Below are 53,183 nucleotides of genomic sequence, written 5' to 3'. Positions count from 1 at the left end.
GCGACGGACCTCGGGACGCTCTTACACCACGTCTGCGCGCGCCACCGGGTACCTGACTAAACGGCTAAATTCCCGCAAGCTCGCAGTAGCGGTCGACGTTGCTGGCAAACACCATCTCCACAGCACCCTTCTGCACGGGCTCCGCCGGAGTTTTACCCCACAGCAGATACTCGCCCAAGGTCTTGGCGCCACGGTAGGCCAGGCTCACCGGGTCCTTATAGACAATATTGGTAAAGATGCCACGGCGCAAGGCCAAGGCGCTCTCGGGGAACAGGTCGTTGCCGATTACCATGACCTTGCCGGCCTTGCCGCTTGAAACAAGCGCGTCGGCGACCACCTCGGAACCAACGGCAAAAACGCTACAGATGAGCTCGGGAGCATCCGGCGCACTCAAGCGCTGCTCAAGCTCGCGCTCGAGCTGTTTGACTTGCGCATGGGCGCCGGCAAGGTCCTCAACCTGCCATGGAATATCGTGTTCGCGCAGGTAATTATGAAAGGCGCGGGCGGTCAGGTAGTGTGAATCGGTATAGGGGTCGCCCGCCAACAGGAGCACGCGGGCGTCAGCCCCAGAAGCGTGGACCAGGTTAGCCGCCTGCTCTGCCATAAGGCTGCCCGCCGCGGAATAGTCCGCCAGACTGGCACCCAGGCGATCGAGGTGCGGTCGGTCGCCGTCGACGAGCTCAATCGCCACGCCCGCCTCGGCAATCTGCCTCAAAAGCTCGGTCGCGCGGTCATCGCCCGGAACATAGGCAAGCAGGCCGTCAATCTTCTCGCCCACCTGCAGACGCTCATCAATCTGCTCGAGCGCATCGGCGTAGCCGCCCACGCCAAATTCTACGCGCTCAACCGTAATGCCCTGATCGATGACCTCCTGCTCAAAGCGGTTGCAGCCTTCCCAAAGGTAACGGAAAAAGTACGCCCCCTCGCGCGATGCGCGGGGCAGGCAAAACACCAAGTTGATATCCTTGCGGCGCAGGCTCGAGGCACTCGTATTGCGATGGTAACCCATGGCCTCGGCCTTAGCATTCACCTTGGAGCGCACGGATTCGCTCACGCCGGCTTTACCCGTCAGGGCCTTGTGCACGGTATTGATGGAAACGCCAAGCTCGGCGGCTATGTCCTTCATGGTTACGCGAGCGCTCATGGGGTTACTCCGTTATAGATAAGTTGCCAATTAACAGTACAGGTAACGATACCCCAAAATCACTCTTCAACTCGCCGCGCTCGCCGCCAAATGTGCAAAGCGCCCCGCGAACGGATGCTCGCAGGGCGTCTGGATGACGGACCTTACTTGATACCGCGGCCCAAGTCTTCGGCAATTTTGTCCACGCCCTTAAGTGCGGCGCAGGTTTTTTTGTTGGAACAATGTCCCGTGCAAACGCCGCCCTGAGCGCAGTCGGCGCAGGTGCCCTTGCGATAAATGCGCACGCACACGGCGACAAACGCAATGCCGATAACAGCCAGTACAACAATATCGATAGGTGCCATAGCAAGCCTCCTCTAGTTAACCACCACTTACTTTACCCCATTCTCCACCTGCCAAAAGGGACAGGTATATTTTGGTTGGTTTTATCTGCGGAAACGCCACATCTCCCTCACCAAAAAGCCCGGGTGTCGCTGGGACACCCGGGCTCGTGGAAAGGGGCTGATCCTTATTCGGACTTAAGCGGAAACTGCAGCGGAAGCGGTGTTGGTCTCGTCCTCGTCGGTCCAGGCGTGCTTAGGCATGGGACGGAAGATCTGGAAGAGCATCGCAACCAGCAGAACGATGGCTACAACCGTCCAAATACCAAACTGGCCAAGGACAAGCAGGTTGTAGAACTGGTTGATGAACAGGCCGATGACCCATGCAAAGGCGCACTCGTAACCGATGGCAATCGCGGTCCACTTGCCGGAGTCCATCTGGTTGCGGATGGTGCCCATGGCGGCAAAGCACGGAGCGCACAGCAGGTTGAAGGCGCCAAAGGCAACGCAAGCGCCCATAGTCGGGAACATGCCGGCGAACGCGGTCCACAGGCTCGGGTCGGTCTCGGCGGCGTCGGCAACGGACAGCAGCGAGCCGGCGGTGGCGACGACGTTTTCCTTGGCGACAAGGCCAGAGACAGTCAGCGCGGTGGCCTGCCAGGTGCTAAAGCCGAGCGGGGCGAAGATCCAAGCGACCAGGTTGCCCAGCATGGCGAGCACGGAGTAGTCCATAAACTCCTCGGGGATGCCGTCCATCGCAGGCAGGAAGCCAAAGGAACCGTTGTAGCTACCAAAGTTGGAGAGGAACCAAACCACGACGGTGGACGCGAAGATGACCGTGCCGGCCTTCTTGATAAAGGCCCAGCAGCGCTCCCATACATGCAGCGCCCAAGAGCGGATTGCCGGGAAGTGATAGGCGGGAAGCTCCATAACGAACGGCGTCGGGCGACCGGCGAAGAGCTTGGTCTTCTTGAGCATGAGGCCCGAGGCGATGACGGCAAAGACGCCCAAGAAGTAGAACAGCGGGCTGATCCATGCGGCGGTGGTGGAAGAATCGCCGATGATGGAGCCCATGAGCAGGGCGATGATCGGCAGCTTAGCGCCACAGGGAATGAACGTGGTGGTCATGACCGTCATGCGACGGTCCTTCTCGTTCTCGATGGTCTTGGTGGCCATGACGCCGGGGACGCCGCAGCCCGAGGACACGAGCATGGGGATAAAGGACTTACCGGACAGGCCAAAGCGGCGGAACACGCGGTCCATGATGAAGGCGACGCGAGCCATGTAGCCGCAGTCCTCCAAGAAAGACAGCATCACAAAGAGCAGGAACATCTGCGGGACGAAGCCGAAGATGGCACCCAGGCCGCCGACGATACCGTCACAGACCAGCGAATCGACCAGGCCGCCGTCCTCGGTGCCGCCCGCCACAAGGGCGTCGTGCACCATGGTGGTGATACCCGGGACATAGGGGCCGTACTGTGCCGGGTCGACCGAGTCGGCATTGTCGCCCGCAGCCTCAACAGCTGCGTCATAGGCGTCGCGACCCTGACCGAGCACGTACCAGCCGTCGGTGCCGAAGAGTTGGTCGTTGGTGAAGTCAGTCACCGTGCCGCCCAAGGTAGAGACGGCAATGTAGTACACACAGAACATGATGACCACAAAGATCGGCAGGCCCAGGATACGGTTGGTAACCACGCGGTCGATCTTCTCGGAAGTGCTCATCTTGGCCGGAGCCTTGGTAAGGCACTCGTCGATGATGTGGGCGATCACGCCATAACGCTCGCCGGTGATGATGGACTCAGCGTCGTCGTCGCAATCCTGCTCGCACTGAGCGACCAGCTGCTCCACGCGAGCGGCCTTCTCCTTGGTGAGGTTGATGAGCTTGCAGGCGTCCGCGTCGCGCTCGAACAGCTTGACGGCGTAGTAGCGACGCTTGTTGGCGGGAACGCTCGCCGGCAGATTGTTCTCGATGTGGTCCAGAACGTCCTCGATGGAGGAATCGAACTTGTGCTCCGGCACCTGGCCCTTGGAAGCAGCGGACTTCTTGACCTGCTCGAACAGCTCGTTGATGCCCTTGTTCTTAAGGGCCGAGATCATCATGACCGGGCAGCCGAGCTTCTTGGAGAGCTTGTCCGTGTCGATCTTGTCGCCGTTCTTCTCGACCAGGTCGGCCATGTTGAGGGCAACGACCACGGGCAGGCCGGTCTCGATAACCTGAAGCGCCAGGTACAGGTTGCGCTCGAGGTTGGTGGCGTCGACCACCTGGACGACGACATCGGGCTCGCCGCTCATGAGGTAATCGCGCGAGCACTGCTCCTCGGGGCTGTAGGGGGAAAGCGAGTAGATGCCGGGGAGGTCCGTAATCGTGACGCTCTTGTCGCTCAGGAGCTTGGCTTCCTTTTTCTCAACCGTGACGCCGGGCCAGTTGCCAACGTAGCCGTTGGCGCCGGTGATCAGGTTGAAAAGCGTGGTCTTGCCGCAGTTGGGGTTACCCGCCAGCGCGACATGGATCTGAGAATCCGCCATTCAATCCTTCTTCCTTATGTGCCTGCGCTGCTTTCTCCGCGTAGGCTGGATAATGTGCTTCAAAGATGCTGCATTAAGTTAGAAAAACCTAACTTTATCTGCAGAAATATGCGCCGCGAGTCCTTACTGGACCTCGACGACGGCGGCCTCCTCCTTGCGGATGGAAAGCTCGTAGCCGCGCACGTTGATCTCGACCGGATCACCGAGCGGTGCAACCTTTACGACCTTGAACGAAGTGCCCTTGATGAGCCCCAGGTCCATGAGGTGGCGGCGCAGCGCGCCCTCACCGTGAAGCTTGACGATGGTAGAGCTCTCGCCCACCTTAACGTCACCCAACGTCTTCATTTACTTGTCCCCCTTTCAGTTTTTACAGAATGCTGCGGACTAACCGACGGTCATGATGTGCATGGCAACCTTGGAATCGATGCCAAAGCGAGCGCCCAGCACCGTGACGATGATGTTGGCGCCACTCGAGCTCACCACGTGGATCTCGCTGCCCTCGACAAAGCCGAGGTCCTTGAGGTGGTGCTTCATGTCCTCATTGCCCTTTACACGAGACACGCGCACGGTTTCGCCCGCCTTTACCATCGAAAGCGGCATAGCCGGCATCTGCGGTCCGCAAGACATGAGTGAGCTCCTAACGTCAGTTCGTCCTCAACATCGACGCTGCAAAAGTTAACCACGTCTATGTTCGCTTTAGTAAACTAACACGTGGTTAACTTTTTGGAAAGGGTCCTCATTCAGTTTTCGAAAAAGTTTCCTATACGAAACAAAAGAGGCACCGCAAAGACCATCTCTTTGCGGTGCCTTGTCATACCAATTGATGCAACAAAGGGGCCTGTCCCCTTGTCACATTGTTGAGGTTAGAGCGAGAGGTTTCTGATCGATGTGACGCAGGAGGCCTCATCCACGCCCGAAACGCGGAACACGATGTCTTCGCCACATTCGCCGTAGAGAGCCATGAGCCCCATCACATCGCGGCCGTCGGTATGGCGATCGCCGATGCTGACCGATACGTTGCTACGATGCTTGGCAATGATGTCGTAGAGCAGCGCAACCGGGCGGGCATGCAGTCCCAACGGATCTTTAATCGTCTTTGTAAACTCGACCATGTCCCCTCCCACGACATCGCACATTCGGCCAGCAAACCCAGCCACGTGGTAGTTATTGTACGTTACCGGCGCACCCCCGTCCCACAAAAAACGAGGGAAGGCGCGCGTCCTTCCCTCGTTGCGGGCAATATGTAGCCGCTCGCCTACATCAGGCGCAGGCTGACGTCCTTGAGCTGGGCGCCGGAAACGGCACTCGGAGCACCCGACATGAGGTCGGAGCCGCTGGCCGTCTTGGGGAACGCCATGACGTCGCGGATGGAGTCGGAACCGGTGAGCAGCATGCACACGCGGTCCAGACCCAGAGCGAAACCGCCCATCGGGGGCGCACCAAACTTGAGGGCCTCCATGAGGAAGCCGAACTGCGACTCGGCGCGCTCCTCGGTAAAGCCCAGGAGCTTGAGCATGGACATCTGCATCTCGGCGTTGTGGATACGCATACCGCCGCCGCCGGCCTCAAAGCCGTCCATGACAAAGTCGTAGGTGCAGGAACCGGCTGCCAGCGGGTCGGCCTCGATCTTGGCGATGTCGGTCTCGGTCGGCAGGGTAAAGGGCTGGTGCTCGGCTGCATAGGCCTTGCGGTCCTCGTCCCAGTGGAACAGCGGGAAGTTGACGACCCACAGGAAGTCGTGGCCCTCGCGCTTGATCTCGAGCGCGTTGGCCATGTGGGAACGCATGCCGCCCAGGATCTCGTCAGAGAGCAGGCGCGGGCCGGCGGCGAACATCACAAGGTCGCCGGGCTCGACGCCCATGCGCTCGCGCAGAGCTGCCATCTCCTCGTCCGAGAAGAACTTGACGATGGGGCTGTTGATGGAGCCGTCCTCGCGGAAGGCGATCCATGCCAGGCCCTTGGCGCCAAACGTGGAGGCCACGCCGGCGAGCTTATCGATCTTGGCACGTGCCCAGGCACCGGCGCCCTTGGCGTTGATGGCCTTGACGACGGAGCCCTCCTCGTTTGCGGCAGTCGCAAAGACCTTGAACTTGGAGTTGGCGAAGATGTCGGTCAGGTCGACCAAGTGCATGCCATAGCGGGTATCGGGCTTGTCGGAGCCATAGGTGTCCATGGCCTCCCAGTAGTCCATGCGACGCAGCGGGGTGGGCATCTCGACACCCATGCGGCCGAAGGCGTCGGCCAGGACCTCTTCGAGCGCGCTCATAACGTCGTTCTGGTCCACGAAGGACATCTCGATATCGACCTGGGTGAACTCGGGCTGACGGTCGGCACGCAGGTCCTCATCGCGGAAGCACTTGGCAACCTGGTAGTAGCGCTCGACGCCACCGACCATGAGCAGCTGCTTCAGGAGCTGCGGGGACTGCGGCAGGGCGTAGAAGTTGCCCGGCTGGATGCGGCTGGGGACGATGAAGTCGCGGGCACCCTCGGGCGTGGACTTGAACAGGGAGGGCGTCTCGACCTCCATGAACTCACGGTTGTGCAGCGCCTCGCGAATGGCAAAGGTAAAGTCGGAGCGCAGCTTGAGGTTGGCCATCATCTCGGGACGACGGAGGTCCAGATAGCGATAGCGCAGACGGGTGTCCTCGCTGGTCTCGATGCCGTCCTCGATTTGGAACGGCGGGGTGATGGACGTGTTGAGCACCTCGGCGTGGTCGGTCAGGACCTCGATCTCGCCGGTCGCGAGCTTGGTGTTGGTGGTCTCCTCGCCACGGGCGCGCACGACGCCGTGGATCTTGATGGGCCACTCGGGACGCATGGTCTCGGCGATCTTAAAGGCGTCGCCGTCGGAGTGCTCGGGGTCGAAGGTGAGCTGCGTGATACCCTCGCGGTCGCGAAGGTCGCAGAAGATAAGGCCGCCGTGGTCGCGGCGACGGCTCACCCAACCGGTGAGGGTGACCTCTTCGCCCACGTTCTCGCTGCGAAGCTCGCCGCAGGTACGGGTGTGCATGGAATGCTCGTCGATGGGACGGGTCTGGCTCATACCAGTGATCCTCCTTTATGGATCTGTGCCGCCCCGTGTCGTTCCGGGCGGCGTCGTACAGATTTGCCCGGCCTGCGTAAACCGCGCAGCCAGACATGGCGTTCTATCTTATCGCACCTGTGTCGATGTGCCGCGGAAAAGTAGCTCCTGCCCAAAGACTTGACGGAGACGAAACAATTGACGCGCCGCGGCACCCGTCCGCGCTCGTCACGTGCGACAATGTGCCCCAATACAACTGCACTCGGAAAGGCCCGTCATGACCGCACGCCTCATCGTTATGGATATCGACTCCACGCTCATCAACCAGGAGGTCATCGACCTGTTGGGCGAGGAGGCCGGCGTAGGCGAGCAGGTGGCACAGATCACTGAGCGCGCCATGCGCGGCGAGCTTGACTTTAAGCAGGCGCTCGAGGAGCGCGTGGGGCTGCTTGCCGGCTTGGACGAGAGCGCGTTCGAGCGCACCTTTGAGCGTGTGACGTTTACCCCCGGCGCGCTGGAGCTTGTGCGCTCGGCGCACAGCAAGGGCTGGAAGGTCGGCGTGGTAAGCGGCGGCTTTCACGAGGTCGCCGATAAGATCGTGACCGCCGCGGGCATCGATTTTTGCCTGGCTAACCGCCTGGAGGTCGTGGACGGCAAGCTCACGGGTAAGCTGGCGGCAGACATCGTGACCAAGGAGTCCAAGCTCATCCAGCTGCTGGACTGGGCAGTTGAGTGCGGCGTCGACATGGCCCATACGGTCGCTATTGGCGACGGGGCAAATGACATCCCCATGATCCAGGCCGCAGGCACGGGCATCGCATTTTGCGCCAAGCCCAAGACGCGCGAGGCGGCCCCGTTTGCCATCGACGAGCGCAACCTGATGCTCGCCATGGACATCATCCTGCGCGACTAGTCAATCCATCTAACAATTGAATCAGTCTGTCCTATAGTTTCCGAACAATTTTGTCTTAGTGTTCGGAAACATACCCTTTGAGTGCTAGACTTTGCGCCGTCGAAGGGAACATATATGGATAAGCGAGATCTTGAGCAATTGCTGAGCGATGTTGCCGGCGGAGCAGTCACCCCTGCCGACGCCCTCACGCGCATCCAGACGGCTCCGACCGCCGATTTGGGCTTTGCGCAGCTCGATCTTTCGCGCGGGGTGCGCCAGGGAGCCGGCGAGGTTGTCTACGGGGCCGGTAAAATCGCCGATCAGATTGCCGCCATTATCGAAGCACTGCGCGATGCCGGCCAGGAGCGCATCCTGGTCACGCGCCTGGATGCCGAAAAAGCCGCGCGCACCGCTGAGCTTCTCGGCAACGGCATCGACCTGGGATATGTCCCGGACGCACAGCTCGCCCTCGTGGGCGGCAAGCCCTCCCCTACCGGCAACGGACGCATCGTCGTCGCCTGCGCCGGCACGAGCGACCTGCCCGTCGCCGAGGAAGCCGCGTTGACGGCCGAGTTCTATGGCAACGAGGTCGACCGCCTCTACGACGTAGGTGTCGCCGGCCTGCACCGCCTACTCGCGCATGCCGAGGAGCTTGCTCGGGCGCAGGTGGTCATCGCCATCGCCGGCATGGAGGGCGCACTGGCGAGCGTTGTCGGCGGCCTGGTAAGCTGTCCGGTCATAGCCGTTCCCACCAGCGTGGGTTACGGCGCGAGCTTTGGTGGCGTAGCCGCGCTGCTCGCCATGCTCAACTCCTGCGCCAGCGGCGTTTCGGTCGTCAATATCGACAACGGCTTTGGTGCCGCCTACCAGGCAAGTCTTATCAATCATCTGAGCGCCGGCACGCCCTGCGCCCGTTAAGGAGCATTCCATGTCCAATCATCAGCACACGCTTATCATCGACGGCACCTCGGGCATCAGCGGCGATATGACCGTCGCGGCCCTGCTCGACCTAGGCGCCAGCGAGGAGCACCTGCGCCTGCAGCTCGCCACGCTGCCGGTCGACGGCTTTACGATCGCCGTCACACGCGTAAGCAAGCATGGCATCGACGCCTGCGACTTTGACGTCCAGCTTGCAGAGGAGCTCGAGAACCACGATCACGATATGGCCTGGCTCTACGGCAACGAAGCAGCTGCCGAGCACACGCACGAGCATGAGCACCACCATCATGATCATGGCGAGCACGAACACGAGCACTGCCACGAGCATGACCACGACCACGAGCATGACCACGACCACGAGCATGACCACGACCACGGCCACGACCACGACCACGAGGGCCACCATCACGCCCACCACCATCACCACCGTTCTTTGGCGGACGTCACCGCCATCATCGATGGCTCGCAGCTAAGCGATGGCGCCAAGCGTCGCGCGCTCGCCATTTTTACCGCGCTCGCCGCCGCCGAGGCCAAGGCCCACGGCAAAACGCCCAAGACCGTCATGTTCCACGAGGTGGGCGCCGTCGACTCCATCATCGACGTCTGCTCTGTTGCCATCTGCCTCGATGACCTGGGTATTGAGGACATCGTGGTCGAGTCGCTCTCCGAGGGTCACGGTACCATCCGCTGTGCCCACGGTCTCATGCCCATTCCCGTCCCCGCTGTCGTCAACCTGTGCCAGGCGGGCAATATCGTCCTCACGCCCGCACCAGTCGCCGGCGAGCTTGTGACGCCCACGGGCGCCGCCATCGTCGCCGCACTGCGCACGTCCGAGCACCTGCCGGCCCGCTACCGCATCGAGGCCGTCGGCTACGGCGCCGGTAAGCGCCCCTACGAGGGCTGCTCCGGCACGCTCCGCTGTCTGCTCGTTCACGCGGACGCATAGCCATGGATGCCCGCAAGGCAAAAAGCCGCGCCGCCATCGTCGCGGCGTTCTCCGAACTGCTGCGCGAAGAGGACTACGGCAAGATCACCGTCGGCGACATCATCGCTCACGCCCATGTGGGTCGAGCCACGTTCTACGGTCTCTTCAAGAGCAAGGATGACCTACTGTCCGAACTCGTGAGCGACATCTGCACCCACGCCCTCGACGACGATGGCACACCGCTCGACGACCCACTCGTGCAGGTCGAGCATATCCTCAACAACCTCTGGGAGCGCCGCCAGGGCGTCCGAGCCCTCGTAGCCGGCGCCGGCTCACGCGTCTTCGCCGACTGCTTACGCAAGACCATCATGTCACGGGCAGCCGAAACCGTCCCTACCGACCCAAACGGCCCCGCCGCCACCATGGACCGAAGCTTCCTACTACACCACATAGCCTCAAGCTTCGTAGGAATGGTCCAATGGTGGGCCTGGCACAACTTCCAAGCCCCAAAAGAGGACGTAGCCAAAGACTACCTATCAGCCATTAAGCCCCTCTTCAACTAAATAAGAAGCTCATCCCAAAGCATCGCCCCAACCCAGGGCGCCACGCATCCCAAAGTGTCAACAACAGCTCAACGCCCCTATCAGCAACAAGCCCCTCCCATCCAAATACAGATATATGTTGGGTTGCTTGCTCGAGCGCAGCAAAGATCCCGCAGCTGGCCGCATGGGGTAACTTCCCAGCGCATTCCGCAGGACGCAAAAAGGCTCGCCGCACGAAGTGCACAGCGAGCCTTTTTGCATGTCCGAGGACGCGCTGGGAAGTTACCCCATGCGGCCAGCGGACAACTATGTAGCCTTCGACTAGAACATGCCCAAGAAGCCATGCACAAACAGCGCGGCCACAATAGCACCGACAAACGGAGCGATGCCAGGAACGAGCAGGCCGTACTTCCAGTTGTTGTCAGCCTTGTTCTTAATCGGCAGCACCTGATAAGCCATGCGAGGACCAAGGTCACGAGCCTGGTTCATGGCGAAGCCAGTGATGCCGCCCATGCCCATGCCAACAGCCCAAACGATCAGGCCGACGCAGATTGCGAGCATCAAAACGTTCTCGCCGGCGCGGCTAGCGGCAGCAAGGATGGCGCTGATGAACACAAAGGTGCAGATAGCCTCGCAGAAGAAGTTACGAGCATAGTTCGTGCCCTCGGTGGTGGGGTTGGTCGAGAAGATGTTGCGCTGGGCAATGGGGTCGACGACGCCCTCGGAAGCCTTGAACTCATCGGCATACATAAACCAAGCGATCACGGCACCCACAAAGCCGCCGAGCATATCGGCAATCATGAAGGGGATGCAGTTGCCCCACGGCACCAGACCGACGATGCACTGGGCAAGCACCATAGCGGGGTTCATGCACACGGCGCCGCCAAAGACAAACAGGCAGACCGAGATGCCAAAAGACCAGGTGGTGATGGCAAACATATGGCCAGAGCCCTGATACTTGGTGCCTTTGAGCACGGTATCGCAGTGAACGCCCACGCCAAAGACGATCATGAGGGCCGTCGCGCCGAATTCGCAGAGGAGTTTGGTAAGCATAAAACCTTATCTTTCTTGTCGGTTATAAACGATTCGTTTAAGCCGCACACTAGTGCTGCGCGACGACAACGCCCAGGCCATCGGGAATGACGGCCACCTTGGCATCGACACCCTTCATCTCAAAGGCGAGCTTGAGCGCCTCCTCGAGGGTGTTGACCGGCGTCATGTGCATATCCTTGAGCATCTGGTGATCGCACAGGTCGGTGACCATGATCACAGGGTGATGCGCCAGGATACGGGCGAAAATCTGGCTCGTCCACTGGTCAGGCAGGGTCTCGTCCTTAGGACGGTCGATGCAGGCGCGCTCAAACTCCGCCGGATCGTTGTCGGCGATGTTGTGATAGAAGCCCTCGCCACCGTGACCGTCGGCACAACCGGCGACATCGATGATCACGCCGCCCTCGGGAAGCGTGGCCTCGGCAGCGCACATGCCCTTCACAGCCTGATAGATGTTCTGATCGAGGGGGTAGCCGCCGTTAGTGGTAATGGCGATCTCGCACTCGACGGGCTCAACGCCGGCAAGGCTCTTCACGAACTCGCAGCCAGCCTCGTGCGCCTTGTGGATGTCGCCGGCAAAGGAGCCAATGACCTCGTGCTTGCCGTTGAGCACCACGTTGAGCACAAAGGCAAGGTGAGCCATCTCGGCGGCGGCAAACATGTCCTCGCTCACGTGGTTGTGGCACAGGTTGCCGGCACGCGAGTGGGAATCGTTCACAAACTGACCGTTGTGGTTGTACATGATGGTCTTGTAGCTGGCGATGCCAGGCAGGACGGACTTGCGGCTACCAGAGAAACCGGCAAAGAAGTGCGGCTCAATAAAGCCCTCGGCAAGCAGCAGATCGCAATCGGCAGCGATCTTGTTGATGATGCACTCGCCACCAGAAGGCAGGGTGCCGATCTTTTTCATCATGCTGTCGTCAGTCGCGACATGCATAACGATTTCCTCTTTGGCGACGATGTCCTCGCCATACTTGTTGACGAGCTCCTCGTGCGTCGACGGACGGTGCATACCCGTAGCAACCAGAATACGCACACGAGCCTCGGGCGCAGCGGCATGAATGTGATGCAGCAGAATAGGCATCGTCACACGCGAGGGAACGGGGCGCGTATGATCGGAGCTAATAATGACGATATCCTTTTTGCCAGCACAAAGCTCCTCGAGCGAAGGTGAGCCATAAGGGTTGGCAAGCGACTCCTCTACCAGCTCTTCCTGCGATTTCGTAGTCTTAAACTCGTTTTGATGACCTTCCATCACACCCGCGAAGTTCTTGTCCTCGAGCTCCAGATGTAACGTCTTGTGGTCAAACGGTAGTTCACATTCAAACATTGACGAGCGCCCTCTTCCTTTCAACTGACACACTAGTCAAACCGTTGGAAGGATACGCCGCTCACCGAAAAACACCACCGTCCACCGACTCATTAACACAACGTTCATATTTGACCCACAACAAAACGGCCGCGATCCCAAACAGGACCGCGGCCGCTACAGTCGTAAATCGAGAAGCGCGCCTTTCTTCCCTTCAGCCCGTAATCCGCCGAAGACCGAGGACGAAGGGACCCGATGGGTTTCCCTCTGAATGCATTCCGCAGCACGAAGCCCCATCAAAGTGCGCGAAGCGCGCTATCTTTCCCCAGCAGTAATCCGCCGAAGACCGGACATCGTAGGGCCCGCCATTAGTTTACTTTTAGGCACACTCCGCAGGACGCAAGAAGCCCTCGCCGCACAAAGTGCGCAGCGAGGGCTTCTTGCATGTCCGAGGACGTGCCTAAAAGTAAGCTGATGGCGGGCCCGGACGACTACAGGGCTATCGATTACCCCGTGTTCTGCAATCCTGCCGAGACGCCGGTCACAGTCGAAAGAATCAGGCTCATGTACTCGGCCTTCTTCTCCTCGGCCATCTCGTCCTGGTTCATACGCACCTCGCGAAGGGCGCGGACCTGGGCGATGGACAGGGCGTCGACGTAGGGGTTGCGCACGCGGACAGCGCAGCCAAGCACGCGGCGGCGCTGTAGCGGCCACTCGTCACCGACGATGGCAAGGACCCACTTACGGGTGAGCTGCATCTCGGTGAAGACCTTCTCGGACAGATCCTGGCGATCGCCCAGGTGCAGATACATCTTGGCGATGCGCTGGTCGGTCTTAGCGATCGACATCTCGATGTTGTCGATAAAGGTGCGGAAGAACGGCCACTCCTGGTAGGCAGCCTTGAGCTGATCAAGGTCGCCAAGCTGCTCGCAGGCAGTACCCAGGCCGTACCAAGCGGCCAGATTGATGCGCGCCTGGCTCCAGCTGAAGATCCACGGAATGGTACGCAGGTCGTCGAGCGACTTGGCGCCCAGGCCGCGCTTGGCGGGACGCGAGCCGATCGGCAGCAGACCGACCTCGGTCAGCGGCGTCACGGTCGAGAACCACGGTGTAAAGTCCTCGGTGTTCAGCAGGTCCAGATAGCGCTCATGGCTTACTGCGTTGAGCTTCTCCGCCATATCCCAGAACTTCTGCGTGGTCTCGGTGTTGGTCTTCTCGACACTCGGGGCCGACTGCAAAAGCGTTGCGGCGGCAACGGACTCAACATGGCGCTGTGCCAGCGTGCGGTTGCCGTAACGGGCAAAGATGACCTCGCCCTGCTCGGTGAGCTTAAAGAAACAGTTGACCGAGCCCTTGGGCTGCGCCAGCACGGCCTTGTTGGCCGGGCCGCCGCCACGGCCCACGGCACCGCCGCGACCGTGCATGAGCACCAGGTCGATATCGTTCTTCTCGGCCCACTTGGCGATGCGCTCCTGCGCGGAGTGCAGCGCGAGCATGGCCGTGGTAGGACCGGCGTCCTTGGAGGAGTCGGAATAGCCCAGCATGACCTCCATGCGGCGGTTGGTCTGGGCAAGGCGCTTTTGCACCACGGGCAGCGTAAGCATCTGGTCGAGCACGTCGACGCAGCCCTCGAGGTCCTCGAGCTGCTCGAACAGCGGGATCACGTCGAGCTCGGGGACATCCTCTTCGTGTGCAAAGGACAGGTGGGCCAGCTCAAAGACGTCGGCCACATGCTGGGCACTCTTGGTGAACGAAATGATGTAGCGGTGCGCCATCTTCTTGCCGTAACGCTTTTGGATGGAGCCGATAGCGCGGAAGGTGTCGATGACCTCGCGCGTCATGGGCTGCAGGTCGCCATGGATACCGTTCTCGTGGATATCCTTGAGGGCGCGGGCATGCACCACGGAGTGCTGACGGAACTCCATCTCGACCATATGGAAGCCGAAGGACTCGACCTGCCAGATGATGGTCTGGACCGGGCCGTAGGCGGCACGGACGGCACCGCAGGCAGCCAGCGAGCGCTGGACGACGCGCAGGTCATCCAGGAACTCATCGGCGCTGTGATACATGGTGTCGGTGATACGGCGCACGGTGGCGTTGAGTCGGTCTGCCATGACGAGCATGACGGCGCGATGCGGCTCGTGCTCGGAGATCAGCTCGGCGCGGGCCGTGTACCGAGGGCTCATCTCGACCTGATGGTTCCACAGGTTGATGAGTTCAGCAGAAGGCTTGCTGTAGGTGGCCTCGAGCGTGAGGTTCCGGCCGATGCGGCGGCACTTGTCCTCGAGCTTGAGCACCATATGGGTGAAGTACTTGGCGGCGACCTCACGGCTCACCTTGGCGGTGACGTTGGGGTTACCGTCGCGGTCGGAACCGATCCAGCTGCCGGGATGGAAGAACGCCGGGCACAGCGGCGGCACGGTACCGGCCTTGTCGCCCAGTACCCAGTCGTCAAAGCGACGATAGATGACGGGGATGACGTCGAACAGCGTGTTATCGAAGATGTCGATGATGGTATCGGCTTCCTCGACCGGCGTGGGCTTCTTGAGCGCGATGGGGCTCGTACGCACCAGGGCGTCGATCTCCTGCAGCATATGGCGCTCGTTCTCCACCAGGTCGGAGCCGCCCAGACGCGGACGCTCCTCCAGCAGATTGGAGATACGGCGAATCTTGCCCTCGACGGCCTTGCGACGGGCCTCGGTGGGATGCGCGGTAAAGACAGGGTGGAACTCGAGCTTGCCGAGCAGCTCGTTGGCGCCCTCGACACCCATCTCGTTTACCAACTGGTGATAGGCGACGGTGAGCTCGTTGGCGGGATCGACCTCGGTATCGGTCGATGCGCCGGCCTCGCGCTCGCGCAGCTGCGCCACACGGTAGTTCTCCTCCGACAGGTTTGCCAGGTGGAAGAAGCTCGTAAAGGCGCGAACGATGACCTGCTGCTTATCGAGCGGCAGACTGTCGATCAGATCGACGACCTCACGGAATGCCACGGCGGTGGGCTCGTCGGCGGTGGGCACGCCCTGCTCGTCGACGGCCTCGTCGGCAGCGCGGGTACCGGGGTTGCCGGCATTGGCCACAATCTCGGCCGACAGGATCTTGTCGAACAGGTCCGCGATCTCAGGATCATACTCGCTAAGCACACGACGCTCCAGGCGCAAGAACAGCGCCAGATTGTCGCGCAGCTCCTCGGGGATCTCGATCTCGGCGAGACGCTCCCTGGACTCGGCATTCGAGCCGATTCGGTTAACGAGGCGGTTGACCACGGCAGCGACGCGCGCCGCGGCTTCGGGTACAGACTGGTTGCTTAGGTTCTCAGCCACGTTTCCTCCCATTCCTCCTTCTATGCACGTAACATGCGGTATTCATTATAGGCACTCGGCAAAAACTTTCGGCGCTGATTGCGCTTTACCACACAAAAGTATTTTCTGCATTGCAAGAGTTTTTGCCCTAAATGGTCGTATTTCTCGGTGGGCGGCATACGTAAACGGGGGCATTCCGCATAAAAGCGAAACACCCCCGTAACAATCGCTCTCCATGAGCGGGGCACGTTAGCAGGCCCGCAGCTCAAAAAGATGCGCTACAGGCGCTCGCGAACCGCCTCGACGACGTTGGGCAGATCGATGAGAACCTCGTCATGGCTCTCCATGTCGCGTACCTTGACCTTGCCGACGGCAAGCTCGTCGCCACCCAGGACCAGGATGAGCTTAGCGCCCACCTTATCGGCCTGCTTAAACTGGGCCTTGAGCGAACGGCCCTGATAGTCGGCCTCGGTCACGATCCCTGCGGCGCGAAGCTGCTGCGTAATGGCAAAGACGTTCTGGCGCAGCTCCTTGCCGGCGTTGGCGACGTAGACGCACGGGGCCTCCTCGGCACCCAAGTCGTTACCAAAGGCCTGCAGGGCCAGCAGGGCGCGCTCAAAACCGACAGCGAAGCCGACGCCCGCCGTGGGCTTGCCACCCTCGAGCTCGACCAAGCCGTCATAGCGACCGCCGCCACCGATGGAGCCGACGCCGGCGCCGGGAGCCTCGACCTCAAAGACGGTACGGGTGTAGTAGTCCAAGCCACGCACCAAGGTGGGATCCTCGACATACTCGATACCCGCCGCATCCAAATAGCGCTTGACCTGCTCGTAGTGCTCGCGGCACTCATCGCACAGGTTGTCGCCCATCAGCGGTGCGTCGGCCATGATTTCGCGGCAGTGGTCGTTCTTGCAGTCGAAGGCACGCAGCGGGTTGAGCTCGGCGCGCTCGCGGCACTCGTCACACATCTCGTCAGCGTGATCGAGGATAAACTGCTTGACCTGCTCGCGGTAAGCCGGACGGCACTGAGCGTCGCCCATCGAGTTAATGAGCAGACGGAGCTTGGAAAGATCGAAGCCCAGGCGCTTGTAAAACTCCATGAGCATGATGATGCACTCGGCGTCTGCCGCCGGATCGGGAGCGCCGAGCCACTCGATACCCACCTGGTGGAACTGACGCAGGCGGCCCTTCTGGGGACGCTCGCCGCGGAACATGGCCTCGGCGTAGTAAGCCTTAAACGGCGTGGAGCCCTGGGGCACCAGGTTGTTCTCCACGACTGCGCGCACCACACCGGCCGTGCCCTCGGGACGAAGCGCCAGGCGCTGCTTGGGCTTGAGTTTTGTGTCGGTGCCCTCGGTAAAGACGCGCTCCAGGTTGGCGCCGCTAAAGACGCGGAACATCTCCTTGCGCACGACGTCGGTCGACTGGCCGATGCCGTGGACAAAGACGTCCACCTGCTCTATCGCGGGCGTCTCGATGGGTTTAAAACCAAACGGCTCGAACACGCCGGCAGCGATCTGCTGCATCTTTTGCCAAGCGCGCATCTCGGCGCCGATAAGGTCGCGGGTTCCCTCCGCCTTCTGTGCCTGCATGGGCAAACACCTTTCTTTTGTATCGCGTCATAGGTAGTGGACATTATACGGCACAAACACAAACAGCGGCGGCGCGTCTGACCGAACGAGGGTATGGGGACTCGTTCGGCCAGACACGCCGCCGCGGTAGCCACGGACGAAGCGGACAAGCGGCAATGCGCTTTGGCCTATCTACTCCCCCGCCACGCTCACGCGCAGCTTGGCAGCGATGGGTTCGGACGCCAACAGGAACACGAGCATAACCACGGAGCACACCAGGCACACGATCCAGGTGCTCGCAAAGGAGCCCGTAGCGTCGAACAGCACACCCGAGACGATAGCGCCCACGGTGCCACCGACCATCTCGAGCGAGGTAATGGTGCCCGTGACCTTACCCAGGTCGGCCATGCCAAACTGCTTAGACGCAGCGATCGTGGGCATTGGAGATGTTGTACTGCGCAAGGGAAATGCCCAAGTCGCTGACGATCAACGGCTGGAACAGGCTCATGCAGTTGACGAAAATCGTGTAGCACGTGGCCATGATCACGAAGCCAGAGGCCACCACGAGCCAGCCGGGGAAGAACTTACGCTGCTGGGACATACTGCTCCTTATTTAACAAACGAATAGCCGGCGCCGGGCGCCGGTAGTGCCCAAGATTGCCTTGAAAGACAAGGGCATAGGCCTTACGGCCATGCCCGCAGGCTTGAAAGGCAAGGTTGGGTGCTACCGGTGGTCGGCGATATAGCCCAAAGCGACGGCGGTATAGGCCGCGGCACCGAGCGGCAGTTCTGCATCGTTAAAGCGCGCCTTGGGATGATGCTGAGCAAAATGCTCGTCCGTATCAGTCACGGCAGCGCCCACGGTAAAGTACGCACTCGGGATCTCGCTCGAGATCAACGCGAAGTCCTCGCTCGCCATGGCGTGGAACAGCGGCAGGAAGGCGGACTTGGGCAGCACCGCGCCCACGTAGCCAAGCGACGCCTGCGTCATATCGTCATCGAGTACGAGCGGGGGAACATCCGAGAGCGTCTCAATAGTCGCCGGCGTACGATAGGTCGTGGCAACGCCTTTGACGACCTCCGCGATGCGGGCCTTGAGGTGCTCCATGAGCTCGACATCGAAGCCACGCAGCGTTCCCTCGAGCACACAAGTATCAGGGATGACATTTGCGGCCTGACCGCCGGCGAACTTGCCAACGGTAAGCGCGACCTCCTTGGCCGCCGGCACTTCGCGAGCGATAAGCTCCTGAAGTGCCAGATGCACGTGCACACCCGCCGTAATGGGGTCGATGCAGATCTCGGGGCTCGAGCCATGACCGCCCTTGCCCTGCAGCGTGATGCGGAAACCGTACACGCCCGAGAGCGCCGGACTGCCGTAAAGCACCAGGCCAAGCGGCGACTGGCTATTGACATGCATGGCAAAGGCGACCTGAGGGCGCGGGTTCTGCAGCAGACCGTCGGCGATGGCGGCGCGGGCACCCTCAAAGGTTTCCTCGCCCGGCTGGAACAGCAGCTTAACCGTGGCGTTGGCATCAACAAGCTCAGTCTCGCGCGCTTTGAGCATACGAGCCGCGCCAAGCAGCGCCGTCGCGTGCATATCGTGACCGCAAGCGTGCATGCAGCCGTTGGTGGATGCAAAGGGCTCGCCGGATTCCTCGGCAACGGGCAGGGCGTCCATGTCGCCACGAAGCATGATGACCGTACCAGCCTGCTCATTCGTGCAGACGCCATTGCCTTGGGCCGCGGCGGCACCGGCGCCGACAAGGCCCACGACGCAGGAACCATCAACGAGCGTGGCAAATGGGATGTCCATCTCGGTCAGGCGCGCTTGGATATACGCAGAGGTCTGTGGGAGGCTATTACCCAGCTCGGGCATCTGGTGGAGATCGTGTCGCCACGCAGCGAGCTCGTCTGCAAAAGCCTGAGCTTCTGCAACAAGACCGTCACCGATAGCGGTCTGCGCCGCGGCGGTGGCCTTGGGCGCTGATTGCGGTTGAAGATCGGACTGAGCTGGTGCCATAAATGCCCTCCAGTAGCGTTTTTGCAGTAAGCACTTTGATAGCGTAAAGTGCAAGGTACAACTTTAAAGGCGAGGCATAAAAAACGCCGCCCCAGGAGGGCGGCGCAACAAGTTGTTTACAATTGCGGGCGAGATTTTCGGCGCAAGAAATCGAAATGCGTCTCGCTCAAGATAATCGACAAAAAGATGAGCGCAAAGCCGGCAAGCAGGCGCGAGGTGAGCGCCTCCCCCATCAGCAGCACCGAGAACAGCACACCCGAGGGGGACTCCATCGAAAGGAGCAGCGAGCCCGTCGAGGCCGGGACGTGCGCCAATCCAACGTTTTGGACGAGCAGTGCCACGCACGTACAGCCCACCGAGAGAAAGGCCGCCACGCCGACAAAGCTCGGCGTCCACACGGACAGAGGCGCCTGAGTCTCGAATAGCAGCGACGTGATTAAGCTCAAAACGCCATTGCCCACAAACATCCAAAACGTGATGACGTTGATATCCATCTTGCGGCCATACTTGGCGGTCACCGCCATCTGGATAGCAAAGAAGACCGCGCCGCCCAGCGTGATGGCATCTCCAGCATTGAACTCGACGCTATCGAGTGCCACCAGGCCAATGCCCGCCAGGCACAGCAATGCAGCGCCCAAGTTGTAACGGGTAAGCCTTTCTCCGCTCAGGACATAGCTCGCAAACGGCACGAGGATGCAATAGGTACCCGTCAAAAACGCGCTCTTGCCCGCCGTGGTCTGTGCCAGGCCAATCGTCTGCAAACCGTACGCGCCCCACATAAGTGCGCCCATACCAAGCCCGACGATAAGGTTGCGAACATTAAAGTGTGCGATGATGCGTTTGCGGAAGATGGCGAACATAACCAGCGAAGCCGGGAGAAAGCGAACGTAGACCAGCTCGAACACCGGAATGGTGTCGAGTGCGTCCTTCATAGTGGTAAAGGAGTAGCCCCAGATAATCGCCACCGAAAGCAGTAGAACTTTCCAGAACAACGGCGAGCGTGCGCCGGCACCCCGGGGAATACCACCCGCGCCCAAATCCTCACGGGCTACAGGGCTATCGGGCATGTTTTCGATTTCGTTGGCAGCGTATTGGGCCATGGAACATCCTCGCGCTCAATCTGGGCGTGGTGTCCGCACGCGCGTGACCGCATGCCGCCTCATGGTCAAATAAAAACGGGGCGCACCGGACCCCCGGTACGCCCCGCTACTGTAGCAACAACCAAGTAACCCACGCAATTCACTACGCTAAAGCGTCGGTACAGAAAACCTCGATGTTCCGGCAACGTCAGCGAAAACGCCCCTAAGCGAGCAAGGTGACGTGAAATGGAAGGGCGCTGACCTTCTGGTCGCGCCCTTGAAATTGAACGTCAGATTGCCGCTTAGGGACGTTTGCAGCGTCGAGCCGTTACGCGGTTTGGTAAAACCGCGTAACTAAATAAGCTTTGTTGACTCCAGCTTTTCGATAATCCAGTCGTTGGCTTTGATGACCGGGCGGCGGAAGACGACGCCCAGTGCCAGCGACGGAATCAGATAGCTCGCCAGAATGCCAAGTTCAACCCAGTACTCCATATGGTAGGCGCCAGCCATGGCGGCATGCATGGCGTTGATGCCGTGAGTGAACGGCAGGAACGGATAGATCGCCTGGAACACAGGGCCGGTCATCTCGATGGGGAACGTACCGCCCGAACCGCCGACCTGCATAACCAACAGCACAACGGCGAGCGCCTTACCGATATCACCAAACGACACGGTGAGCGTGTAGACGATATTGGAGAACACGAGACTCGCGACCCAGCCGGCAAGTACAAACTGCAGCGGGTTGTCGCATTGGATGCCAAAGAACAGGATGTCACCCGCGCACACGAGTGTCGCCTGCAGCAGGGCCAGACCTCCAAAGAACAGGTAGCGGCCCAGGTAGATCTCGTGCAGGCGCACGGGGATCAGCTCGTTGATGAGCTCATCGTCAACCGAGACCTTCATCATGGCCGCCAGTACAATCGAGCCCACCCACAGCGACAGAATCGTGTAGAACGGTGCCATGGCCGAACCGTAGTTGCGGATCGGATAGACCGGCTTGCGGTCGAGCGCGACGGGGCCGGAAAGCGACACGGCGAGGCCCTCAGGGTCGTTGCCAATCATCGTCTTGATCGTGGCAAGGTCGTCCGACATCAGGGCGCCATCGAGCTCGTCCTTAAAGGCGCTGATCTTATCGGACGCTTCACCTAGCTGATCGGAAGCCTTGTTGACCAGCTTGGCGGCCTTGGAGAGGCCCTTAGCCAACGAGCCGGATGCATCGGTGAGGCCGCTCACGGCACTATCCAGATTGCTCGAAATATCGTTCAGCGAATCCAAAACGCCCGAGATGGTCTTCTTGAGCTCCTTTGCCTTGACCGAGAACGTGGAGTCGTAGTCGGACTTAGCGCCCGAGATGCCCGCCTTGGCATCGGCGATGGCCTGGTCGACCTCGGCACGCGTGCTGTTGACCTCTGCCATGCTGTCGGAAAGGGACTTTGCGGTTGCCCTCAGGTCGTTGGCATTGTTACGATACTCCGTCGCGATCCTGCCCAGCGATGTAGCCACAGACTTGAGGCTGTCCTGGAGCTTTTCGTCACTCACCTGATCGGCAAAGCTGCGGAGCTGGTCGGCCGTGTCGTCGATTTCCTTGGCGCGCGATTCGAGTTCCGACGCGGCTTCGTTGAGCTGGGTCACCGTAACGTTGACATGCTGGTTTGCGGCGTCGAAAGCCTTCGCGAGCTCGGCGGACACGTTGTCAAACGAGCCCGCACTTCCGTCAATCGCGGCGTTGATGGCGTCGTTGGCGGCCTTGAGTGCTTCCTTGGAATCACTAATGCCGCTCTCGGCGTGCTCCATCAACTGCTTGGTAGATTCATCGACCTTACCCGTCTGCTGGAGCATACCGCTCGCCGACGTCAACGAATCGGAGGTCGAGCTCAAAATGCCCGCCAGCGAAGTCGCGTTGGCTTGAACGTCCTGCAGGTCCTCGACCGAATCGCCCAGTGTCGAGGACAGGTTGGCGATAAAGCTGCTGACCTGATCGGTGCTCATGTAATCGAGCAGGCTGGACACGGTCTTAAGGCCGATGGTCGTGATGGTCTTGGTAAAGGTCTCATTCACCTGGCTCTGGACGGCGCTCGAACCCTTTTCGGTCACGATCTGGGCGATGGCGTTAGCCTTCTGGTTTTCGTAGAACTCGATGTCGGCGTGCTTCACGTTGGTCGAGAAAAGCGTCATCATGTCGGCGCTAAACGTCTTGGGGATAACGACGGCGGCATAGTATGTGCCCGACTTAACGCCCTCAATCGCCTTATCGCGGTCGTTGAGGACAACCCAGTCAAAGTTCTCGTTACCGCGCAGGGTCGCCGTCACGTTTTCGCCCACGTTGATCTCGACGGGAATCAGGTCGCTCTCGTAGCCCTCATCGGTGTTGACCACTGCAATCTTAAGGTTGCCGGTATTGCCGTACGGATCCCAGCTGCCGGCGATGTTAAACCACGCGTACAGGCACGGCACGATAATGAGGCCCATCACGACGACCATGCCGATCACGGAGCGAGACACGTTTTGGACATCACGCTTAAACAGGTGCAGGATGTTCTTCATTTATGCCTCACCTCCTTTAGAGTGCTTGCCAAGCAGGGTGGTATCTCCATCATTTGTAGCTGTGCTGTCGCTGCCCTGAGATTTACGATGCGCACCAATATGCGGCAGACGGCTCGTGGGCTGTTCGCTGTCCTTGGTGCCCCGCTCGCTGGCGTTGAGACCAAACATGCGACGGGCGGCAGGGATGGCAGCCGTGTGCTCGCGCATCTCGCGGCGCAAGTCCTCGTCCGAAAGCGCCGAGATGCGCATCTGGGTGTTGAGGCTTGCACGGATGTACTCGATGTTGATGAGCCAGCCGCAGATGGCAATGACCGAGATAATCCAGATAACGAGCAGGATGATCTTGCCGTTATTGTCGATATCGAGCACCGTCGAAAGCACAAAGAGCAGAACCTGCACGCCTACCACGGCGGCAAAACCGCCCTTGATGTAGTACGGGTAGCGATGCTCAAAGGCGACCGCATGATCGAGCAGTTCGCGACGGTACGAATCGGAATCGAGCATGACGCGCATGGCCGTACGCAGCGAATAACGTTGGCGCGGCAGGTCGTTGGACTCGCAGATCATGAGGCCCGTCGTGGAAAGCTGCTTATCAAAGAGCAGATTGAGGTTGAGCAGCAACGGGCGCAGCTGCAGACCGATAAAGAGCGCGATGATAAGGAACACGCCCAGGATGCACAGGTTGAACAGGTAGTTGAACGAATACATGCCACCGACGGTCTCGCGCAGCAGGTTGATGCCATAGGTGAAGGGCAGCAGCGGATGCAGCCATTGGAAGAAGCCGGGCATCATCTCGATGGGATACATGCCCGACGAGCCGGGGATCTGCACAATGACGAGGATGACGCCAATGGCTTTACCGATATGCTTAAAGGTGGTGGACAGCGCATAGATGATATTGACGTAGGTGAACGAGATAGCGATGCCGCCCAGCACAAAGAGCAGCGGATTGACGCACTGAACGCCAATGACTAGGTCGCCTACCGTAACGATGATGGCCTGGAACGCGCCCAGGATCACCAGTAGCAGCCAGCGGCCAAAGTAGCCCTGACGCGCCGTAAAGCTACCGATGCCCTCGCGGTCGACCTCGAGTTTGTAGATAGCGATGAGCACATAGCCGCCTACCCACAGCGCCAGATTGGTGTAGAAGGGCGCGATGCCCGAGCCAAAGCTCTTGACCGGATAGATCGACTTGGACGTCAGCTCAACCGGAGATGCCATGAAATCTGCGACGTCATTGACGTCGACGCCCACCAGATCAGCCAGCTCGCCCATGGACTCGGAAGTCTGCAGGGCCGCGATGTCGTTGGCGGCGGTTGCGAGCCTGTCCTGGACCTTGGCAAGGGAGGCGTCGGTTTGGGACAGCGTGGTCTTTGCCTGCTTGAGCGTGGCGCCGAGCTGCGCCAGCGTGCCGCGCGCGCTCGCTATCGTGGGGGTCATACCCGATACAATGCCGGTCAAATCGCCCGAAACGGCGGCAAAGGAGTCAAGCGCGCTCGAAGCCTTCGGAAGTGCGTTCTGACCCAGATCGGTCTGAGCCTGACCGAGGTTAGCCGTACCGGTCTGAATTGCCGCGTTGAGTGCGTTGCTCGCGTTCGAGACGGCCGTGGCGTCATTTGCCATGGCGCTCGACTGCGCGGACAGACTGTTCTTGATACTCTGCAGCTGGTCGTTCTGCTTCTTGAGCGTATCGATCGTCGAGGCGATCAGTGCGTCGATCCGATCCGATCCCGTCGAGGTATCGCCGGCAAGAATCTGCAGGTGGCCGATAACTGCGGTGTTGTGATCGATCGTTGCCTGGAGAGACTCGAGCGAGTTGTCGATGCGGGTGGTCGTAGATGTGACCGTGCCCGTCAGCTTGCCGATGGCAGCGTTCGCGGAGGCCGATGTCTTGGTTAGCGCAAGGCTGCCTTCCGAGAGCGCCTTGGAGAGCGAGGTGATGGACTTGCCAGCCGTGGTACGAGCTTCGCCCAGCAGATCATTACCCTGAGCGATTGCCTGCGTTAGCGAAGGCGCCTGTCCCTGCAGGCCCGCCAACGCAGCATCGGCCGAAGCAATCGAGCTGCTCGTCTTGTCGATGGCGGTGTTCATGTCGCCGATGGAATCACGCACTTCGCCCAGGGTATCAGACGCCTCGGACACCGAGCCCGCCAGCGAATCCTGGGTCTGGGTTGCCTTGTCTTTAAGATCGATGCCAGCATCTTTGGCAATGCCCGCGACGGTCTCGCCCACCGTGGAGACAAACTCCGAGTTGATCTGCTCCTCGATGGTGTTGGCACCGGTATCGGTGACCTTGGGCGCAATGGCGCTCTTCTTCTCATTGACGTAATAGGTGAGCTTCGGCTGATGGTAATTGCCATCGAGCATCGAGACAAGATTGTCGGAGAAGTTCTTGGGGATTACGATCGCCGCGTAGTATTCCCCGCTCTCGACGCCCTCTTTGGCATCGGCAGCCGAGTCGACGAAGGTCCAGCCCAGCTGATCGTTTTCCTTGAGCTGGTCGACCACCTTATCGCCTGCATTGAGCTCGCCCACCAAGTCATTCTGGGTGCCCTGATCGTTGTTGGCGATGGCGATTTTAATGCCCTGGGTATTTCCGTACGGATCCCAGTTGGCAACGATGTTGTACCAGGCATACAGCGAGGGAATGACGCACACGCCCAAGGTAACCACCAGGGCGACGGGGTTCATAAGCAGTCGCTTAATGTCGCGCTTAAATATCGCAAAGGAGACCTTTGCGTTGGATAGTTTGCTGCCGAGACTCACGCTTGGACCATCCATCCTGTCGTTGAATCAAATCGTACTATCAAAAACCATTGTACGTAGGCGCTTTAGCGTCTCGAAGCACAATGGTATTGAGTTTTGCGGGTAGCAATATACTACGAAGATTAGTTAACGTACAGTTGTACAGTATCTCAAATTTCAGCAGGTCACAAAACCACAACCCGCACAAATTAGCAATCCGAATAGTCATCGGGGACGTTCTTAAATGACTAGTCAAACAAGAACGTCCCCGATGACTACTTAGGGCCACGAAAGCGTCGCAGGTTGAGCATAAGTCAGCGAAAACGCCCCTGAGCGAGCAAGGTGACGTGAAAGAGGAGGGAAGCGTACTTTGGTACGCGACCGACGATTGAACGTCAGATTGCCGCTTAGGGGCGTTTGCAGCGTCGACCGGTCCGTCGTTCGTTAGAACGACGGAACCAATAGGTTCGTTAGAACGGCGGAACGAAGGGCAGCGTCGAGTAGTTACGCGGTTCGTAGAACCGCGTAACTACCAAACTACATAAGCTCGCAGACAGCTGCTGCGAAGGCAACGGGGTCCTCGGGGAGGATGCCCTCGACCAGCAGGGCCTGATCGTAGAGCAAGCCGGAGTACTGCTTGATCTTATCGGCGTCGCCTGCCTTCTGGGCAGCGACAAGCTTGTCAAAGACCGGGTGCTTGGCGTTGAGCTCGAGCACGCGCTGGCTCTTGGGCATGCCGTTGGGCGCGCCCTCGGGCCCCTTCTGGAGCACCTTCTCCATCTCGAGCGAAAGCGGACCCTCGGTGGTGATGCAAGCGGGGGCATCGGTCAGGCGCGCGGAGACGGCAACTTTCTCGACCTTGTCACCGAGCGCCTCCTTCATAGCGCTAAAGAGGTCCTCGTTTTCCTTGGTGGCGTCCTCGGCCTCCTTCTTCTCGTCCTCGGTCGCCAGATCAAGATCGCCAGTCGCGACGTTCTTGAGCTCCAGGTGACGATCCTCGACCTCGGGCTCGGCACCGTCGGCAACGGCCTTCTCGGCAGCCTCGCGGGCGGCGTCGTCTTCGTAGATCTTAGGCATATCGGCGGCAACGTACTCACGCATAGCCTGGAACGTAAACTCATCCACATCCTGCGTCAGCAACAGCACGTCATAGCCGCGCTCGAGCACGCCCTTTACCACGGGCATCTTGGCCAAGCGCTCACGCGAGTCGCCGGCGGCGTAGTAGATGGCCTTCTGATCCTCGGGCATGCCCTTGGCATACTCGGCCAGGGTAATCATCTTCTGCTCCTTGGCAGACCAGAACAGTAGCAGGTCGGCGAGCTCATCGGCCTTCATGCCATAGCTCGAGTAGATGCCGTACTTAAGGCCGCGGCCAAAGTTCTCAAAGAACTTCTCGTAGGCCTCGCGGTCGTTGTCGCGCATGTCCTCAAGATCGGCAGTGATCTTCTTCTCGACACGCTTGGCAATGGCCTTGAGCTGACGGTTCTGTTGCAGCGTCTCACGCGAAATATTGAGCGTCACGTCGGCAGAGTCCACGACACCGCGCACAAAGTTGTAGTAGTCGGGCAGCAAGTCGTCGCACTTCTCCATAATCAGCACGTTGGAACTGTAGAGCGCCAGGCCCTTCTCGTAGTCCTTGCTGTACAGGTCGAACGGGGCGCGACCCGGCACAAACAGCAGCGCATCGTACTCAAGCGTACCCTCGGCATGGAAGCTGATAGTGCGCGCGGGATCGTCAAAGTCGTGGAACGTGGACTTGTAGAACTCGTTGTAATCCTTCTGCTCAACGTCGGAGCTGCGCTTTTTCCAAATCGGCGTCATGGAGTTGATGGTCTCGAGCTCCTGGTAGTCCTCGTACTCGGGCTTGTAGTCGTCGCCGGCGTCCTCGGGCTTGGGTTTCTGGCGGCTCTTGCTCACCATCATCTGAATCGGGTAGCGCACATAGTTGCTGTACTGCTGAATCAGGCTCTTGAGGCCCCACTCGGTCAGGAAGCGATCGTAGGTCTCGGCCTCGCCGTCGGCGTCGAGCTTCTCGTTCTCGCGCAGCGTCAGGATGACATCGGTGCCGTGCTCGGCGCGCTCGCCGTCTTCGATGGTGTAACCCTCAAGACCATCAGACTCCCACACGTGAGCGGCGTCCTCGCCATAGGCGCGGCTGACAACCTTTACGTGGCTGGCAACCATAAAGGCAGAGTAGAAGCCCACGCCAAACTGACCGATGATGTCGACATCGGAACCCTGCTGCTCGGCGTTCTCAGTCTTAAACTCCTCGGAGCCGGAATGGGCGATGGTGCCCAGATTGCGCTCGAGCTCCTCGGCGGTCATGCCGATACCGTTATCCGAAATGGTGATGGTACGGGCATCTTTATCAAAGGAAACACGGATGGCCAGGTCGCCCTGGTCGAGCTTGACACTCGGATCCTGCAGGCTCTTAAAGTTGAGCTTGTCGACGGCATCGCTCGCGTTGGAGATAAGCTCGCGCAGGAAGATTTCCTTATTGGTGTAGATGGAGTTGATCATGAGGTCGAGCAGTTTTTTGCTCTCGGTCTTAAATTGACGCATGTGCAGTCCTTTCGCGCTACCCCCGTCCGCAAAAACGGCCCGGTTGCCCGAGCCGCATTGCAGACCTGCTATGTTCAGACTTAGATTTTATAACCCATTAGCGCGCATATATACATACGGAATCGAAAAACTGTATGTCCAAACGCTCTGATGCACCAATTGCCAAGGAGTGTCCCCGACTGCCGGCAGGAAAGGAACGTCCCTATCTGCCATCTACGCGCTTGGCCATCCAAACATGGGGCTGGCCCTCGTCTTCGTAGTCCACCGGGGCAATCTGCGTGTAACCCGCCTTGGCATAGAGTGGTAGCACGTATTCCTGCGCGTGCAGCTTAATGAGCTTGGAGCCGGCATCACGCGCGCACGTATCACTGGCCTCGACAATCTTGCTCGCCAAACCGCGACGGCGCATGCTCGGCAGCACGGCCACGCGCCCCATAATGTAGGTCTCCCCCGCCGCGACGCCTTCGTCCAAGTCGCACGCCGGCAAAACTGGGGCTTCGGCATCTGCCGCGTACTCCAGTTCCTCGGGAAACACGCGCGAGCAGCCGGCAAGCTCGCCGTCTACATAGAGTGTCACATGAATGCAGTTCGGATCCTCGTCGATAGCGTCGAACTCATTCTCGTAGCCCTGCTCGTCCATAAAAACGACGCGGCGCACCAACGCCGCGTCGTCAAAGCATCCGTCTTAAGTTGGATATCCATAGCTGCCCTTTCATTCAACGCGAACGTTAGGGACAGATTTTAGCGAAAATGAGCTCCGCGCACGCTAAACTTCGCGCGAGCCTTCGCCAGACAGTCGTAATGACCCACGTTATGGGCATCGCTCGCGATGAAGCTGTACAGGTTCTGATCGAACAGGCGCTGTGCCGGCTTTTTCTCGCGACCAAAGCGACCGCCGGCAATAAAGTCCGCCGAAGCCTGCAGCTTGCAGCCCATATCGACCAGGCGCTCCGCCACGCTTACATCCTTTTGAACCGCACGATAGCGCTCAGGATGAGCGATGATCACCTGATAGCCACGGCACTGCAAATCGTAAATCGTGTTCTCGTACTCTCTAAACGCATACGCATCGGCATGCGTCGAAAGCTCGAGCAGAAACTCGTTGGTCCCATCGAAATGCAAGTGATCCGCGGCATCGATACCAAGCTCAACGAGCTTTCGATGGTTGACCTCGAAGCCCATCTGGAGCGGAAAACCGTCAGCGTTATCGCGCAGCAGCTCAAAGGCATCCCACATCTTGTCGTAATCAAAATAGGGATCACGGCAGTGAGGAGTGCAAACGATTCTGGTTACACCGGCCCGCTTGGCAGCCTCGAGCATCGCCAAGCTCTCTTCGAGATCGGCGGCGCCGTCGTCTACACCCGGCAAGATATGGCAATGAATGTCACGCATAGGTCAGCCTTAATCAACTAAACGTTTGCTCGGTTGGTGAAGATGCCCTTTTTGGAAGTGCCCTGATCGTCGGAGCCCTTCTTAACCTTCTTACCGTCCTTGGTGTAGTAAGAATAATAGTACTCGCTGGTCTCGGTCTCACAGTAATTCATGACGGTACCGATGAGCTTGACCTTCTCGGACTTCTTAAGCTGGGCGATAGCGTTGAGTGCCTCTTCGCGCTTGGTAAAGTCCTCGCGCACCACGAACAGCGCGCCGTCGGTCAGGCTGGCAATCTCGGCAGCATCGATGAAGGTGCCGACCGGAGGAGCATCGAAGATGACGTACTGGAACTTAGCAGACAGTGCCTTGACCAGCTTGGCAAAGCGATGGGAGACGATGATGTCGGCAGGATTGGGAATATGCGGCTCGGCATCGAGGAAGTAGAAATTCTTCTGACCTGTCTCGACAATCGCCTGGTCGATAGAAACCTGCTCGGACAGGACTGCATAGAGTCCGCCGCGGGAGCGGACGCCGAGCATATCGGCAAGGGACCTGCGACGCATATCAGCCCCGACCAGCAGGACACTCTTGCCGCTCGTGGCGATTGCCTGAGCAAGATTAATGGAAACCGTAGACTTGCCCTCGTTGGGAATCGAGGAGGTAACGGTGATGGTGCGAATGGGGTCGTCCACGCTCGCAAAGCGGATGTTGGCCAGAAGGGTCTTGGCGGCATTCTGCACAACGAGCTTATCGGTGTTCTTTGCCTTAGCCATGCCTATTTACCACCTTTCATAGCCGGAATTCGGCCAACAACGGGAATACCCAGGAGCTCTTCTGCCTCTTCGGCACCGCGGATGCGGGTATTGAGCATGTCTGCCAAAACGACATAGGCAACTGCGATAAAGATACCGGCGAGGAACGCGACGGCAATATACAGCGTGCGCTTGGGGCCGCTGGGGGCTTCGGGGGTCTTAGCCTCGTCGATAACGTTGATGCTCTGGGCAGCGCCGACGTTCTGAGCGACCGTACTCACCGAGCTGGCAATGGCCTTTGCGACCTCAGCCGTCTCCTTGGCATCGGTGCCGGTAACCGAAAGCGTAATGACACGCGTGGTGGTCTCGGAGGAAACAGACACCTTGTAGTCATCCAAATCGGTGAGGCCCAGTTCTTTGGCGGCGCCGCTCTTAACGCTATCGCTATCCAGCAGCGTGGCGATATCGTTGGAAAGCATCTGGCTCGCCGAGAGATCGTTGTAGCTCATCTGACCGCTATCGTCGGTCTTGGCGAGAATGTACATGCTCGTCGTCGCGGTATAGGTGTTGTCCATCGCAACGAAGGACACGATGCCCATGGCGATCGCGCAGACCACCGGAAGGGTGATGACCAGCTTGAGGTGCTTCTTCAGCAGCTGGAACAGTTCGAGAAGGGTCATGCAGCTTGCCTTTCATTTCCCCAGTTCGGATTGACAAAACTGTCCGTATGTTATCGCATCTTTTTACCGAGACCAAACTCTATACATAAGAAACAGGCTCTCCTGTAAAAATGTCGGAAGCAATCGTAAAATTGCACAACAACGCCGCACCCGAAAGTCAAATGCGGCGTCTACATCAATATCTGTGTTGTATCGCTATGCGAATGGCTCGTCCTGCTGTATGGGAAACGTCACCGTAATGGTGGTTCCCACGCCCAACTCGCTCGACAGATCAAGCGTGGCGTGATGATACAGGGCCGCATGCTTGACAATGGCAAGCCCCAGGCCGGTTCCGCCGCGTGCCTTGGACCTACTCTTGTCCACGCGATAGAACCGCTCAAATACCTTGCCCTGTTCTTCAGGCGCGATACCGATTCCCGTGTCGGCGACAGCGAGGAACGGATGGCCTTCGTCGTTGGTGCCGCACTGCAGCGTAACCGTACCGCCGGGCCGATTGTAGCGGATGGCGTTGCTTGCCAGATTATAGATGAGCTCGTCGACCAAGCGCGACACGCCTTCGATGACCACAGGCTTGGTCTCATGACTTATCGTCACATTCGCCTGACGGGCAACCTGTTCAAGACGCTGCTCAACCGCGTAGATCGCACGCGAGAGCTCAATAGGCTCCGTGGACCCAATGGGCACTGCCTCGCCTTCAGTTGCACGTTCGGCCTCGTCCAAGTTAGACAGCGTAAGGATGTCGTTGACAAGCGCTGCCAAGCGGCCCGCCTCACGATAGATGCGACCGCCAAAGTTGCGCAGGTCGTCCTCGCCCTCGACCATGCCATTTGCGATGAGCTCGGCATAGCCCGAAATCGCCGTAAGCGGCGTCTTGAGCTCATGGGTGATATTCGCCGTGAACTCGCGGCGCATACGGTCGTTGTCCGCTAGCACCGCCATTTGGCGCTTGAGTTCCTGGCGCTGCGACTCGATGCGCTCAAGCATGGGGACCATCTCGGCATAGGCGTGCTCATAGCTACGGCGTGGGTGATCCAAATCCACCTCTTGCAACGGCGCGATGATGGCACGGGACTCACGGCGCGCCATAAAAAACGAGAGTACTGCACCCGCTGCTGCGATAAGCAGCATCGGCGCCAGCATCGACAGCAAAATCGCCGCAACGCCAGGCTGGGCCTGCGCCAAGCGAACGACCTGGCCGTTATCAAGGGTGACGGCGCGATACAGCATAATCTCGTCGAGTGTAGAGCTTGCGCGCTCCGCGGAACCCAAACCACTCTCAAAGGCCTCGATGACCTCGGGGCGATCGCCATGGTTGGGCAGTGTGGAAGGCGACGCCTCGTTGTCGTAGGCAACAGATCCGTCCTTATTGATCAGCGTGATACGAAGATCCTCGCGATCGAGGCTTCGCAAGAACGGAATGGGCTCCTGCTGCTCGTCGAGGGCGGCAGCAATGAGCTCAGTTTCCTGCGCCAGATTGGCACTCGTGGCATCCGCCAAAGTGTTTTGCACAAAGAACGCACCCAGCACCGTAAACGCCACGATAACCGCCATGGCGCAGACAAAGATCGTCACAAAAACGCGGTGCGACAGCGTATGTTTTCCCTGGGGGGCGAAGACCACGGGTTACTCCTCCGATGCGGTGGCCGCGGTGTCGTCGCCTTCGGCACCATCACCGGCAGAAGGCTCGGCCAGGCGATAACCCACGCCGCGCACGGTCTCGATGGCGCTGGCATGCTCGCCCAGTTTTTGGCGAAGCGTCTGCACGTGCACGTCAACGGTGCGCGAACCGCCGTCGAAGTCCCAGCCCCACACGCTCTGCAGCAACGACTCGCGGGTAAAGACCACGCCGGGCTTGCGCATGAGGTACTCGAGCAGGTCGAACTCGCGCAGGGTGAGCTTAAGCGGCTCGCCGGCAACGGTCACCTCGCGATGGCTGGGCGAGAGCACGATGTCGCCCACGCTGAGCACATCGCTCGCCTGCTTGACCATGCCGCCGCGACGCAGCAGTGCGCGGCAGCGGCTCGCAAGCTCCATGAGCGAAAACGGCTTAGTCAGGTAATCGTCGGCACCGCCATCGAGCGCCATCACCTTGTCGAGTTCGGTGTCCTTGGCGGTAAGCATCATGATGGGCACCGTCGCCGTCAGGCGATCGGCACGCAGGCGACGCATAATCGCCAAGCCATCGGTGTCGGGCAGCATGATATCGAGCAGCACAGCATCGGGCACCCGTCGTGCCACGGCAGCTTTAAACTCGCCATCACACGAAAAGCCCTCGGCCTCGATTCCCTGCTTGCGCAGCGCGTAGACTGTCAAATCCCTGATGTTGTCATCGTCCTCGACGTAATAGATCATGTTGAACCCCTTTGCGGCCGATATGACCGCATCTTAACCCTAAAGGCACCTGTAAAAGACAGCGTCAGCCAAAACGCCCCGTCAAATAATCCGCGGTGCGCGGATCGGACGGATTCTTGAAGAGTTGCGCGGTGGGCGCGTGCTCCACCAGCTCACCCAGCAAAAAGAACGCAACCGAATCGGAAATACGCGCGGCCTGCTGCATGTTGTGCGTCACGACCACCAGCGTGCAGGTCTCCTTGAGCTCGCAGGCCAGCTGCTCCACCACCAACGTCGACACAGGGTCGAGTGCCGAGGTCGGCTCGTCCATCAGCAGAATGTCGGGCTGCACGGCAAGTGCGCGGGCGATGCACAGGCGCTGCTGCTGTCCACCCGAAAGACCCAGGCCTGACTCTTTGAGCTTGTCCTTGACCTCGTCCCACAGGGCAGCGCGACGCAGGGAGTCCTCGACCAGCTCATCGAGCACGGCGCGGTCGCGCACACCCATACCGCGAGGACCGTAGGCGACGTTGTCGTAGATGCTCATGGGAAATGGGTTGGGGCGTTGGAACACCATGCCCACGCGCTGGCGCAAACGGCAGATGTCGCAATCGCCCAGGATATCTTGACCATCGAGCGCAATCTTGCCCTCGATGCGGCAATCCTTGATGCCGTCGTTCATGCGGTTAAAGCAGCGCAGCAACGTGGACTTTCCGCAGCCCGAAGGCCCGATGAACGAGGTGATCTGCTTGTCGCGGATCTTGATATTCACGTCCTTGAGCGCATGGTGGTCGCCATAGAACAGGTCGATGCCCTCGACGTCGATGCGCGTCGGCGAGGCGGCAAGACCCTCTGCCGTGGGGCGAGTCGCATCCCCAACCTCGCGCTCATGCGCGGCCTCGGCCTGCGCTTCCATGAGTTCTTCAAGCTCCGTGGGCTCCACAGCCGCAGCAGCCGTCATACCGCACACCTCCATATCGATATCAATTCAGCAGTATCGATAGTAGGAATCGCGGCTCATACGCACGTGAGCACATTGTCAAGTGTTTGTAAGGGCACGCTAGCTATGCGGCGGGCAGCTCGATGGTGAATATCGTGTGTTCGGGCGTCGATTCACATGCAACGGTACCGCCGTGTGCCGCGATGATCTCCTTGGCAATAGCAAGGCCCAAACCGGCACCACCGCGATTGGTCGCACGCGCCGCATCCAGGCGATAGAACTTCTCAAAGATTACCTTGAGCTTAGCCGCAGGGATAGGATCGCCCTGATTGATAAAGCGCACGCGCACGCCACCATCGTCTTGGCGCCTGGCCTCAATCGTGATGGTCGAGCCCTCGTAGCTATAGGCGACGGCGTTTTTCATGATGTTGTTGAACACGCGGGCCATCTTGTCGCCATCCACGAGCACCGTCAGGTCCTCGCGAATATCAACTTGGGCTTCCTTATGCTGCTCGTTGAGGATGGGATAGAACTCGTCAGCCACCTGAGCCAGCAGCAACCCCAGATCAACATAGCCGCGCGTGAGCACGATATCGTGGAAGTCAAAGCGCGTGATATCGAAGAACTCCTCGATGAGCGCATCGAGCCGGTGCGCCTTGTCGAGTGCCACGCCCGTAAAGCGCGCACGTTGCTCAACCGGCAGCTCAGGAGCCTCTTGCAGCAGCGAAAGATAGCCCACCACACTGGCAAGCGGGGTGCGTAGGTCATGTGCCAAGTACGTGACCAAATCGTCCTTGCGATGCGACTCGTCACGCAGAGCTTGCTGCACCTTGCGCTCACGGTCACGCACGCGGTTAAGGGCGCCCTCGACCTCCAAGAAGTCGCCGTCGATGTTATCCCAGGTGTCGGGGTGATCGATCAGGCGATCTTGAATACGAGCGGCCAGCACACAATCGGCATGCTGCTCGCCCTGCTCGTAGCCATGGTAGTACAGGGCGCGGCCGCAAAAGAACAGAACGCACACGGCAAGCGCCAGCACAAAGCCAAGCATGTTGAATACAAAGCCGGCATCGAACAGCACCGGCCCTTCGATGCCGCCGAGCGCCATGGCGCCAATCGCCAACGTCATGGCCCACGCGGCACCGCCAATCACCACGCAACGGCGTACGATTTCAAATCGATCGATCAGCAAAAAGCCGACAAGCAGCACCGCTAAGACTCCGGCGATGTTGTCGATGCCAATCAGCAGCAGGCTCAGCAAAAAGAGCAGCACCGTCGCAAGCGCGCGGTTGTCGACGACTGCCCGTACGTATTCAAAGAGTCGATCGGGCACCTCGAATGCCTGCCTATCGTCTTTTGTCATATCCACTTCCCCACCATCAAAGGCGCTATTCGATTATGTAGCCGACGCCCCAGACGTTTTTGATAAAGCGCGGCTTTTGAGCGTCGTCGCCAATCTTTTCGCGCAGGTGGCGAATGTGCACCATCACCGTATTGTTGGAGCCGGGCATAAAATCCTCGTTCCACACCGCGCGGAACAGATCCTCCACGGCTACCACGCTGCCGCGATGCTCAACCAGATACAGCAAGATGGAATACTCGATGGGCGTGAGGCGTACCGGTGCACCGTCCACCGTTACGGAACGAGCATCGCGGTTGATCTCCAGGCCGTCGAGCTGGATGGTCGGCGACTCGGCCGCCTGCGAGCGGCTACCGTAGCTGGTGTAGCGGCGAAGCTGAGCGTGCACGCGCGCGATGAGCTCCAGCGGACGGAACGGCTTAACCACGTAATCGTCCGCGCCAAGCGAAAGGCCCTCGATCTTGTCTTGCTGGGCATCGCGCGCCGTCAGCATGATCACAGGATAGGTATGGCTGAAACGGATCGTACGCAGTAGCTCAAAGCCATCGATATCGGGCAGCATGACATCCAACAGTGCCAGATCGAACTCCTGCTCCAGGATTGCCTTGGCAGCATCGGCCCCGCTATAGGCGACCTGTACGTCAAAGCCTTCTTTTGTAAGGTAGATACCAACCAAGTCGGCGATGGCCTTTTCGTCATCAACTACCAAAATGCGCTCGTTCATGCGTGCTCCTCTCGCGCTCCATTATGCCCGAGGGGGCGCATGCCACACACAACAAGCGTGGGTGATTAAGTCGGCCTTAAGCACCCTTGTGCCCGTTCGGGCGCGGATGTGGGCCACGCACGCACGCGATGATCGCCGACACCGGCAAACGATATACTCTAGTTCCAGAAGAGACCATCCCGTCGAAAGCGAAATCTGTGAAGTCCCTCACCTCTTTTGCAAAGCGCTCAGCTCAGCTTGCCGCCGGCTTTGTCTGCGCTATCGCCCTTGCCGCTGGCGTGCCCACCGTCGCCGGCGCCCAAGTACTCACGACCGACAATGTTTGCGGCAAAACCGCCGATGCGCGCGGCATCACGGCCGAAAATCTGCCCGATATCGATGCGACCAATGCGCTCGTCATGGGCAAAGACGGCACCGTCTACTATGGGCGCGGCGCCGATGAGCAGGTTAAAATCGCCTCGATCACCAAGGTCATGACCGCAATCCTAACCGTCGAGAATTGCAAGATGGACGAGAAGGTCACGGTGAGCAACGCCGCAGCCACCGTGGGTAATTCGACCGCCGGCTTGCTCGAAGGTGACGAGCTTACCGTGGAGCAGGCACTGCGCGGCCTGATGATTCCCTCGGGCAACGACGCCGCCGTCGTGCTCGCCGAATATGTGGGCAAGAAGATCGACCCTAAGACCAAAGACGCCGAGGCAACCTTTGTGAAGGCCATGAACGAGCGCGCTAGGAAGCTCGGCTGCACCGGTACGCTTTTTGAAAACCCGCATGGTCTGGACTTTGATGAGTGGGCTGGCGATATGCACTCAACCGCACACGACGTAGCGCTGATGATGCAGGAGGCCATGAAAAACAACACGATCCGCGAGGTCGTAGCGAGCGAGGATTCCTGGATCGAGGTCACGGGCGCCGACGGCACCGACCATTCGCATTCCATGGACACGCATAACTATTTGCTGGGCCAAGATGGCAACATCGGTGGCAAGACCGGCACCACCGACGACGCGGGCTATTGCTTTACGAGCGCCTACAACCGCGACGGCGACGAGATCTACACCGTCGTTTTGAACTCCACCACCACCGACCAGCGCTTTACCGATACCGCAACCCTTGCCAATTGGTACTACGGTCACAAGGTGACAGTCGCAATCGCCAACACACAGGAAAAGACCGCCAACGGCAACCCGCTTATGGCGCGCATTGGTCAAACCGACTGGACGGATAAGACGATCGACGCCACACTCGCCGATCCTACGGCGCAAGCGACCGTGTTTTCCCTTGCCGGCGAGGTGACCGAAAAGGTTAGCTACGACGATCTTTCGGGCACGGTGCATGTGGGCGACAAGGTGGGCAGCGTCACGCTCAAGCAGGACGGCACCAAGATCGCCGTCATGGACCTAGTTGCCGACGAGGAGGGCGCAGGGCCGAATCCCATTGAATGGCTACTCGTGAAGCTCGATCGCTTGGGCCGTCGCATCGACAACCGCCCACTCACGGCAGAAAGCGAGACCGTCGCCAAGGCGCCCGAGGTGTAGGGCGCAAGAATAATAAGCCCACTGAAAGGAGGCGTCCGAAAGGATGCCTCCTTTTTTGAGGTTCGAATCCCCAGCCGCCATTCTTGATAATAAAAAGGGCCCCAAATGGGACCCTTCCTTAAATTCGTACTGGCGGAGAGCTGGGGATTCGAACCCCAGATGCCCTTTTGGGGCATACTCGCTTAGCAGGCGAGCACCTTCGGCCTCTCGGTCAGCTCTCCGTAACAGCCATTCTATAGTAACCAAACAGCCAAGGATGGGCAAGAGGAAATTTTCTAATTGCCTAGCAGCCTTTCCTTCTTGAAAGCTTCGCCTACCCCAGCGAGCGGTTGAGGGAGCCGAGCTCGTCGTTACCCATGGTGCGCCACATTTGGAAGATGCAGCCGCGTGCCAGGAAAAAGAAGCCGTTATCGACCAGCTGCACGGCGGCATCCGCAAGCTGATTGGTCACCGCGGGCACGGGCGGCAATTCGAGTCCAGCCTTGTGGATGGTCTCGACCGCTTCCTCGAACGTCGGAGGCTCGCTGACGCCCATCTCGTTCATAAGGCCCTGCATTTCTTTCAGTGCGCTGCTGCCCGACTCCTCGCCGCGCGGCGCCAGACGGTAACAAGCCAGCGCCAGATCGAGCTGATCGCAATTCCAATAGGCAAACGCCAAGCGATAGAACAGGTAGCCGATTGCAGAACGATCGCTGGCAATACGTAGGCCGTGGCGCGCCACCTCGATAATCTCATCAAAGCGCTCCAGACGCGCAAGCACGTTGATGAGCGCAAAGTGCGACTGCATGGACGAGCGCGCCAGATCGTAAAGATGGCGCACCTCGGGCAGTGCTCGTTCAAAGTCCTCTTGCTCGGCGTAAAAGCTGCAGATCTCGTGCTGGGCAAAGTACAGCGCATCGGGCGCACGAAGGATTCGCACAGAGCGGTCTTCTTCCAACACCGGTAGCACCATGCGCACCAGCTGGTTATCGCAAAACTGCGTTTGAACCGGACCTGTCGCCAAAAGCTCGGCGACGGCGCACTTAGCCTCCAACTCCTCAACAAGACGGGAAAAGCCTTCAAAAGCACCTGTACGGTCGACTTTTGCCTGCTCGCGCAATTCAACAACACGGGCCACGTATGGGTCGTCGTCCTCTTCCATGACCTCCAGCTCGTCAGCCGTATCGGCAAGCAGCAGATCGCGCAGCGCCGGCGGCAGCATGCGATGGTCATCACGCGGACGAGCATGAACCTCCGCAGGTTCAATCGTCTCCGGAGCGGTTGACTCATATGCCTCAAGCACACGCTTGCACGGCATATCGTCCATGTCCATGCTCTCAAGATCCTTGGCGACAGGCACGCAATCAGCCAGATAGGCCGCGCGCCCAAAGAAATACGTTGCGACAACGCACTCGCCCTGCTCACTGTCGGGAGCAGCAATCTGCACATAGCAGCGCGTGATGCAGGTGCCCGCGGCAAAACACGCTGCCGCAAGCGTGAGCGCCACGCGCGCATCGTGCTCCGCGGCCCAGATCGCGCGCGTGTCCTCGTCCAACTCGCGCCAGGCGTCATCTTGAGCGTCGTATTCACGTTGTGGCATAGCATCAACGACAGACTGCCCAAACCGAACGAGCATGATCCCCTCGGCAACGTTTGCCCGATAGGTATAGTCGAGCCGCGTGACCACGTTAAGTGCCTCGACAATACGCGCGAAGCGGGTACGCACATCCCACTCACCGCCCGGCTGGCAAGCCACCGTACCCGGTTTGCCCCACGGGTTATCGCTCGAGGCCGTATCGAGCAGTCGGGGAACATCGTTGGTCGTCTTGGCGATATGCCACGCATCAAAGAGCGCGCAGCCCTCAAGGCTCGGCGAGGATGCCGCAGGGACCAATCCGGCCCCGATGTGCTCAAGGATGCCGGAGAGACGGTTAAGACGGCACTCGATGGCAAGCAGCATGTCAATCTCGTCCTGGTCCAGCAGGCTGCGATCAAAATTGAGATAGAAAAGCTTTGAGCGATCGATGCGAGCCAGGCTCATCTCGGACTTAGCGGCGATGGTGCGCAAGCGGGGCAAGTCAATTTCACTCATAAGGGCGGCGGCATAGCGCTCGATACCGCTCGGATTCTCGGCATGGTCAACGCGGTAGAGCAGCGTCTCGATAGCGTCAGGGAGCGGTGCCGTGTTAAAGCCCAAAAACACCTCGACCGGCTCGGGCAACTTTACGAGCTTGATCTTGTCGACAACGTTTTGCATACCCTCGTCGAGTCCGTCGGCGTCCGCCGTGCTCGCAATGGTATTTTCGGAGTCAGCGAATATCACGTAGCGCAGGAACATCGATGCCATGAACTCACCGTAAGGAAGGGAGCGGGTCGAATTCCATGTCTCGTGATCGGACTGTTCGCGCATGGGGCCTTCGGGAGAGCCGACGGTTCGCGCGCACGCGCGCATCGTGCCGTTTGCTCCCCTCACCATAATCTCACCAATACCGGAGTCCGACTCGTCAAGGACCAGTTCCATGTCGGGATCGTTGGGCAGCGGAGCCTCGCTAACGGGGCGGTCCACCTTGTACACCTCACCCGAAACGCTTACGTAGCCCAAAAGCGACACATGGCTTTTGCCAACGAATTCGACGACATAACAAGATTCATGCTGATCCTCGCCAAAGAGTTTCCAGACCACGCCATATGAGCGTCCCGCAGGCTGCTCGGACATCGCCGGAAAGCGCTTCTTGGGATCGAGAAACCTGAGCTTGTATGTCGGACGCTCTGCCACGAAATATCACCCTGATCGGTCGCTTGAGAAGGAGCGGTCGCGAATAAGTCGCGACATCTACTCGGAATCTTACACGAGTCGACAGGAAATCGTCCCTTTGGACGAAAGCACTCAAGCTGGCGTAAAAGAAAAGCCCCCGTTGCCGGGAGCTTTAATCTCAAATGGTGCGGCGTATAGGATTCCGCGCATCCGCTGCGCGGATCCGCACCGGCTTCGCCCGCCTGCCGGCGTGCTCGCCCGCGGGCTAAAAACGCTCCGCGTTTTCTTTACGCCCGCGCCTCGACCGAGGTTCGAATCAATGCGGTGTTTACGTAAAAGAAAAGCCCCCGTTGCCGGGAGCTTTAATCTCAAATGGTGCGGCGTATAGGATTCGAACCTATGACGTTCTGATTCGTAGTCAGACCCTCTATCCAGCTGAGGTAACGCCGCAACTTGTTGATTATTATGCACAGGGACTGAATAATGGTCAAGCATTTTTTCAAAAAAAGTTATCGAATTTGATTTTTAATCATTTGGAGGGCTTGGCGCGATCTTCGACGCATCGCGATATAAGAAAAGCCCCCGTCGCCGGGAGCTTTAAAGTCAATTGGTGCGGCGTATAGGATTCGAACCTATGACGTTCTGATTCGTAGTCAGACCCTCTATCCAGCTGAGGTAACGCCGCAACGCACGGATTATTATGCACGCGAGCCCCCGATGGGTCAAGCGACAATTAGAAAAAATTTTACGGAGTGATAATTAAGTTGTTCGTGCCTCGACCGAGGTTCGAATCCATGCGGTGTTGCCATAAAAGAAAAGCCCCCGTTGCCGGAGGCTTTAAAGTTCAGTTGGTGCGGCGTATAGGATTCCGCGCATCCGCTCCGCGGATCCGCGCCGGCTTCGCCCGCCTGCCGGCGTGCTCGCCCGCTCGCTACGGACGCTCCGCGTCCGCTTCACGCTCGCGCCTCGACCGAGGTTCGAATCCATGCGGTGGCGGCATAAAAGAAAAGCCCCCGTTGCCGGAGGCTTTCAATTTCAATTGGTGCGGCGTATAGGATTCGAACCTATGACGTTCTGATTCGTAGTCAGACCCTCTATCCAGCTGAGGTAACGCCGCAGCGCAAAACATATAAAACCACTTTAGCTTATTGGAGTCAAGCACAATCTCAAACTTTTTTTGGAACGCAGTTTTGTCATGCTGCTCCGCATATACCGTCGTTCCCCGTACGATCGATTGGCTTTTCGATCACGTCAAACTTAGCATCAAGTTCCCTGAGGAGCGATCTCACCCGCTGGGCACAATCATAATCGGCAAACGAGATACTCAACATGCGAGCAACCTGGTTAGATGTCCGGACCCCATAGAAATGCTCCAGGGCCACAAGCCCCTCGTGCGCCACAAACGTCTCAACCACATGCGGCGACTCCTCGTAGCACCATTGGGTCAACGGACCCTCGCTCGTCTGTCGAACCACCAGGCCACCCATGCCAGACGGCTCACACGTCACAAGCAGGTACTCCCCGCCCTCGTCGCTCTCAAACAAAACCACCCGATCATCAAACAGCTCCATCGCGTCCCCTTTCTCTCGCTCTTATTTAGCAAAAGCATAGCAGGTAGATGGCTGTATACAGAACAGTTGTTCGTGTGTTTTCTATTGAGCTGTCCGCACAGCATGGTATGGCCGCACACAAAAAGGGCACCCCAAAAAGGAGTGCCCTAGCAAATCGCTTATGCAGCCAATCTACGCGACCGGCTCGATCTTCTCGAGGCCGCCCATGTAGGGACGCAGAACCTCGGGGATCGTGATGGTGCCGTCAGCGTTCTGGTAGTTCTCCAGAATGGCTGCCATGGTACGGCCAGCCGGCAGACCGGAACCGTTGAGGGTGTGCAGATAGCGCGAACCCTTGAAGTTCTCGGGGTCGCGATACTTGATGTTGGCGCGACGGGCCTGGAAGTCACCGCAGTTGGAGCAGGAGCTGATCTCCTTGTAGGCGTTGTAGCTCGGCAGCCAGACCTCGACGTCGTAGGTCTGACGGGCAGAGAAGCCCAGGTCGCCGGTGCACAGGCTAATCACGCGATACGGAAGACCCAGCTGCTGCAGCAGGAACTCGGCCTCGGCGGTCATGCTCTCGAGCTCCTTGTCGGACTCCTCCGGCTTGGCAAACTTGACCATCTCGACCTTGTCGAACTCGTGCTGGCGAATGATGCCGCGGGTATCGCGACCAGCGGAGCCGGCCTCCTCGCGGAAGCAGGGGGTGAAGGCGGTGTAGCGGCGCGGCAGGGTATCGGCGTCGAGGACCTCACCGGCGTGCAGGTTGGTGAGCACGACCTCGGCGGTGGGGATCAGGAAGTTGTCGCCCGAGACGTGATAGGCGTCGTCCTCGAACTTGGGCAGCTGGCCCGTGCCGAACATGGTCTGACGCTTGACGACGATGGGCGGCCACCACTCCTTAAAACCACGGCTGGTGTGCGTATCGAGGAAGAAGTTGATGAGGGCGCGCTCAAGACGGGCGCCGGCGCCACCGAGAACGGTGAAGCGGCTGCCGGAGAGCTTGTTGCCGCGCTCGAAGTCAAGGATATCGAGGTCGGTGCCCAGATCCCAGTGCGGCTTAAAGTCGAAGTCGAACTCGCGCGGGGTGCCCCAACGACGGCGTTCGATGTTCTCGTCCTCGTCCTTGCCGTACGGCGTGGCCTCGCAAGGAATGTTGGGCAGGTGAGCCATGAAGTCGTACTGCTCCTGCTCGAGGGCGGTGCGGCGCTCGGCCAGACCGTCAATTTTCTCGTTGACGGCGCGCACGGCCTCTTTGGCGGCCTCAGCCTCGTCCTTCTTGCCCTCCTTCATCAGGGCGCCGATCTTCTTGGACTCGGCATTGCGCGTGGCTTGAAGTTCCTCGACCTCGGTGATGACGGCACGACGCTCGTCGTCGAGCTCAAAGAACTTCTCGCGATCCCAAGACGTCTGGCGGTTAGCCATGGCGACATCGATGGCATCGGGGTTCTCGCGAACAAACTTGATATCAAGCATTAGATCCTCCGGCGATATACATTCCATTTAGGTTGCAACCTTGTACATGTATGGGCAAGTATATACTTATGAGCGTTTACGACCCAACTCAACTACGCAAGAAGGCACCCAATGGACGCAGTTTTTTCCTTTTTGTTTGGCACCCGCACCGGTTTTGCCATCCTTTTCGCCGGCGGCATCCTGCTGTTTGCGATTATTGCCTTTGTAATGGAGAAGCGCACCCATAAGATGTATGTCGACCGCGGCCCCAAGTCCGAGGACGAAGAAGACAGCTTCTGGGACTAACCTGCCAAAAAGGGACAGGTTTATTTTGGTCGGTTTTATCTGGGCAAACGCAAGTGCCCCGCAACTGGAATTGAGCCAGTTGCGGGGCACTTTTCGCTAAAAGGACAAAACCGCAGGAAAAACCTGCCAACATAAACCTGTCCCGTTTTTGGTCGGTTTTACTGGAGGGTTGCGTCGATTGCCTTGACCAGGGCGCTGCGCATGCCGGCGTCCTCGAGCGCAACGACGCCCTTGATGGTGGCACCACCGGGCGAGCATACGGCATCCTTCATCGCCGCAGGATGCTGGCCAGTTGCAAGCTGCAGCTTTGCCGTACCCAGCACCATCTGGCTCACAATGCGATAAGCATCCGCACGCGGGATACCGTGCTTGACCGCCGCATCGCCCAGGGCCTCGATTGCCATGGCGACAAACGCCGGAGCGCAACCACCCACCGTGCCGCCCACAAACAGCAGGCTTGTGTCGAGCTCGACGACAGCGCCAAGCTTACCGAGCAGGTCGAGCACCACAGCACGCTGCTCGTCGTTAAGCGTCGAAGCCTTCTCGCAGGCGATGACGCCCTCGCCCACCGAAACCGGCGTGTTGGGCACCGTCGAGATATGCGCGACGCCCGGCAGGACCTGCTCCCACTTGGCACTGTCCCAGGTCCAGGCAACCGACAGAACGACCTTTTTGGCAAAAGCATCCTTGAGCGGGGCGAATACCTTCTCGATCATGTACGGTTTGACCGCAGCGACCACGATATCGGATGCGGCGACAACCTCGGCGGCATCGTGGCAGGCGACCATGCCGCGCGCCTCGCAGCGCTCAACCAGTGCGTCGTAGCGACCCGCGCAGGCGCACATGTCGCTCGCAGCTACACCGGCAGCGATCCAGCCATCGGCCATAGCGCTCGCCATATTGCCAAAACCGACAAATCCAATCTTCATATCGCATAGTCCTTTCAGACACATTCCTCAAAACGAAAGGTATTGTCCCACGCCATTGTTTCGTATTGCCGACCTATTTGTGATACGGCTCGCCACGACTGATCTTACAGGCACGGTAAATCTGCTCTAGCAGCACCACACGCGCCAGGTTATGCGGCAAGGTAATGCGTCCAAAGCTGAGCATCTCGTCGGCTCGTGCGCGCACGTCATCGCTCACGCCGTCCGAACCGCCGATTACAAAGGCAATGTCGCTGCCGCCTCGCAGCATAAGATCGTCGAGCCTCGCCGAAAACTCCTCGCTCGAGCGCTCCTTGCCCTCGATAGCCAGCAGGATCACATGCGCTCGAGATGGCAAGGCGGCAAGAATCGCCGCCCCCTCCTTGTCGCGCGCGGCATCCACGCCGCCCGCCTTAGCCGGGTCGATATCGGCCACCTCGCGGATATCCACCTTGGCATAGGCACCTAGGCGCTTGGTGTACTCAGCGCACGCGTCCTTCCAAAAGCGCTCTTTGAGCTTGCCAACGCAAACGACGGTGTATTTCACGCGCGTCTACTCCTTCGAATCGTTTTGAACTTTGCCGGCGGCCAGCATCTGCTCGAACATCGAGGCCGACTGCGAAAAGTCGCTCGGCAGCACGACCGTCGAGGTTTTACCCGTGCGAGCGAACTCCGTCATCATCTCGGACCACTGCGTAAACATGAACAGTTGGTTGGCCTCGTCATTGCCGACACCCGTCTCCTGGATGATCTCGAGCGAATCTTTGATACCCAGCGCGATGGCCTTGCGCTGGTTGGCGATGCCCTCGCCCGCCTTTTCCATAGCCTCGGCCTCGGCGGTCGCCTCGGTGACGCGCTTGATGCGGTCGGCCTCGGCGAGCTCCTGCGCGGCAGCGCGCTTGCGCTGGGCAGCGTTGATGTCGTTCATGGAGTTCTCAACCTCGGTCGGCAGTGCGATTTTGGTGATGAGCGTCGACACGAGGGTGAAGCCGTAGGCGGCCATCTGCTCGGAAACGGTAGCGTTGACATCCTTGGCGATGTCATCCTTCTTGGCAAAGACCTCATCGAGTGTGTAGACGGGGATGGAGGAGCGCAGGGCGTCGGTGATGAAGTCGCGCATCTGGTCGACGGGCTCCTGCAGCATGTAGTAGCTCTTGTAGATGCCCGAATCTGCCGGGCCGGCGCCCATGTCGTAGCTCACGTGGTACTGAGCGGAGACCTCAAGACCGATGGTCACGTTGTCCTGGGTCTTAACGTCGATGCCAAAACCGTTTTTCATGGTGCGCAGGCTCACCGTGGCGGCCTTGCGGTCGATCACGGGCACCTTCACGTGGAAGCCCGCGTTGACGATACGGTTGAACTTACCCAAGCGCTCGATGATTACGGCGTGCTGCTGTTCAACGACATAACAGGCGTTGGGGAGCAGCAGCAACAGGATGATGATGGGAATCAAAAGGCTGGTAAGGGCGGCGATGATACCGGAAAACAGCATGGTCTCTCCTCTGATAGGCACACGTTGGTACTAGGATACCCGTCCAAGGAGATCGTGCATAACAAAAAGAGCTCCCATTGCTGGGAGCTCTTTCAATCCATGGTGCGGGCGAAAGGACGTCCGCGTATCCGCTTCGCGGATCCGCACCGGCTTCGCCCGCCTGCCGGCGGACTCGCCAGCTCGCTAAAAACGCTCCGCGTTTTCTTGACGCTCGCTCCTTCACAGGTTCAAGTCCCTGCGATGGGCACATAACAAAAAAGCCCCCATTGCTGGGAGCTCTTTCAATCAATGGTGCGGGCGAAAGGACTTGAACCTTCATGGGGTTGCCCCCATACGGACCTGAACCGTACGCGTCTGCCAATTCCGCCACGCCCGCGTGCAGGAATTAGAATAACGGAGCGCCACCGCGAACGCAAGAACTATTTTTGAAAAAGTTTGCAGGCATTTTCCCAAGCGGCATGCGCGATTGTTTCGGCGTCCTCACCAGTGCGATCGACACGGTCGTTAACCAGCGCGTTTGCCGTAATGGAGATCATTGCTGGCTCGCATTCAAGACCGCGGATGGGCTCCGGAGCCATATACGGGCAATCCGTCTCGAACAAAATGCGGTCGAGCGGGGTCGCCGCAAATGCCTCGCGCACGTCGTCGTTGCGCTTAAAGGTGGCCGCACCACCATAGGCGATATAGCAGCCCAGCTTCACAAAGCGCTCCATCGTGGCGCGGTCCTCGCCAAAACAGTGCAGCACACAACCGGCCTGGGGCACGCCCACCTCACGAAGCACGTTGTAGGCGTCCACGTGCGAGGTACGCTCCTGGTCCATGTCCTCGTGACGCAGATGCAGCTCCACCGGCACGTTACGACACACGGCAAGCTCGAGCTGGCGCGCCATGCAATCAATCTGCACGCTGTGGGGCGCCGGCGTGATGTCGTCGTCGTAATCCATGTGGTAGTCCAGACCGATTTCGCCAATACCGGCACACAAAGGGTCATCAAGCGCAGCAACAACCTGCGCGTGAATGTCGTCGGTATAGTCCGGCGCGCCATACGGATGCACGCCGGCAAGATACTTGATCTGCGGGATATCCTGCATCGGCAGAATTTCGCGCACGAGCCAGTCGCTATAGTCCGTCACGCTGCGCTTGTCGGCGATGGGGTCGAAGACCGTCACCAACAGGTCGATGCCTGCCGCCTTGGCACGCACGAGTGTCTCGGGCACATCCTTGCCCCAGAACGAAAGCAGATGCGCATGTGTGTCGGCAAGCGGTGCCAAGGGCACGGGACAAGCAACCGTCTTCTTTTTCTTGGTAAACGTCACGCGTTCGGCATTAAGCGTCATGGGAAAGCTCCCGAGCCAGGCACACAAAGTCGGCGACGCCGAGCGTCTCGGCGCGCGTGGTGGGTGCGATACCGCAAGCCTCAAAGGCGGCATCGAGCACGTCCTTGGCAAAGCCGTTGGCGCTCATGGAATTGCGGATGGTCTTGCGACGCTGGGCAAATGCAGCATCAATCACGCGGGCCACAAATTCGCGATCGAGCCCTTCGGGCACCACGCCGTCAACACGGTCGATACGCACGACAGCCGAGTCCACGTGCGGCGCCGGCATAAAGCAACGCGGCGGCACCTCAAAGCGACCCGTCACCTGCGCATACAGGCCGAGCTTTGCCGTATAGCCGCCATAGGTCTTGTTGCCCGGCACTGCGGCAATGCGATCGGCAACCTCCTTTTGCACCATGACGACGGCGCGCTTGAGCGCCGGCATCGTCTGGAATAATTGCAAAATGATCGTCGCCGCCACGTTATAGGGCAAGTTCGCGACAAATACCGTCGGCTCACCGCCCGCAGCCTGCTCAATCTGCTCCGGCGTCACCTTGAGCGCATCGCCCATGATAAAGCGGAAGTTGGCATAGTCGGCGGCGTGAGCATCGAGCACCGGCTCGAGCTCGGGATCTGCCTCGATCGACGTGACGCACGCCGCCTCCTGCAGCAACGCAAGTGTCAACGTACCGCAACCCGGACCCACCTCGAGTACGCGCTCGTCACCTGCAAGCTCAGCGAGCTCACAGATGCGTTCGATCACATGGTTGTCGATCAGGAAGTTTTGGCCCAGGCGGTGCTTGGTCGCAAGGCCAAACTCCTCCAGCAGCTCCCTTGTTGCCGTGGGGTTTGCCAAAGGCGAAGTTGTCATAGTTGCCTCCTTAGCATGATGGCGGCGTCTTGAAACGAAAGGGCATGGACCGTTGCGGCCATGCCCTTACATCTAAACATCAAATTGCCGATATGGCGCTCGCGCGGTCTCTACGCCAGACGCGGGAACAGCGGATCGCCCTTCTCGACGGGCTGACCACCAGCAAGCAGGCCCCAAGTGCAAATGCCCTTGAGGTCGTCGCTCGCGGCCTCGCCCTCACAGGACAGGCGGCGCAGAGCCTCGGCAGAAGTCTGGGGCATGAGCGGCATCAGCAGGTGGGCGGCGATGCGGATGGCCTCGAGCAGGTTGTAGATCACAAATGCCAGCTCGTCAGCCTTGGCCTCGTCCTTGGCAAGCGCCCAGGGCTCGGAGTCCTCGATGTAGTGGTTGGCGGCGTGGATGAGCTCCATGACCTCATCCTTGGCTCCGCCGTAATCGAGCACGTCCATCTTGGCCATGTAGCGGTCGACCAGGCCATCGGCAATCTTTGCCAGCGGGTTATCGAACGCGTCGGCAGACGCCGGTTTAGCCGGGGCGCAGCCGTCAAAGTACTTTGCGCTCATGTTGAGCGAGCGCGAAATGAGGTTGCCCCAGCTGTTGGCCAGATCGGCGTTGTAGACCTGCTCCATGCGATCGAAACTGATGGCGCCGTCGGTGCCGGGAACGACATCGGTCATAAAGTAGTAGCGATAGCCCTCGACGCCCAGCATGTCGATAACGTCCTGCGGAGCGATGGCGTTACCGCGGCTCTTGGACATCTTCTCGGCCTTGCCGGTCTCGGCATTGCGCACGGTCAGGAAGCCGTGGGCAAAGACGTGCTCGGGCAGGGCCTCGCCGATGGCCATGAGCATGGCGGGCCAAATGACGCAGTGGAAGCGGATGATGTCCTTACCCACGATGTGGAACTGCGCGGGCCAGCGATAGGCCAGCTCGGCACGCGCCTCGTCGGTGTCGACACCGTAGCCGACGGCCGTCATATAGTTGAGCAGCGCGTCAAACCATACATAGGTCACATGGCCCTCGTCAAACGGAACCTGGATGCCCCAGTCAAAGCTCGTGCGACTCACGGAAAGGTCGTTGAGGCCGCCCTCGACAAAGCTGCGAACCTCGTTCATGCGGAACGCAGGCTCGACAAAGTCGGGGTGCTCGCCATAGAGCTTGAGAAGCTTGTCCTGGAAGGCGGAAAGCTTAAAGAAGTAGGACTCCTCCTGGACGCGCTCAAGCGGACGGTGGCAGTCGGGGCATAGATGCTGGCCGACGCTGCCGTACTCCTCGTCGCCCTTCTGGACCTGCGTATCAGTGAAGTAGGTCTCGTCAGGCACGCAATACCAACCGTCGTAGCTGCCCTTATACAGGTAACCGGACTCCTTCATGCGCTCCCACAGGTACTGCACGGCATGATGCTGGCGCGGCTCGGTGGTGCGGATGAAGTCGTCGTTGGAAATCTCGAGCTTGCTCCAAAGCTCCTTGAAGTGCGGGGCCTGGCTATCGGTCCACTCCTGCGGCGTCATGCCATGCTTGGCTGCGGCCTCGGCGACCTTCTCGCCGTGCTCGTCCATGCCGGTCAGGAACTTGACGTTATAGCCGGCGGAACGGCGATAGCGAGCCTGAACGTCGGCGATGATGGTGGAATAAGCCGTGCCCAGGTGCGGATCGGCGTTGACGTAGTAGATGGGCGTCGTGATAAAGAACGAAGGCTTGCTTTGATCCATGGGGTTTGTCCTCCAGAAAAACGTTGCATACAGAGGATGATTCTAGCGCAAGGGCTGGATATCCTCCATCTATTGCATATCGAGCACCATGGCATAGACATCGCGCTTGCGGCGCGAATACTTCTGAGACAGGCGCTTGGCCACCGCAGACGCGGGCTCCCCCTCCTCGAGCGCGGCGCGGATATCCTCGCGCAGGGCCTCGTCGGGATCCGCTGCCGTGGCGCCGACCGGCACGATACCGGCCTCCTCATCCTCGCTCGGTGGCGCGATGACCAGCGCAATCTCGCCCTTTACCTCGCCGCGAGCACGCAGCTCCTCGGCAAGCTGGTCAGCGGGCCCGCGCAAGACCTCCTCGTGCAGCTTGGTGAGTTCGCGGCAGACGGCAACCTCACGCTGGGGAAAGACCTCCGCCACGGCCTCGAGCGTCGCCACGATGCGATGTGGAGACTCGTAGAAGATGAGTGCGCCGGGCACCACGGCAAGGCGCTGCAAACGGCGCACACGGTCGCCGTGCTTTCGGCCCAAAAAGCCCTCGAAGAAAAAATGCTCGCAGGGAATGCCGGACGAAACAAGCGCCGTGACGCAAGCAGAGGGCCCGGGAATAACTTCGACGGGCACATCGGCCTCACGCGCCGCCTCGACCAGCGCCTGGCCGGGATCGGACACGCTCGGCATGCCGGCGTCCGAGGCAAAAGCGAGGGTCTCCCCCGCCAGCAGACGGTCGACCAGGCCGGCGGCGCGGCTGGCGATCACATTCTCGTCGCAACGGACAAGCGGCTTGGAAATGCCCAGGTGCATCAGCAGCTTTGACGTCACACGCGTGTCTTCGCAGCAGATGACATCGGCAGCGGCAAAGGCCTCGCCAACGCGCGGGGACAGGTCACCCAGGTTGCCGATGGGCGTGCCGACCACATAGAGTTTGCCCGTATGGGCGCTGTTTTGCGTCATATCAACCTATTCAATCATGCCGCGCTCGAGCGTACCGAGCGCCGCGCGGGCGTCCCATGCTGCAATGCGCTTCTCGGTCTTCCACGTTTGGAAGAACCAACCGGCAGCCGGCGCAAACGAAGCCAGCTGGTTGGCGATAAACACGCGCTCGTAGGCATTGCGGCCCTCGGGCGTAACCGACGAGTTGGCAAAGATCGCCGCGCCCGACCATTCGCCCACCAGCACGGGGAACCCAGTCGAAATCGCTTCTTTAAGCTCGCGCTTGTTACGCGAAATCGCCGTCGTCAGCCCGCGAGGGCTCGTGATGTCGAGCGCATACTCGTCGCGGTAATGGTACAGGTGAAGGTCCATGTAGACGTTCTTGTACTTGGCGCCGCGCATAAAATGCTTCCACTCGCTGGGATGCCCCGACGACGAGAAGACGACGATTTTATCCTCGGGCATATACGAACGGACGAGCTCGTAGGCATCGCGATAGAAATTGCGCAGGTAGTGCGCCGGAATGCCATCCGTCATGGTGAAGAGGCTCTTGCGGACACTCATCTGCGGCGTATCCAGCAGCTCAATGCCCAGCAGGCTCTCGGCCTCGCCGTAGCGATCGGCCAAGCGCTCGAGCACGTCGAGTGCGACATGACGACCGTTGGTGGACGAATGCCACTCGGCAACAGCCTCCGGCGTGGTGGGCGAATCGTTGGAATCGCCCTGGCCACCTGGCACGGTTGCCAGATCGAGCAGCACGCGGATGTTGTACTTGGCAGCCCACTCAATCGCGCGGTCGATGTAATCGACAACCGAGATGTAGGACGCATCGGACTCCTGCGAGCCAAAGGCATACCAGGGCACCGGCAGACGCACGGCATTGAGGCCAATCTGCGCCATGCGGCGAAAATCGTCCTCGCTCACAAACGTTTCGTAATGACGGCGCATGCGCTCGTTATAGGCGGCGGTGCCCATAGCCTCCTGCAGCTCGGCCGCGTTGGATGCACCGGTCGCTGCATACAGCGACGGGGTCACCCAAGGCTCGGGAATAAACCAGCCAGAGAGATTAACACCGAGTATCCTCTCCATCACTGCCCCCTTCGAATCATGCAGGTCGAGCCTGCATCGTATTGCATAGGAAAAGTATCGTTTTGAGTATACCCGCGCGTGCGGACAGGCGAGCGAACGGTCTGAAAAGTGGCGCAAAAGCGGGAGGAATGTCTGGGATGCGTTTTCCGCAGAGCCCTCGATAAAAGAAAAGGACCCCTTTGCAGGGGTCCTAGTCAATTCAAGGTGGCGGGGAAGGGAATCGCGTCCGCGCGCTGCGCGGACGGACCGCTGCGGCGCTTACGCGCCTTGCGAGCTGCGCTGGCAAACGCTTACGCGTTTACTCAGCTCCGCGCCCTCACGGGGTTCGATTCCGTGCGAGGGCTACATAAAAGAAAAGGACCCCTTTGCAGAGGTCCTAGTCAATTCAAGGTGGCGGGGAAGGGAATCGAACCCCTGACACGAGGATTTTCAGTCCTCTGCTCTACCAACTGAGCTACCCAGCCATTTGAGGTGTGCCTTGTTTCAAGGCTTGATTAGTATAACCAAGGACGCGTTCCGGTCAACCGAGAATTTCAAAAAAGTTTTTGAGCACAGCCTCGGTTCTTTAAATCCTTGATTGGCAACTTCATCCGAACACCTCCCATATTCATCCGTAC

Annotated in this window: 44 protein-coding genes and 6 tRNA genes; 6 read left to right on the top strand and 44 right to left on the bottom strand. The window is 59.5% G+C overall.

Translation table 11 applies throughout. The features are described from left to right. Positions 1-64: 64 nt before the first annotated feature. The 7 genes from DWW12_RS06540 to aspS all read right to left on the bottom strand — a co-directional run bounded on the left by DWW12_RS06540 (position 65) and on the right by aspS (position 7,033). Positions 65-1,144 (bottom strand): substrate-binding domain-containing protein, encoded by a 1,080-nt coding sequence (locus tag DWW12_RS06540; protein WP_117803646.1) that lies wholly within the window; start codon positions 1,142-1,144, stop codon positions 65-67. Between the two features lie 143 nt (positions 1,145-1,287). Then, on the bottom strand, positions 1,288-1,488 hold the full coding sequence (locus tag DWW12_RS06535; protein WP_035136858.1) for a hypothetical protein: 201 nt from the start codon (positions 1,486-1,488) through the stop codon (positions 1,288-1,290). A 174-nt stretch (positions 1,489-1,662) separates the two neighbouring features. Then, the gene (locus DWW12_RS06530; protein WP_117855516.1) at positions 1,663-3,990 is read right to left on the bottom strand and encodes a ferrous iron transporter B; all 2,328 of its coding nucleotides are present in this window, start codon (positions 3,988-3,990) and stop codon (positions 1,663-1,665) included. A 123-nt stretch (positions 3,991-4,113) separates the two neighbouring features. Next, positions 4,114-4,335 (bottom strand): FeoA family protein, encoded by a 222-nt coding sequence (locus DWW12_RS06525; RefSeq protein WP_006234774.1) that lies wholly within the window; start codon positions 4,333-4,335, stop codon positions 4,114-4,116. A gap of 39 nt (positions 4,336-4,374) precedes the next feature. Further along, positions 4,375-4,617 carry a FeoA family protein gene (locus DWW12_RS06520; RefSeq protein WP_040358815.1) on the bottom strand — a complete coding sequence of 81 codons (243 nt, stop codon included), beginning with the start codon at positions 4,615-4,617 and terminating at the stop codon, positions 4,375-4,377. Between the two features lie 236 nt (positions 4,618-4,853). Then, a complete protein-coding gene (locus DWW12_RS06515; RefSeq protein WP_158564421.1) occupies positions 4,854-5,102 on the bottom strand; it encodes an HPr family phosphocarrier protein in 249 nt (82 codons plus the stop codon). A 143-nt stretch (positions 5,103-5,245) separates the two neighbouring features. Further along, positions 5,246-7,033, bottom strand: a complete 1,788-nt coding sequence (gene aspS / locus DWW12_RS06510; protein WP_117855515.1) for an aspartate--tRNA ligase — start codon at positions 7,031-7,033, stop codon at positions 5,246-5,248. A gap of 256 nt (positions 7,034-7,289) precedes the next feature. Here aspS and serB point away from each other — a divergent pair, with 256 nt between their 5' ends. The 4 genes from serB (at position 7,290) to DWW12_RS06490 (ending at position 10,331) form a co-directional block, all read left to right on the top strand. After that, on the top strand, positions 7,290-7,925 hold the full coding sequence (serB, locus tag DWW12_RS06505) for a phosphoserine phosphatase SerB (protein WP_117855514.1): 636 nt from the start codon (positions 7,290-7,292) through the stop codon (positions 7,923-7,925). A gap of 114 nt (positions 7,926-8,039) precedes the next feature. Next, positions 8,040-8,822, top strand: coding sequence for a nickel pincer cofactor biosynthesis protein LarB (gene larB / locus DWW12_RS06500; RefSeq protein ID WP_117855513.1), 783 nt, complete (start codon positions 8,040-8,042; stop codon positions 8,820-8,822). Positions 8,823-8,832: 10 nt separating this feature from the next. Beyond that, positions 8,833-9,789 carry a LarC family nickel insertion protein gene (locus DWW12_RS06495; RefSeq protein WP_117855512.1) on the top strand — a complete coding sequence of 319 codons (957 nt, stop codon included), beginning with the start codon at positions 8,833-8,835 and terminating at the stop codon, positions 9,787-9,789. 2 nt (positions 9,790-9,791) lie between these two features. Next, positions 9,792-10,331, top strand: coding sequence for a TetR/AcrR family transcriptional regulator (locus DWW12_RS06490; protein ID WP_117855511.1), 540 nt, complete (start codon positions 9,792-9,794; stop codon positions 10,329-10,331). 300 nt (positions 10,332-10,631) lie between these two features. Here DWW12_RS06490 and larD read toward each other — a convergent pair whose 3' ends face one another. The 20 genes from larD to DWW12_RS06390 form a co-directional block, all read right to left on the bottom strand. Beyond that, positions 10,632-11,363 (bottom strand): D/L-lactic acid transporter LarD, encoded by a 732-nt coding sequence (gene larD, locus DWW12_RS06485; protein ID WP_117855510.1) that lies wholly within the window; start codon positions 11,361-11,363, stop codon positions 10,632-10,634. 49 nt (positions 11,364-11,412) lie between these two features. After that, positions 11,413-12,690 carry a nickel-dependent lactate racemase gene (gene larA, locus DWW12_RS06480; RefSeq protein WP_117855509.1) on the bottom strand — a complete coding sequence of 426 codons (1,278 nt, stop codon included), beginning with the start codon at positions 12,688-12,690 and terminating at the stop codon, positions 11,413-11,415. Between the two features lie 485 nt (positions 12,691-13,175). Further along, entirely contained in the window at positions 13,176-15,989 is a 2,814-nt protein-coding gene (locus DWW12_RS06475; RefSeq protein ID WP_369832426.1) for a phosphoenolpyruvate carboxylase, read from the bottom strand. 257 nt (positions 15,990-16,246) lie between these two features. After that, positions 16,247-17,560, bottom strand: a complete 1,314-nt coding sequence (gene hisS / locus DWW12_RS06470) for a histidine--tRNA ligase (protein ID WP_117855508.1) — start codon at positions 17,558-17,560, stop codon at positions 16,247-16,249. A 171-nt stretch (positions 17,561-17,731) separates the two neighbouring features. Continuing rightward, positions 17,732-17,980, bottom strand: coding sequence for a hypothetical protein (locus tag DWW12_RS06465; protein WP_199570721.1), 249 nt, complete (start codon positions 17,978-17,980; stop codon positions 17,732-17,734). Further along, positions 17,958-18,140 (bottom strand): hypothetical protein, encoded by a 183-nt coding sequence (locus DWW12_RS06460; protein ID WP_089572657.1) that lies wholly within the window; start codon positions 18,138-18,140, stop codon positions 17,958-17,960. The genes DWW12_RS06465 and DWW12_RS06460 overlap by 23 nt, the downstream gene beginning before the upstream one ends. Positions 18,141-18,263: 123 nt before the next feature. After that, on the bottom strand, positions 18,264-19,559 hold the full coding sequence (locus tag DWW12_RS06455; protein WP_117855506.1) for a M20 family metallopeptidase: 1,296 nt from the start codon (positions 19,557-19,559) through the stop codon (positions 18,264-18,266). Between the two features lie 116 nt (positions 19,560-19,675). Then, positions 19,676-20,659, bottom strand: a complete 984-nt coding sequence (locus DWW12_RS06450) for a DMT family transporter (RefSeq protein WP_117855505.1) — start codon at positions 20,657-20,659, stop codon at positions 19,676-19,678. A 333-nt stretch (positions 20,660-20,992) separates the two neighbouring features. Further along, a complete protein-coding gene (locus DWW12_RS06445) occupies positions 20,993-23,182 on the bottom strand; it encodes a YhgE/Pip domain-containing protein (protein ID WP_117855504.1) in 2,190 nt (729 codons plus the stop codon). Further along, positions 23,183-25,948: a YhgE/Pip domain-containing protein gene (locus DWW12_RS06440; RefSeq protein ID WP_233544249.1), complete on the bottom strand. Its 2,766-nt coding sequence runs from the start codon at positions 25,946-25,948 to the stop codon at positions 23,183-23,185. A 516-nt stretch (positions 25,949-26,464) separates the two neighbouring features. After that, positions 26,465-28,489, bottom strand: a complete 2,025-nt coding sequence (htpG, locus tag DWW12_RS06435; protein ID WP_117855502.1) for a molecular chaperone HtpG — start codon at positions 28,487-28,489, stop codon at positions 26,465-26,467. A gap of 202 nt (positions 28,490-28,691) precedes the next feature. Beyond that, on the bottom strand, positions 28,692-29,147 hold the full coding sequence (locus DWW12_RS06430) for a GNAT family N-acetyltransferase (RefSeq protein WP_233544247.1): 456 nt from the start codon (positions 29,145-29,147) through the stop codon (positions 28,692-28,694). A gap of 83 nt (positions 29,148-29,230) precedes the next feature. Then, positions 29,231-29,881 carry a tyrosine-protein phosphatase gene (locus DWW12_RS06425; protein WP_055250497.1) on the bottom strand — a complete coding sequence of 217 codons (651 nt, stop codon included), beginning with the start codon at positions 29,879-29,881 and terminating at the stop codon, positions 29,231-29,233. Between the two features lie 17 nt (positions 29,882-29,898). Then, entirely contained in the window at positions 29,899-30,636 is a 738-nt protein-coding gene (locus DWW12_RS06420) for a CpsD/CapB family tyrosine-protein kinase (RefSeq protein WP_117855501.1), read from the bottom strand. 2 nt (positions 30,637-30,638) lie between these two features. Continuing rightward, the gene (locus tag DWW12_RS06415) at positions 30,639-31,295 is read right to left on the bottom strand and encodes a YveK family protein (protein ID WP_055250503.1); all 657 of its coding nucleotides are present in this window, start codon (positions 31,293-31,295) and stop codon (positions 30,639-30,641) included. 195 nt (positions 31,296-31,490) lie between these two features. Then, complete coding sequence (locus DWW12_RS06410; RefSeq protein WP_117855500.1) at positions 31,491-32,915, bottom strand: cell wall metabolism sensor histidine kinase WalK; 1,425 nt, start codon at positions 32,913-32,915, stop codon at positions 31,491-31,493. A 3-nt stretch (positions 32,916-32,918) separates the two neighbouring features. After that, positions 32,919-33,647 carry a response regulator transcription factor gene (locus tag DWW12_RS06405; RefSeq protein ID WP_089572665.1) on the bottom strand — a complete coding sequence of 243 codons (729 nt, stop codon included), beginning with the start codon at positions 33,645-33,647 and terminating at the stop codon, positions 32,919-32,921. A gap of 64 nt (positions 33,648-33,711) precedes the next feature. Beyond that, positions 33,712-34,587: a phosphate ABC transporter ATP-binding protein PstB gene (gene pstB / locus DWW12_RS06400; RefSeq protein ID WP_199569972.1), complete on the bottom strand. Its 876-nt coding sequence runs from the start codon at positions 34,585-34,587 to the stop codon at positions 33,712-33,714. 103 nt (positions 34,588-34,690) lie between these two features. After that, complete coding sequence (locus tag DWW12_RS06395) at positions 34,691-35,929, bottom strand: sensor histidine kinase KdpD (protein ID WP_117776642.1); 1,239 nt, start codon at positions 35,927-35,929, stop codon at positions 34,691-34,693. Between the two features lie 25 nt (positions 35,930-35,954). Beyond that, entirely contained in the window at positions 35,955-36,650 is a 696-nt protein-coding gene (locus tag DWW12_RS06390) for a response regulator transcription factor (protein ID WP_117855499.1), read from the bottom strand. A 197-nt stretch (positions 36,651-36,847) separates the two neighbouring features. Here DWW12_RS06390 and DWW12_RS06385 point away from each other — a divergent pair, with 197 nt between their 5' ends. Further along, entirely contained in the window at positions 36,848-38,188 is a 1,341-nt protein-coding gene (locus tag DWW12_RS06385) for a D-alanyl-D-alanine carboxypeptidase family protein (protein WP_158564420.1), read from the top strand. Between the two features lie 130 nt (positions 38,189-38,318). Here DWW12_RS06385 and DWW12_RS06380 read toward each other — a convergent pair. The 7 genes from DWW12_RS06380 to serS form a co-directional block, all read right to left on the bottom strand. Continuing rightward, positions 38,319-38,409, bottom strand: a tRNA-Ser gene (locus tag DWW12_RS06380). A gap of 92 nt (positions 38,410-38,501) precedes the next feature. Next, positions 38,502-40,943: a lipopolysaccharide assembly protein LapB gene (locus DWW12_RS06375; protein WP_117855497.1), complete on the bottom strand. Its 2,442-nt coding sequence runs from the start codon at positions 40,941-40,943 to the stop codon at positions 38,502-38,504. Positions 40,944-41,295: 352 nt separating this feature from the next. Beyond that, positions 41,296-41,372 (bottom strand) — tRNA-Arg (locus DWW12_RS06370). Positions 41,373-41,530: 158 nt separating this feature from the next. Next, a tRNA-Arg gene (locus DWW12_RS06365) sits at positions 41,531-41,607 on the bottom strand. Between the two features lie 355 nt (positions 41,608-41,962). Beyond that, a tRNA-Arg gene (locus DWW12_RS06360) sits at positions 41,963-42,039 on the bottom strand. A gap of 76 nt (positions 42,040-42,115) precedes the next feature. Then, positions 42,116-42,493, bottom strand: coding sequence for a hypothetical protein (locus DWW12_RS06355; protein WP_117583806.1), 378 nt, complete (start codon positions 42,491-42,493; stop codon positions 42,116-42,118). A gap of 171 nt (positions 42,494-42,664) precedes the next feature. Beyond that, positions 42,665-43,948: a serine--tRNA ligase gene (gene serS, locus DWW12_RS06350; protein WP_117563693.1), complete on the bottom strand. Its 1,284-nt coding sequence runs from the start codon at positions 43,946-43,948 to the stop codon at positions 42,665-42,667. Positions 43,949-44,059: 111 nt separating this feature from the next. On the opposite strand from serS, the gene DWW12_RS09935 reads away from it, so the two are divergent. Then, positions 44,060-44,233, top strand: coding sequence for a DUF6724 family protein (locus DWW12_RS09935; RefSeq protein WP_168170424.1), 174 nt, complete (start codon positions 44,060-44,062; stop codon positions 44,231-44,233). Positions 44,234-44,391: 158 nt separating this feature from the next. Here the strand turns inward: DWW12_RS09935 and proC are convergent, their stop codons facing one another. From proC to DWW12_RS06300, 10 genes are all read right to left on the bottom strand, one after another. Further along, on the bottom strand, positions 44,392-45,162 hold the full coding sequence (proC, locus tag DWW12_RS06345) for a pyrroline-5-carboxylate reductase (protein WP_117637378.1): 771 nt from the start codon (positions 45,160-45,162) through the stop codon (positions 44,392-44,394). A gap of 73 nt (positions 45,163-45,235) precedes the next feature. Further along, positions 45,236-45,706, bottom strand: coding sequence for a 23S rRNA (pseudouridine(1915)-N(3))-methyltransferase RlmH (rlmH, locus tag DWW12_RS06340; RefSeq protein ID WP_117637379.1), 471 nt, complete (start codon positions 45,704-45,706; stop codon positions 45,236-45,238). Between the two features lie 6 nt (positions 45,707-45,712). Continuing rightward, entirely contained in the window at positions 45,713-46,651 is a 939-nt protein-coding gene (locus DWW12_RS06335) for an SPFH domain-containing protein (protein WP_055250521.1), read from the bottom strand. Between the two features lie 289 nt (positions 46,652-46,940). Then, a tRNA-Leu gene (locus DWW12_RS06330) sits at positions 46,941-47,027 on the bottom strand. Positions 47,028-47,070: 43 nt separating this feature from the next. Then, positions 47,071-47,988 carry a TatD family hydrolase gene (locus tag DWW12_RS06325; RefSeq protein WP_117640789.1) on the bottom strand — a complete coding sequence of 306 codons (918 nt, stop codon included), beginning with the start codon at positions 47,986-47,988 and terminating at the stop codon, positions 47,071-47,073. Beyond that, positions 47,978-48,838 carry a 16S rRNA (adenine(1518)-N(6)/adenine(1519)-N(6))-dimethyltransferase RsmA gene (rsmA, locus tag DWW12_RS06320; protein WP_117640790.1) on the bottom strand — a complete coding sequence of 287 codons (861 nt, stop codon included), beginning with the start codon at positions 48,836-48,838 and terminating at the stop codon, positions 47,978-47,980. The genes DWW12_RS06325 and rsmA overlap by 11 nt, the downstream gene beginning before the upstream one ends. A 110-nt stretch (positions 48,839-48,948) precedes the next feature. Next, positions 48,949-50,550 (bottom strand): methionine--tRNA ligase, encoded by a 1,602-nt coding sequence (gene metG / locus DWW12_RS06315; RefSeq protein ID WP_117855496.1) that lies wholly within the window; start codon positions 50,548-50,550, stop codon positions 48,949-48,951. A 69-nt stretch (positions 50,551-50,619) separates the two neighbouring features. Beyond that, on the bottom strand, positions 50,620-51,498 hold the full coding sequence (gene rsmI / locus DWW12_RS06310; RefSeq protein ID WP_117640792.1) for a 16S rRNA (cytidine(1402)-2'-O)-methyltransferase: 879 nt from the start codon (positions 51,496-51,498) through the stop codon (positions 50,620-50,622). Positions 51,499-51,504: 6 nt separating this feature from the next. After that, entirely contained in the window at positions 51,505-52,566 is a 1,062-nt protein-coding gene (locus DWW12_RS06305) for a glycoside hydrolase family 5 protein (protein ID WP_117640793.1), read from the bottom strand. A 391-nt stretch (positions 52,567-52,957) separates the two neighbouring features. Beyond that, positions 52,958-53,030, bottom strand: a tRNA-Phe gene (locus DWW12_RS06300). Between the last annotated feature and the right edge of the window lie 153 nt (positions 53,031-53,183).

The organism is Collinsella sp. AF14-35 (assembly GCF_003464565.1).
Taxonomy (GTDB): Bacteria; Actinomycetota; Coriobacteriia; order Coriobacteriales; family Coriobacteriaceae; genus Collinsella.
Note: the sequence above shows the minus strand (reverse complement) of the source record. Positions and strands in the feature narration are given on the sequence as shown.

What these genes read in the sequence shown, in the direction of transcription:
- DWW12_RS06540 (WP_117803646.1), bottom strand. Translation starts at nt 1,144, where the DNA reads ATGAGCGCTCGCGTAACCATGAAGGACATAGCCGCCGAGCTTGGCGTT.
- DWW12_RS06535 (WP_035136858.1), bottom strand. Translation starts at nt 1,488, where the DNA reads ATGGCACCTATCGATATTGTTGTACTGGCTGTTATCGGCATTGCGTTT.
- DWW12_RS06530 (WP_117855516.1), bottom strand. Translation starts at nt 3,990, where the DNA reads ATGGCGGATTCTCAGATCCATGTCGCGCTGGCGGGTAACCCCAACTGC.
- DWW12_RS06525 (WP_006234774.1), bottom strand. Translation starts at nt 4,335, where the DNA reads ATGAAGACGTTGGGTGACGTTAAGGTGGGCGAGAGCTCTACCATCGTC.
- DWW12_RS06520 (WP_040358815.1), bottom strand. Translation starts at nt 4,617, where the DNA reads ATGTCTTGCGGACCGCAGATGCCGGCTATGCCGCTTTCGATGGTAAAG.
- DWW12_RS06515 (WP_158564421.1), bottom strand. Translation starts at nt 5,102, where the DNA reads ATGGTCGAGTTTACAAAGACGATTAAAGATCCGTTGGGACTGCATGCC.
- aspS (WP_117855515.1), bottom strand. Translation starts at nt 7,033, where the DNA reads ATGAGCCAGACCCGTCCCATCGACGAGCATTCCATGCACACCCGTACC.
- serB (WP_117855514.1), top strand. Translation starts at nt 7,290, where the DNA reads ATGACCGCACGCCTCATCGTTATGGATATCGACTCCACGCTCATCAAC.
- larB (WP_117855513.1), top strand. Translation starts at nt 8,040, where the DNA reads ATGGATAAGCGAGATCTTGAGCAATTGCTGAGCGATGTTGCCGGCGGA.
- DWW12_RS06495 (WP_117855512.1), top strand. Translation starts at nt 8,833, where the DNA reads ATGTCCAATCATCAGCACACGCTTATCATCGACGGCACCTCGGGCATC.
- DWW12_RS06490 (WP_117855511.1), top strand. Translation starts at nt 9,792, where the DNA reads ATGGATGCCCGCAAGGCAAAAAGCCGCGCCGCCATCGTCGCGGCGTTC.
- larD (WP_117855510.1), bottom strand. Translation starts at nt 11,363, where the DNA reads ATGCTTACCAAACTCCTCTGCGAATTCGGCGCGACGGCCCTCATGATC.
- larA (WP_117855509.1), bottom strand. Translation starts at nt 12,690, where the DNA reads ATGTTTGAATGTGAACTACCGTTTGACCACAAGACGTTACATCTGGAG.
- hisS (WP_117855508.1), bottom strand. Translation starts at nt 17,560, where the DNA reads ATGCAGGCACAGAAGGCGGAGGGAACCCGCGACCTTATCGGCGCCGAG.
- DWW12_RS06465 (WP_199570721.1), bottom strand. Translation starts at nt 17,980, where the DNA reads ATGCCCACGATCGCTGCGTCTAAGCAGTTTGGCATGGCCGACCTGGGT.
- DWW12_RS06460 (WP_089572657.1), bottom strand. Translation starts at nt 18,140, where the DNA reads ATGTCCCAGCAGCGTAAGTTCTTCCCCGGCTGGCTCGTGGTGGCCTCT.
- DWW12_RS06455 (WP_117855506.1), bottom strand. Translation starts at nt 19,559, where the DNA reads ATGGCACCAGCTCAGTCCGATCTTCAACCGCAATCAGCGCCCAAGGCC.
- DWW12_RS06450 (WP_117855505.1), bottom strand. Translation starts at nt 20,659, where the DNA reads ATGGCCCAATACGCTGCCAACGAAATCGAAAACATGCCCGATAGCCCT.
- DWW12_RS06445 (WP_117855504.1), bottom strand. Translation starts at nt 23,182, where the DNA reads ATGAAGAACATCCTGCACCTGTTTAAGCGTGATGTCCAAAACGTGTCT.
- htpG (WP_117855502.1), bottom strand. Translation starts at nt 28,489, where the DNA reads ATGCGTCAATTTAAGACCGAGAGCAAAAAACTGCTCGACCTCATGATC.
- DWW12_RS06425 (WP_055250497.1), bottom strand. Translation starts at nt 29,881, where the DNA reads ATGCGTGACATTCATTGCCATATCTTGCCGGGTGTAGACGACGGCGCC.
- DWW12_RS06420 (WP_117855501.1), bottom strand. Translation starts at nt 30,636, where the DNA reads ATGGCTAAGGCAAAGAACACCGATAAGCTCGTTGTGCAGAATGCCGCC.
- DWW12_RS06415 (WP_055250503.1), bottom strand. Translation starts at nt 31,295, where the DNA reads ATGACCCTTCTCGAACTGTTCCAGCTGCTGAAGAAGCACCTCAAGCTG.
- DWW12_RS06405 (WP_089572665.1), bottom strand. Translation starts at nt 33,647, where the DNA reads ATGATCTATTACGTCGAGGACGATGACAACATCAGGGATTTGACAGTC.
- pstB (WP_199569972.1), bottom strand. Translation starts at nt 34,587, where the DNA reads ATGACGGCTGCTGCGGCTGTGGAGCCCACGGAGCTTGAAGAACTCATG.
- DWW12_RS06395 (WP_117776642.1), bottom strand. Translation starts at nt 35,929, where the DNA reads ATGACAAAAGACGATAGGCAGGCATTCGAGGTGCCCGATCGACTCTTT.
- DWW12_RS06390 (WP_117855499.1), bottom strand. Translation starts at nt 36,650, where the DNA reads ATGAACGAGCGCATTTTGGTAGTTGATGACGAAAAGGCCATCGCCGAC.
- DWW12_RS06355 (WP_117583806.1), bottom strand. Translation starts at nt 42,493, where the DNA reads ATGGAGCTGTTTGATGATCGGGTGGTTTTGTTTGAGAGCGACGAGGGC.
- serS (WP_117563693.1), bottom strand. Translation starts at nt 43,948, where the DNA reads ATGCTTGATATCAAGTTTGTTCGCGAGAACCCCGATGCCATCGATGTC.
- DWW12_RS09935 (WP_168170424.1), top strand. Translation starts at nt 44,060, where the DNA reads ATGGACGCAGTTTTTTCCTTTTTGTTTGGCACCCGCACCGGTTTTGCC.
- proC (WP_117637378.1), bottom strand. Translation starts at nt 45,162, where the DNA reads ATGAAGATTGGATTTGTCGGTTTTGGCAATATGGCGAGCGCTATGGCC.
- DWW12_RS06335 (WP_055250521.1), bottom strand. Translation starts at nt 46,651, where the DNA reads ATGCTGTTTTCCGGTATCATCGCCGCCCTTACCAGCCTTTTGATTCCC.
- DWW12_RS06325 (WP_117640789.1), bottom strand. Translation starts at nt 47,988, where the DNA reads ATGACGCTTAATGCCGAACGCGTGACGTTTACCAAGAAAAAGAAGACG.
- rsmA (WP_117640790.1), bottom strand. Translation starts at nt 48,838, where the DNA reads ATGACAACTTCGCCTTTGGCAAACCCCACGGCAACAAGGGAGCTGCTG.
- metG (WP_117855496.1), bottom strand. Translation starts at nt 50,550, where the DNA reads ATGGATCAAAGCAAGCCTTCGTTCTTTATCACGACGCCCATCTACTAC.
- rsmI (WP_117640792.1), bottom strand. Translation starts at nt 51,498, where the DNA reads ATGACGCAAAACAGCGCCCATACGGGCAAACTCTATGTGGTCGGCACG.
- DWW12_RS06305 (WP_117640793.1), bottom strand. Translation starts at nt 52,566, where the DNA reads ATGGAGAGGATACTCGGTGTTAATCTCTCTGGCTGGTTTATTCCCGAG.